68 protein-coding genes (2 of these 68 cut by a window edge) are annotated in these 53,606 nt (G+C 69.3%); 24 read left to right on the top strand and 44 right to left on the bottom strand.

The features are described from left to right. The 3 genes from rpsI to ACGFZF_RS31735 all read right to left on the bottom strand — a co-directional run. Positions 1–339, bottom strand: partial view of a 30S ribosomal protein S9 gene (gene rpsI / locus ACGFZF_RS31745; RefSeq protein ID WP_393559764.1) — the 5' portion only. Its footprint begins 189 nt before the window's first position; only the first 339 of its 528 coding nucleotides appear in the window; its start codon is at positions 337–339; the stop codon falls past the left edge of the window. Positions 340–383: 44 nt separating this feature from the next. Continuing rightward, positions 384–827, bottom strand: coding sequence for a 50S ribosomal protein L13 (rplM, locus tag ACGFZF_RS31740; protein WP_393559762.1), 444 nt, complete (start codon positions 825–827; stop codon positions 384–386). Positions 828–1,045: 218 nt separating this feature from the next. Further along, complete coding sequence (locus ACGFZF_RS31735) at positions 1,046–2,668, bottom strand: ATP-binding cassette domain-containing protein (RefSeq protein ID WP_393559760.1); 1,623 nt, start codon at positions 2,666–2,668, stop codon at positions 1,046–1,048. A 56-nt stretch (positions 2,669–2,724) separates the two neighbouring features. Here ACGFZF_RS31735 and ACGFZF_RS31730 point away from each other — a divergent pair, with 56 nt between their 5' ends. Continuing rightward, positions 2,725–3,630: a hypothetical protein gene (locus ACGFZF_RS31730; protein ID WP_393559758.1), complete on the top strand. Its 906-nt coding sequence runs from the start codon at positions 2,725–2,727 to the stop codon at positions 3,628–3,630. On the opposite strand, the gene truA is transcribed toward ACGFZF_RS31730, so the two are convergent. The 32 genes from truA to ACGFZF_RS31570 all read right to left on the bottom strand — a co-directional run bounded on the left by truA (position 3,601) and on the right by ACGFZF_RS31570 (position 22,331). After that, complete coding sequence (truA, locus tag ACGFZF_RS31725; protein ID WP_393559756.1) at positions 3,601–4,458, bottom strand: tRNA pseudouridine(38-40) synthase TruA; 858 nt, start codon at positions 4,456–4,458, stop codon at positions 3,601–3,603. The genes ACGFZF_RS31730 and truA overlap by 30 nt on opposite strands. Before the next feature lie 88 nt (positions 4,459–4,546). Further along, on the bottom strand, positions 4,547–5,032 hold the full coding sequence (gene rplQ, locus ACGFZF_RS31720) for a 50S ribosomal protein L17 (protein WP_393559754.1): 486 nt from the start codon (positions 5,030–5,032) through the stop codon (positions 4,547–4,549). A 211-nt stretch (positions 5,033–5,243) separates the two neighbouring features. Then, positions 5,244–6,266, bottom strand: a complete 1,023-nt coding sequence (locus tag ACGFZF_RS31715) for a DNA-directed RNA polymerase subunit alpha (protein ID WP_003956430.1) — start codon at positions 6,264–6,266, stop codon at positions 5,244–5,246. Positions 6,267–6,393: 127 nt separating this feature from the next. Then, complete coding sequence (gene rpsK, locus ACGFZF_RS31710; protein WP_003956432.1) at positions 6,394–6,798, bottom strand: 30S ribosomal protein S11; 405 nt, start codon at positions 6,796–6,798, stop codon at positions 6,394–6,396. 66 nt (positions 6,799–6,864) lie between these two features. Continuing rightward, complete coding sequence (gene rpsM / locus ACGFZF_RS31705) at positions 6,865–7,245, bottom strand: 30S ribosomal protein S13 (protein WP_005313488.1); 381 nt, start codon at positions 7,243–7,245, stop codon at positions 6,865–6,867. A gap of 186 nt (positions 7,246–7,431) precedes the next feature. After that, positions 7,432–7,545: a 50S ribosomal protein L36 gene (rpmJ, locus tag ACGFZF_RS31700; RefSeq protein ID WP_003956441.1), complete on the bottom strand. Its 114-nt coding sequence runs from the start codon at positions 7,543–7,545 to the stop codon at positions 7,432–7,434. A gap of 62 nt (positions 7,546–7,607) precedes the next feature. Continuing rightward, complete coding sequence (gene infA, locus ACGFZF_RS31695) at positions 7,608–7,829, bottom strand: translation initiation factor IF-1 (RefSeq protein ID WP_003956442.1); 222 nt, start codon at positions 7,827–7,829, stop codon at positions 7,608–7,610. Between the two features lie 183 nt (positions 7,830–8,012). Further along, positions 8,013–8,849, bottom strand: coding sequence for a type I methionyl aminopeptidase (gene map / locus ACGFZF_RS31690; RefSeq protein ID WP_393559752.1), 837 nt, complete (start codon positions 8,847–8,849; stop codon positions 8,013–8,015). Positions 8,850–8,945: 96 nt separating this feature from the next. Further along, positions 8,946–9,596: an adenylate kinase gene (locus ACGFZF_RS31685; protein ID WP_356599634.1), complete on the bottom strand. Its 651-nt coding sequence runs from the start codon at positions 9,594–9,596 to the stop codon at positions 8,946–8,948. Further along, complete coding sequence (gene secY, locus ACGFZF_RS31680) at positions 9,596–10,915, bottom strand: preprotein translocase subunit SecY (RefSeq protein ID WP_356599636.1); 1,320 nt, start codon at positions 10,913–10,915, stop codon at positions 9,596–9,598. The genes ACGFZF_RS31685 and secY overlap by 1 nt, the downstream gene beginning before the upstream one ends. Positions 10,916–11,127: 212 nt before the next feature. Continuing rightward, positions 11,128–11,583 carry a 50S ribosomal protein L15 gene (rplO, locus tag ACGFZF_RS31675; protein ID WP_147980760.1) on the bottom strand — a complete coding sequence of 152 codons (456 nt, stop codon included), beginning with the start codon at positions 11,581–11,583 and terminating at the stop codon, positions 11,128–11,130. A gap of 1 nt (position 11,584) precedes the next feature. Next, on the bottom strand, positions 11,585–11,767 hold the full coding sequence (gene rpmD, locus ACGFZF_RS31670; RefSeq protein WP_056552385.1) for a 50S ribosomal protein L30: 183 nt from the start codon (positions 11,765–11,767) through the stop codon (positions 11,585–11,587). Continuing rightward, positions 11,767–12,369 carry a 30S ribosomal protein S5 gene (gene rpsE, locus ACGFZF_RS31665; protein WP_015035588.1) on the bottom strand — a complete coding sequence of 201 codons (603 nt, stop codon included), beginning with the start codon at positions 12,367–12,369 and terminating at the stop codon, positions 11,767–11,769. Before rpsE ends, rpmD begins: the two co-directional genes overlap by 1 nt. Positions 12,370–12,414: 45 nt before the next feature. Then, positions 12,415–12,798 carry a 50S ribosomal protein L18 gene (rplR, locus tag ACGFZF_RS31660; protein ID WP_147980759.1) on the bottom strand — a complete coding sequence of 128 codons (384 nt, stop codon included), beginning with the start codon at positions 12,796–12,798 and terminating at the stop codon, positions 12,415–12,417. A 3-nt stretch (positions 12,799–12,801) separates the two neighbouring features. After that, entirely contained in the window at positions 12,802–13,341 is a 540-nt protein-coding gene (gene rplF, locus ACGFZF_RS31655; protein ID WP_147980758.1) for a 50S ribosomal protein L6, read from the bottom strand. 21 nt (positions 13,342–13,362) lie between these two features. Beyond that, positions 13,363–13,761 (bottom strand): 30S ribosomal protein S8, encoded by a 399-nt coding sequence (gene rpsH, locus ACGFZF_RS31650; protein ID WP_015035585.1) that lies wholly within the window; start codon positions 13,759–13,761, stop codon positions 13,363–13,365. A 222-nt stretch (positions 13,762–13,983) separates the two neighbouring features. Next, on the bottom strand, positions 13,984–14,169 hold the full coding sequence (locus tag ACGFZF_RS31645; RefSeq protein ID WP_003948630.1) for a type Z 30S ribosomal protein S14: 186 nt from the start codon (positions 14,167–14,169) through the stop codon (positions 13,984–13,986). A gap of 5 nt (positions 14,170–14,174) precedes the next feature. Continuing rightward, a complete protein-coding gene (rplE, locus tag ACGFZF_RS31640) occupies positions 14,175–14,732 on the bottom strand; it encodes a 50S ribosomal protein L5 (RefSeq protein ID WP_147980756.1) in 558 nt (185 codons plus the stop codon). Further along, entirely contained in the window at positions 14,729–15,040 is a 312-nt protein-coding gene (gene rplX, locus ACGFZF_RS31635; protein ID WP_015035583.1) for a 50S ribosomal protein L24, read from the bottom strand. Before rplX ends, rplE begins: the two co-directional genes overlap by 4 nt. A gap of 2 nt (positions 15,041–15,042) precedes the next feature. Then, the gene (rplN, locus tag ACGFZF_RS31630; RefSeq protein WP_003956455.1) at positions 15,043–15,411 is read right to left on the bottom strand and encodes a 50S ribosomal protein L14; all 369 of its coding nucleotides are present in this window, start codon (positions 15,409–15,411) and stop codon (positions 15,043–15,045) included. A gap of 97 nt (positions 15,412–15,508) precedes the next feature. Continuing rightward, positions 15,509–15,790 carry a 30S ribosomal protein S17 gene (rpsQ, locus tag ACGFZF_RS31625; protein ID WP_147980755.1) on the bottom strand — a complete coding sequence of 94 codons (282 nt, stop codon included), beginning with the start codon at positions 15,788–15,790 and terminating at the stop codon, positions 15,509–15,511. Then, complete coding sequence (rpmC, locus tag ACGFZF_RS31620) at positions 15,790–16,014, bottom strand: 50S ribosomal protein L29 (RefSeq protein ID WP_147980754.1); 225 nt, start codon at positions 16,012–16,014, stop codon at positions 15,790–15,792. Before rpmC ends, rpsQ begins: the two co-directional genes overlap by 1 nt. Continuing rightward, entirely contained in the window at positions 16,014–16,433 is a 420-nt protein-coding gene (gene rplP, locus ACGFZF_RS31615; RefSeq protein WP_015035580.1) for a 50S ribosomal protein L16, read from the bottom strand. The genes rpmC and rplP overlap by 1 nt, the downstream gene beginning before the upstream one ends. A gap of 5 nt (positions 16,434–16,438) precedes the next feature. After that, positions 16,439–17,287 (bottom strand): 30S ribosomal protein S3, encoded by an 849-nt coding sequence (gene rpsC, locus ACGFZF_RS31610; RefSeq protein WP_017239578.1) that lies wholly within the window; start codon positions 17,285–17,287, stop codon positions 16,439–16,441. Continuing rightward, entirely contained in the window at positions 17,287–17,634 is a 348-nt protein-coding gene (gene rplV, locus ACGFZF_RS31605; RefSeq protein ID WP_004571827.1) for a 50S ribosomal protein L22, read from the bottom strand. Before rplV ends, rpsC begins: the two co-directional genes overlap by 1 nt. A gap of 42 nt (positions 17,635–17,676) precedes the next feature. Continuing rightward, entirely contained in the window at positions 17,677–17,958 is a 282-nt protein-coding gene (rpsS, locus tag ACGFZF_RS31600) for a 30S ribosomal protein S19 (protein WP_015035577.1), read from the bottom strand. Between the two features lie 12 nt (positions 17,959–17,970). Next, on the bottom strand, positions 17,971–18,807 hold the full coding sequence (rplB, locus tag ACGFZF_RS31595; RefSeq protein WP_147980753.1) for a 50S ribosomal protein L2: 837 nt from the start codon (positions 18,805–18,807) through the stop codon (positions 17,971–17,973). A gap of 40 nt (positions 18,808–18,847) precedes the next feature. Next, positions 18,848–19,171, bottom strand: coding sequence for a 50S ribosomal protein L23 (gene rplW, locus ACGFZF_RS31590; RefSeq protein ID WP_147980752.1), 324 nt, complete (start codon positions 19,169–19,171; stop codon positions 18,848–18,850). Then, entirely contained in the window at positions 19,171–19,821 is a 651-nt protein-coding gene (gene rplD, locus ACGFZF_RS31585) for a 50S ribosomal protein L4 (protein ID WP_147980751.1), read from the bottom strand. The genes rplW and rplD overlap by 1 nt, the downstream gene beginning before the upstream one ends. Before the next feature lie 7 nt (positions 19,822–19,828). Further along, complete coding sequence (gene rplC, locus ACGFZF_RS31580) at positions 19,829–20,473, bottom strand: 50S ribosomal protein L3 (RefSeq protein WP_147980750.1); 645 nt, start codon at positions 20,471–20,473, stop codon at positions 19,829–19,831. 13 nt (positions 20,474–20,486) lie between these two features. Next, positions 20,487–20,795, bottom strand: coding sequence for a 30S ribosomal protein S10 (gene rpsJ, locus ACGFZF_RS31575; protein WP_003948644.1), 309 nt, complete (start codon positions 20,793–20,795; stop codon positions 20,487–20,489). 492 nt (positions 20,796–21,287) lie between these two features. Next, positions 21,288–22,331: a hypothetical protein gene (locus ACGFZF_RS31570; protein ID WP_393559744.1), complete on the bottom strand. Its 1,044-nt coding sequence runs from the start codon at positions 22,329–22,331 to the stop codon at positions 21,288–21,290. Positions 22,332–22,631: 300 nt separating this feature from the next. Here ACGFZF_RS31570 and ACGFZF_RS31565 point away from each other — a divergent pair, with 300 nt between their 5' ends. Then, positions 22,632–23,486: an RNA repair domain-containing protein gene (locus ACGFZF_RS31565; protein ID WP_393559742.1), complete on the top strand. Its 855-nt coding sequence runs from the start codon at positions 22,632–22,634 to the stop codon at positions 23,484–23,486. A gap of 123 nt (positions 23,487–23,609) precedes the next feature. Beyond that, a complete protein-coding gene (locus ACGFZF_RS31560; protein WP_393559741.1) occupies positions 23,610–25,676 on the top strand; it encodes a PIG-L family deacetylase in 2,067 nt (688 codons plus the stop codon). Positions 25,677–25,710: 34 nt separating this feature from the next. Here the strand turns inward: ACGFZF_RS31560 and ACGFZF_RS31555 are convergent, their stop codons facing one another. From ACGFZF_RS31555 to ACGFZF_RS31530, 6 genes are all read right to left on the bottom strand, one after another. Next, on the bottom strand, positions 25,711–28,356 hold the full coding sequence (locus tag ACGFZF_RS31555) for an N-acetylmuramoyl-L-alanine amidase (protein WP_393559739.1): 2,646 nt from the start codon (positions 28,354–28,356) through the stop codon (positions 25,711–25,713). A 245-nt stretch (positions 28,357–28,601) separates the two neighbouring features. After that, positions 28,602–29,795, bottom strand: coding sequence for an elongation factor Tu (gene tuf / locus ACGFZF_RS31550; protein ID WP_147980746.1), 1,194 nt, complete (start codon positions 29,793–29,795; stop codon positions 28,602–28,604). A gap of 152 nt (positions 29,796–29,947) precedes the next feature. Then, positions 29,948–32,077 carry an elongation factor G gene (gene fusA / locus ACGFZF_RS31545; protein ID WP_393559736.1) on the bottom strand — a complete coding sequence of 710 codons (2,130 nt, stop codon included), beginning with the start codon at positions 32,075–32,077 and terminating at the stop codon, positions 29,948–29,950. Between the two features lie 38 nt (positions 32,078–32,115). Further along, the gene (gene rpsG, locus ACGFZF_RS31540) at positions 32,116–32,586 is read right to left on the bottom strand and encodes a 30S ribosomal protein S7 (RefSeq protein WP_003966970.1); all 471 of its coding nucleotides are present in this window, start codon (positions 32,584–32,586) and stop codon (positions 32,116–32,118) included. 2 nt (positions 32,587–32,588) lie between these two features. Continuing rightward, complete coding sequence (gene rpsL, locus ACGFZF_RS31535; protein ID WP_003948652.1) at positions 32,589–32,960, bottom strand: 30S ribosomal protein S12; 372 nt, start codon at positions 32,958–32,960, stop codon at positions 32,589–32,591. Between the two features lie 389 nt (positions 32,961–33,349). After that, complete coding sequence (locus ACGFZF_RS31530) at positions 33,350–33,799, bottom strand: helix-turn-helix domain-containing protein (protein WP_393559734.1); 450 nt, start codon at positions 33,797–33,799, stop codon at positions 33,350–33,352. Positions 33,800–34,037: 238 nt separating this feature from the next. On the opposite strand from ACGFZF_RS31530, the gene ACGFZF_RS31525 reads away from it, so the two are divergent. From ACGFZF_RS31525 to ACGFZF_RS31515, 3 genes are read left to right on the top strand one after another with little or no spacing between them, the layout of a single operon-like run. Continuing rightward, positions 34,038–34,442 (top strand): WhiB family transcriptional regulator, encoded by a 405-nt coding sequence (locus ACGFZF_RS31525; protein WP_393559733.1) that lies wholly within the window; start codon positions 34,038–34,040, stop codon positions 34,440–34,442. Continuing rightward, on the top strand, positions 34,435–35,202 hold the full coding sequence (locus ACGFZF_RS31520) for a hypothetical protein (protein WP_393559731.1): 768 nt from the start codon (positions 34,435–34,437) through the stop codon (positions 35,200–35,202). The genes ACGFZF_RS31525 and ACGFZF_RS31520 overlap by 8 nt, the downstream gene beginning before the upstream one ends. Next, on the top strand, positions 35,196–35,399 hold the full coding sequence (locus tag ACGFZF_RS31515; RefSeq protein WP_356776077.1) for a hypothetical protein: 204 nt from the start codon (positions 35,196–35,198) through the stop codon (positions 35,397–35,399). Before ACGFZF_RS31520 ends, ACGFZF_RS31515 begins: the two co-directional genes overlap by 7 nt. A gap of 281 nt (positions 35,400–35,680) precedes the next feature. Here the strand turns inward: ACGFZF_RS31515 and ACGFZF_RS31510 are convergent, their stop codons facing one another. Beyond that, complete coding sequence (locus tag ACGFZF_RS31510; RefSeq protein WP_393559729.1) at positions 35,681–36,052, bottom strand: hypothetical protein; 372 nt, start codon at positions 36,050–36,052, stop codon at positions 35,681–35,683. Between the two features lie 252 nt (positions 36,053–36,304). Here ACGFZF_RS31510 and ACGFZF_RS31505 point away from each other — a divergent pair, with 252 nt between their 5' ends. The 4 genes from ACGFZF_RS31505 (at position 36,305) to ACGFZF_RS31490 (ending at position 38,239) form a co-directional block, all read left to right on the top strand. After that, positions 36,305–36,712, top strand: a complete 408-nt coding sequence (locus ACGFZF_RS31505; protein ID WP_393559727.1) for a hypothetical protein — start codon at positions 36,305–36,307, stop codon at positions 36,710–36,712. A gap of 135 nt (positions 36,713–36,847) precedes the next feature. Further along, on the top strand, positions 36,848–37,459 hold the full coding sequence (locus ACGFZF_RS31500; protein WP_393559725.1) for a phage tail protein: 612 nt from the start codon (positions 36,848–36,850) through the stop codon (positions 37,457–37,459). A gap of 88 nt (positions 37,460–37,547) precedes the next feature. Beyond that, complete coding sequence (locus ACGFZF_RS31495) at positions 37,548–37,838, top strand: hypothetical protein (RefSeq protein WP_393559723.1); 291 nt, start codon at positions 37,548–37,550, stop codon at positions 37,836–37,838. A gap of 116 nt (positions 37,839–37,954) precedes the next feature. Continuing rightward, positions 37,955–38,239: a hypothetical protein gene (locus ACGFZF_RS31490; protein WP_393559721.1), complete on the top strand. Its 285-nt coding sequence runs from the start codon at positions 37,955–37,957 to the stop codon at positions 38,237–38,239. A 52-nt stretch (positions 38,240–38,291) separates the two neighbouring features. On the opposite strand, the gene ACGFZF_RS31485 is transcribed toward ACGFZF_RS31490, so the two are convergent. Next, on the bottom strand, positions 38,292–39,089 hold the full coding sequence (locus ACGFZF_RS31485; protein ID WP_393559719.1) for a hypothetical protein: 798 nt from the start codon (positions 39,087–39,089) through the stop codon (positions 38,292–38,294). A gap of 303 nt (positions 39,090–39,392) precedes the next feature. On the opposite strand from ACGFZF_RS31485, the gene ACGFZF_RS31480 reads away from it, so the two are divergent. The 14 genes from ACGFZF_RS31480 to ACGFZF_RS31415 all read left to right on the top strand — a co-directional run bounded on the left by ACGFZF_RS31480 (position 39,393) and on the right by ACGFZF_RS31415 (position 51,379). Beyond that, on the top strand, positions 39,393–39,584 hold the full coding sequence (locus tag ACGFZF_RS31480) for a hypothetical protein (protein ID WP_393559717.1): 192 nt from the start codon (positions 39,393–39,395) through the stop codon (positions 39,582–39,584). Positions 39,585–39,762: 178 nt separating this feature from the next. After that, positions 39,763–40,485, top strand: a complete 723-nt coding sequence (locus tag ACGFZF_RS31475) for a hypothetical protein (RefSeq protein WP_393559715.1) — start codon at positions 39,763–39,765, stop codon at positions 40,483–40,485. A gap of 59 nt (positions 40,486–40,544) precedes the next feature. Then, complete coding sequence (locus tag ACGFZF_RS31470; protein ID WP_393559713.1) at positions 40,545–41,747, top strand: phage tail protein; 1,203 nt, start codon at positions 40,545–40,547, stop codon at positions 41,745–41,747. Next, a complete protein-coding gene (locus tag ACGFZF_RS31465) occupies positions 41,744–43,009 on the top strand; it encodes a tape-measure protein (protein WP_393559711.1) in 1,266 nt (421 codons plus the stop codon). Before ACGFZF_RS31470 ends, ACGFZF_RS31465 begins: the two co-directional genes overlap by 4 nt. 42 nt (positions 43,010–43,051) lie before the next feature. Beyond that, the gene (locus ACGFZF_RS31460; RefSeq protein WP_393559709.1) at positions 43,052–43,975 is read left to right on the top strand and encodes a phage distal tail protein; all 924 of its coding nucleotides are present in this window, start codon (positions 43,052–43,054) and stop codon (positions 43,973–43,975) included. Between the two features lie 74 nt (positions 43,976–44,049). After that, positions 44,050–45,237 (top strand): hypothetical protein, encoded by a 1,188-nt coding sequence (locus ACGFZF_RS31455; RefSeq protein ID WP_393559707.1) that lies wholly within the window; start codon positions 44,050–44,052, stop codon positions 45,235–45,237. A 37-nt stretch (positions 45,238–45,274) separates the two neighbouring features. Next, positions 45,275–46,489 carry a hypothetical protein gene (locus ACGFZF_RS31450; RefSeq protein ID WP_393559705.1) on the top strand — a complete coding sequence of 405 codons (1,215 nt, stop codon included), beginning with the start codon at positions 45,275–45,277 and terminating at the stop codon, positions 46,487–46,489. Positions 46,490–46,541: 52 nt separating this feature from the next. After that, entirely contained in the window at positions 46,542–47,684 is a 1,143-nt protein-coding gene (locus ACGFZF_RS31445) for a hypothetical protein (RefSeq protein ID WP_393559703.1), read from the top strand. Between the two features lie 12 nt (positions 47,685–47,696). Further along, positions 47,697–48,797: a hypothetical protein gene (locus ACGFZF_RS31440; RefSeq protein ID WP_393559701.1), complete on the top strand. Its 1,101-nt coding sequence runs from the start codon at positions 47,697–47,699 to the stop codon at positions 48,795–48,797. Beyond that, the gene (locus tag ACGFZF_RS31435; RefSeq protein WP_356776089.1) at positions 48,797–49,426 is read left to right on the top strand and encodes a hypothetical protein; all 630 of its coding nucleotides are present in this window, start codon (positions 48,797–48,799) and stop codon (positions 49,424–49,426) included. Before ACGFZF_RS31440 ends, ACGFZF_RS31435 begins: the two co-directional genes overlap by 1 nt. Before the next feature lie 23 nt (positions 49,427–49,449). Continuing rightward, a complete protein-coding gene (locus tag ACGFZF_RS31430) occupies positions 49,450–49,851 on the top strand; it encodes an ATP-binding protein (protein WP_393559698.1) in 402 nt (133 codons plus the stop codon). A 95-nt stretch (positions 49,852–49,946) separates the two neighbouring features. Beyond that, positions 49,947–50,867 (top strand): peptidoglycan-binding protein, encoded by a 921-nt coding sequence (locus tag ACGFZF_RS31425; RefSeq protein ID WP_393559696.1) that lies wholly within the window; start codon positions 49,947–49,949, stop codon positions 50,865–50,867. 28 nt (positions 50,868–50,895) lie between these two features. Beyond that, positions 50,896–51,129, top strand: coding sequence for a hypothetical protein (locus tag ACGFZF_RS31420; RefSeq protein WP_356599689.1), 234 nt, complete (start codon positions 50,896–50,898; stop codon positions 51,127–51,129). Next, entirely contained in the window at positions 51,116–51,379 is a 264-nt protein-coding gene (locus ACGFZF_RS31415; RefSeq protein ID WP_393559693.1) for a hypothetical protein, read from the top strand. Before ACGFZF_RS31420 ends, ACGFZF_RS31415 begins: the two co-directional genes overlap by 14 nt. Positions 51,380–51,457: 78 nt before the next feature. Here the strand turns inward: ACGFZF_RS31415 and ACGFZF_RS31410 are convergent, their stop codons facing one another. Next, positions 51,458–53,606 carry the 3' portion of a DNA-directed RNA polymerase subunit beta' gene (locus ACGFZF_RS31410; protein ID WP_393559691.1) on the bottom strand. It continues 1,751 nt past the right edge of the window, so only the last 2,149 of its 3,900 coding nucleotides appear in the window; its start codon lies off the right edge, out of view; the stop codon is at positions 51,458–51,460.

Genomic DNA, 53,606 nt, shown 5'->3' with positions numbered 1-53,606 from the left:
ACCCGAGATGCGGGCGATGACGTCGTAGCGGTTGTCGAGCTCGAGCACCTTGAAGGGCTCGTTGACTTCCTGCTGGTGCACCTTGTTCGGGAAGTAGTCCTCGAGGGTGCGACCGTTGATCTTCCACTTGCCGGTGCCCGGAACGATCCGGACGCGGGCGATGGCGTTCTTGCGACGGCCCAGGCCGGCGGCCGGCTGCGGGTCACCGAAGCGGGAAGCCAGGGACTCGGTGGTGTACTCGCCCTCGACGGGAACCTCGGACTCGAAGGTGGTGACCTCGGCGTAGGTCTCCTCGCCCTCGATGCCCTCGACGGGGGTCTCAACAGTGGTCTCGGCCACGATTCTCCTCAGATTTCTTTCGTTCTTAGGGGGTGTGGCCGGAACTACTGCGCGACCTGGGTGATCTCGAACGGGACCGGCTGCTGAGCAGCGTGCGGGTGGTTCTCGCCCGCGTAGACCTTCAGCTTCGAGAGCATCTGACGGCCGAGGGAGTTCTTGGGGATCATGCCCTTGATGGCCTTCTCGACGGCCTTCTCGGGGTTCTTGTCCAGAAGCTCGTCGTAACGGACGGAGCGCAGACCACCCGGGAAGCCGGAGTGGCGGTACGCCATCTTCTGGGTCTTCTTGTTGCCGGAGAGGTGCACCTTGTCAGCGTTGATGATGATGACAAAGTCGCCCATGTCCATGTGGGGGGCGTAGATCGGCTTGTGCTTGCCCCGGAGGAGGTTCGCTGCCGTGGTCGCCAGACGGCCCAGGACGATGTCCTGCGCGTCGATGATGTGCCACTGGCGAGTGACATCGCCGGGCTTGGGGCTGTACGTACGCACTTCGTAGCCTTCGCTTCTTCAGTGGATGGAGTCCAGACACACCTGAAGCGATCATGCAGCTGGGGCCTGCACTGCCGGGACACCGCCCGTATGCGAGCCACTGGTAACTGCTCCAGGGAACCTGCGTAAGGGCCGTTCGCGCGAGAACGACGAAGCCACTACGCATAACAAACCGCAACAGTACCCGCGCCACCCCGGACGGGTCAAAACGCGCCGAGCTACCGGGCCCGTTCCACCCGGCGCTCGTCCCAGACCGGCTCGCTCGTCTCCCGCACGACCCCGTCCGAGCCGAAGACGAGGTACCGGTCGAAGGTCTTCGCGAACCAGCGGTCGTGGGTGACCGCCAGGACCGTGCCCTCGTAGGACTCCAGGCCGTCCTGAAGCGCCTCCGCGGACTCCAGGTCCAGGTTGTCGGTCGGCTCGTCGAGCAGCAGCGCCGTGGTGCCCGAGAGCTCCAGGAGCAGGATCTGGAAGCGGGCCTGCTGTCCGCCGGAGAGCTTCTCGAAGGGCTGGTCGCCCTGTGCCTCCAGCTCGTAGCGCCGCAGCACCGACATCGCCCCGCCTCGGTCCTTGGCGTGCTCCGACCACAGGATGTCCACCAGGGAGCGGCCCTGCAGCTCCGGATGGGCGTGGGTCTGGGCGAAGTGGCCGGGGACGACCCGCGCGCCCGTCTTCCACAGGCCCGTGTGCGCGACCGACGGGTCGCCCGCGAGCAGCCGCAGGAAGTGCGACTTCCCGGAGCCGTTCGAGCCGAGGACGGCCACCCGCTCGCCGTAGAAGATCTCCAGCGAGAACGGCTTCATCAGCCCGGTCAGCTCAAGGTTCTCGCAGGTCACGGCACGCACGCCGGTACGTCCACCGCGCAGCCGCATCCGGATGTCCTGCTCGCGCGGCGGCTCCGGGGGCGGTCCCGCCTCCTCGAACTTCCGCAGCCGGGTCTGGGCCGCCGCGTACCGGGACGCCATCTCGTGGCTCACCGCCGCCGCCTGGCGCAGGTTGACCACCAGCTTCTTCAGCTGGGCGTGCTTCTCCTCCCAGCGCCGCTTCAGCTCCTCGAAGCGCGCGAACCGCTCCCGCCGCGCCTCGTGGAAGGTGTCGAAGCCGCCGCCGTGCACCCACACGTCGGAGCCGGCGGGGCCGGGCTCCACCGCGACGATCTTCTCCGCGGCCCGGGCCAGCAGCTCCCGGTCGTGCGAGATGAAGAGCACGGTCTTGCGGGTCTCCCGAAGCCGCTCCTCCAGCCACCGCTTGCCGGGGACGTCCAGGTAGTTGTCCGGCTCGTCGAGCAGCAGCACCTCGTCCGTGCCCCGCAGCAGGGACTCCAGGACCAGCCGCTTCTGCTCGCCGCCGCTGAGCGTGCGCACCTCGCGGAACTGCGCCTTCTCGTAGGGGACGCCGAGCGCCGCCATGGTGCACATGTCCCAGACGGTCTCGGCCTCGTAGCCCTGGACCTCCGCCCAGTCGCTGAGTGCCTGCGCGTACGTCATCTGCGCGGCCTCGTCGTCGACGGTCATGATCAGGTGCTCGGCCTCGTCGACCGCCTTCGCCGCCTCCCGGATCCGCGGCTGCGCCACGGAGACCAGCAGGTCGCGGACGGTGCGGTCGTCCCGTACCGAGCCGACGAACTGCGGCATCACGCCGAGACCGCCGCCGACGGTGACGGTGCCGCCGTGCGGCTGGAGCTCTCCGGAGATCATCCGGAGCAGCGTGGTCTTCCCGGCGCCGTTGGCGCCGACCAGGGCGACCACCGCCCCCTCCCCCACCCGGAAGGAGGCGTCGGCGAGAAGCACCCTCCCGTCCGGAAGGTAGTACTCCAGATGCGCGACCTCGACATGTCCCATGAGGGGCATTGTCGCCGCCGACCGCGCTCTCCCCCAACCGGTTTAGGATGCGCGGCATGAGCTTTGGGGGACCGCAGTGGCCGCAGCAGCCGCAGCAGCCGAACGGACAGCAGCGCGAGAGCTGGCAGCAGCCCGACCCCTTCCCGGGGGCCCAGGCGCCGCAGACACCGGACTGGGGCGCTCTCGCCGACGCCTCGGCCGCCCGTAGCCGCCGCAAGCGCTGGCTGACGATCGGCGGCGGCGCGCTGGCGACCCTCGCCGTCGGCGCGATCGTCGCGACCGCCGTGGTCGGCAGCGGCGGCACGGACGACGAGGCCGGCAAGAACGGCTCGCCCACCCCCATCGGGTCCGCCGCCCCGAGCGGCTCCCCCACGCCCGGCCCGACCTTCTCGTCGGTCGCTCCGCCGCCCCCGCCCAACCCCCGGGACTTCATCTCCAGCGAGGCGAAGGACAAGGCCCCGCTCAGCGCCGAGGGCCTCTTCCCGGGCAAGAAGCTGACGATGAGCGGGCGGGAGTACAAGAAGGGCGCGACCTCCTCCACGACGAACTGCGCGAGTGTCACGACGGGCGCCCTGGGCGGGGTGCTGAAGCGCAACGGCTGCGACCGGGTGATCCGCGCCACCTACGTGAAGGACGGGGTCGCGATCACCGTCGGCGTGGCCGTCTTCTCCACCGAGGCGGAGGCCCTGAAGGCGAAGAACCAGGCTGGCGGGGGCATCGCGCCGCTGGCCGGCGCGGGCGTCGGCGACTTCTGCCGCGCCACCGTCTGCCTCCGCCGCGCGAACTCGATCGGCCGGTACGCCTACTTCACCCAGGCGGGCTTCACCGACGGCAGGAAGGTCACGATGACCGACAAGCCGATCTTCCAGGCCAGCGACGACGTGAACTCCTTCGCCTTCAACCAGATCTACGCCCGCGGCCGGGCGCAGGCCTCAGCAGCAGCCGGCGCTCCCGGGGAGTGACCGCTTGTTCCTGGCCTCCAGGTTCCGGGCGGCCAGGAACTCGTCGGCGGGGTAGCCGACCTCTTCGAGCGTGAGGCCGTGCGGCCGTACGACGTGCACGGCGGAGTCCCGCACACCGGCGGCCAGCACCTTGCCCGGCCAGTCGACCGGGCGGTGCCCGTCGCCCACGAAGAGCAGCGCGCCGACCAGCGAGCGGACCATGTTGTGGCAGAAGGCGTCGGCCTTCACGGTGGCTTCGAGGATGCCGTCCGCGCGCCGCTCCCAGCGCAGCTCCTGGAGGGTGCGGATGGTGGTGGCGCCCTCGCGCTTCTTGCAGTAGGCGGCGAAGTCGTGCTCGCCGACGAGGCGCTCGGCGGCGGCGTTCATCGCGTCCATGTCCAGGGCCCAGTCGTGCCACAGGACGTGCCCGCGCAGCAGCGGGTCGACACCGCCGGGGGCGTCGGTGACGCGGTAGGCGTAGCGGCGCCAGACGGCGGAGAAGCGGGCGTTGAAGCCGCTGGGGGCCTCGCTCACCCGTCGGATCCGCACGTCGTGGGACAAGCGCCCGGCGAGCCGGCGCAGCAGCTTGTCGTGGTGCTCGGCCCACAGCTCCACCGGCAGGTCGACGTGCGCGACCTGACCGCGGGCGTGCACACCGGCGTCGGTGCGGCCGGCGACGGTCAGCTCGTACGTCTCCTGGGACCGGGTCACCGTGCGCAGGGCGTCCTCGATGTCGCCCTGGACGGTCCGCCGCCCGTGGGCCTGCTTGGCCCATCCGGAGAAGTCCCTGCCGTCGTAGGACAGGTCGAGCCGGACTCGTACGAAACCGGGCTGCACGTCATCGCTCACGCGGAAAATCCTCTCAGAACCCTGTGCACGCGGAAGCGGGCCCGTACCCCCAGGGGTACGGGCCCGCCCACGAGAAACGTCGGAACGCTTACGCGTCCTTCGACTCCTCGGCCGGAGCGTCCTCGACCTTGGTCTCCTCGACCTTGGCCTCGTCGGCCTCCTTGACCGCGCGCTTGGCGGCGGCCTCGGCCTCGGCGACGGTCGCCTTCTTGGCGATCTCGCCCTCGACCAGCTCGATCACGGCCATCGGGGCGTTGTCGCCACGACGGTTGCCGATCTTGGTGATACGGGTGTAGCCACCCGGGCGCTCGGAGTAGCGCGGCGCGATCTCGGTGAAGAGGGTGTGGACGATGCCCTTGTCGGTGATCGTCTGCAGCACCAGGCGACGGTTGTGGATGTCGCCCTTCTTCGCCTTGGTGATCAGGCGCTCGGCGACCGGACGCAGGCGGCGGGCCTTGGCCTCGGTCGTGGTGATGCGGCCGTGCTCGAAGAGCGACTTCGCCAGGTTGGCAAGCAGCAGACGCTCGTGAGCGGCGCTGCCGCCGAGGCGGGCACCCTTGGTGGGACGCGGCATGGTGTTTCTCCTTGTGATCTGCACCGGCCGTGTGAGGTACCGGTGTCAGTGTCCGCGCGGGCGGTCTGCCCGACGGAGATCCGGGCGGAACCCGGAAAACCCGGGGCCGTGAGGCCCCGGAGGTCTGTCGTCCCGGCCGGAGCCGGGGGAAGCCGTCCGTCGCACCGGGGGCCGGAACCCCGAAGGGTCCCGGTCCCCGGCGACGGAGCGACTAGTACTGCTCGGTCTCGACGAAGCCCGCGTCCGCGTCGTCGTCGGCGCCGAAGGCGTCGGCGGCGGCGGTCGGGTCGAATCCGGGCGGGCTGTCCTTGAGGGCCAGGCCCATGCCGGCCAGCTTCGCCTTGACCTCGTCGATCGACTTCGCACCGAAGTTGCGGATGTCGAGCAGGTCGGCCTCGGAACGCGCCACGAGCTCACCCACGGAGTGGATGCCCTCGCGCTTGAGGCAGTTGTACGAACGAACGGTGAGCTCGAGCTCCTCGATCGGCAGCGCCAGGTCGGCGGCCAGGGCGGCGTCCGTCGGGGACGGGCCCATGTCGATGCCCTCGGCGTCGATGTTGAGCTCGCGCGCCAGACCGAACAGCTCGACCAGGGTCTTGCCGGCGGACGCCATGGCGTCACGCGGGCGCATGGCCTGCTTGGTCTCGACGTCGACGATCAGCTTGTCGAAGTCGGTGCGCTGCTCGACACGGGTCGCCTCGACCTTGTACGTGACCTTGAGCACCGGCGAGTAGATGGAGTCGACCGGGATACGGCCGATCTCCTGGCCCACCTGCTTGTTCTGGACGGCGGAGACGTAGCCGCGACCGCGCTCGACGGTCAGCTCCATCTCCAGCTTGCCCTTGCCGTTGAGCGTGGCGAGGACCAGGTCCGGGTTGTGCACCTCGACACCGGCCGGCGGGGCGATGTCGGCAGCGGTGACCAGGCCGGGACCCTGCTTGCGCAGGTACATCACGACCGGCTCGTCGTGCTCGGAGGAGACGACCAGCTGCTTGATGTTGAGGATGAGGTCGGTGACGTCCTCCTTGACGCCCGGCACGGTGGTGAACTCGTGCAGGACACCGTCGATGCGGATGGACGTGACGGCCGCACCCGGGATCGAGGAGAGGAGCGTACGACGGAGGCTGTTGCCGAGCGTGTAGCCGAAGCCCGGCTCCAGGGGCTCGATGACGAACCGCGAGCGGTATTCGTCGACGACCTCTTCGGTCAGCGAGGGACGCTGAGCGATCAGCATGTTGTGAATCCTTCAGTCATGGACACCCACTATTTGATGCCCTGAGGTACTGCTGGTACTGCAAGGGTACGGGCGGCACGCCCCCGAAGAGCCGTACCGCCCGAAGCCTGTGTCAAGCAGCCGTGCGTCAGACGCGGCGGCGCTTGGGGGGACGGCAGCCGTTGTGCGGCGTGGGGGTGACGTCCTGGATCGAACCGACCTCGAGGCCCGTGGCCTGGAGGGAGCGGATCGCGGTCTCGCGGCCGGAGCCCGGACCCTTCACGAAGACGTCGACCTTGCGCATGCCGTGCTCCTGCGCGCGGCGGGCGGCCGACTCGGCGGCCATCTGCGCGGCGAACGGAGTCGACTTGCGCGAGCCCTTGAAGCCGACGTGGCCGGCGGAGGCCCAGGAGATCACGTTGCCGGACGGGTCCGTGATCGAGACGATCGTGTTGTTGAACGTGCTCTTGATGTGCGCGTGGCCGTGAGCGACGTTCTTCTTTTCCTTGCGGCGCACCTTCTTGGCAGCGCCCTGACGACCCTTGGGGGGCATCTATTACTCCTACGGGAGGTGGTCGGTCCTACAGCGAAGACCGCATGGTCAAGCGTCCGCTGAGGACTACTTCTTGCCCGGCTTCTTCTTGCCGGCGATGGCGCGACGCGGGCCCTTACGGGTACGGGCGTTCGTGCTGGTGCGCTGACCGTGTACCGGCAGGCCACGACGGTGGCGGATGCCCTGGTAGCACTGGATCTCGATCTTGCGGCGGATGTCGCCCTGGATCTCGCGGCGGAGGTCGCCCTCGGTCTGGAGGTTGGCGTCCACGTACTCGCGGATCTTGACCAGGTCCTCTTCGGCCAGGTCACGAACGCGGGTGTTCGGGTTCACGCCGGTCGAGGCGAGGATCTCCTTGGACCGGGTACGCCCGATACCGAAGACGTAGGTGAGTGCGATCTCCACACGCTTTTCGCGCGGGATGTCAACACCGGAAACGCGTGCCATTCAATGGCTCCTGTGTGTTCGGGGGTCTTCCGCAAAGCCACTCCCGATCGCCGTATGAGGTACGAATCGGGTCCCCGGCCCCCGCCGGAGGTGCCGCCGACCCTTGCGGGCTGGGCGGGCTCTGCTGATGTACGAATTGCTTGCGTCGCGCGAAGAACTGCGGAGGTGCAGGTCGGTCGGCGTGCGTCAGCCCTGGCGCTGCTTGTGGCGCAGGTTGTCGCAGATGACCATGACCCGGCCGTGACGGCGGATCACCTTGCACTTGTCGCAGATCTTCTTGACGCTCGGCTTGACCTTCATGGGATGTGAGGTTCTCCGGGTCAGTGCCACCACCCGCGCCGGAGGCGGGGTGCGGGCAAGATCTACTTGTACCGGTAGACGATCCGGCCACGCGTCAGGTCATAGGGAGAGAGCTCCACCACGACCCGGTCGTCCGGAAGGATTCGGATGTAGTGCATCCGCATCTTGCCGGAGATGTGCGCGAGGACCTTGTGACCGTTCTGGAGCTCCACCTTGAACATGGCGTTCGGGAGGGACTCGATCACGGTGCCCTCGATTTCGATGGCACCTTGCTTCTTGGCCACGCTTCGCCTTTCGAATCGGCTACCTTGATCGACTCTCGCCGCCGTATGCGGACACACGGGTACACGAGAGCCGACGCATCAGTCTACGTCAGCCCCTTGGAAAAGACGAATCCGGGAAGTTTGCCCACCTCGGAAGATCCTTACGCAAGGAGCCGCGCCGTAGAAAACCAGGGGTGCGGCGGGCTACGCGAGCGGGTCCGGCGCCGCGGTGACGCCCAGCTCCGCGAGCTTCGCCTTGCCGCCGTCGGGCGCCGTCAGCACCAGCGGTCCGGCCTCCGTCACGGCGACCGAGTGCTCCCAGTGGGAGGACCAGGTCCCGTCCGTCGTGATGACCGTCCAGTCGTCCGAGAGGACCTCGGTGCGCGGCGTGCCCAGGGACACCATGGGCTCGATCGCCAGGCAGAAGCCGGGGACCAGCTTGGGGCCCTTGCCCCGCTTGCGCGAGACGTAGTTCAGCAGGTGCGGGTCCATGTGCATCTCGGTGCCGATGCCGTGGCCGCCGTAGTCCTCGACGATGCCGTACTTGCCGCCGCCGGGCTTGGGCTGGCGCCGGATGTACGTCTCGATGGCGCGCGAGATGTCGACCAGGCGGTTGCCGTTCCTCATGGCGGCGATACCGGCCCACATCGACTCCTCGGTCACCCGGGAGAGCTCGATGAGCTCGGGGGCGTGACCCGAGCCGACGAACGCGGTGTAGGCCGCGTCACCGTGCCAGCCGTCGATGATCGCGCCGCAGTCGATCGAGATGATGTCGCCGTCCTTGAGGACGGTCTTCTCGTCCGGGATGCCGTGCACGACGACCTCGTTCACCGAGGTGCAGATCGTCGCGGGAAAGCCGCCGTACCCCAGGAAGTTCGACTTCGCGCCGTGGTCCGCGATCACCTTGCGCGCGACCTCGTCCAGGTCCTTCGTCGTCGACCCGGGCACAGCCGCCTCGCGGGTCGCCGCGTGGATGGCGGCGACGACCAGCCCCGCCTCACGCATCTTCGCGATCTGCTCGGGGGTCTTGATCTGCACCATCGTGGCGGGGGCCTTTCCATACGAGTACACGGGACATAACAACGATACGGCCGCGGCGCCCCGAGGGGCACCGCGGCCGTATCCGTGGTGTGTGGGTCAGCTCTTCTTCAGCGCGGCCATCGCCCGCGCCGTGACCTCGTCCACCTTGCCGAGCGCCGAGATCGTCACGACCAGGTTCTGCGCCCGGTAGTAGTCGATGATCGGCTCGGTCTGGGTGTGGTAGACCTCCAGGCGGCGGCGGACCGTCGTCTCGGAGTCGTCGTCACGCTGGTAGAGCTCGCCGCCGCACACGTCACAGACGCCCTCCGCCTTCGGCGGGGTGTAGGTGACGTGGAAGACGTGCGCGCTGTCGTTGCGGCAGATGCGGCGACCCGCGATCCGCTTGACGACCTCGTCCTCGGGGACCTCCAGGTCCAGGACCGCGTCCAGCTGCATGTCCTCTGCCTTGAGGACCACATCCAGAGCCTCGGCCTGGGCCACGTTGCGCGGGAACCCGTCCAGCAGGAAGCCGTTGGCGGCGTCCGCCTGCTCCATGCGGTCCTTGGCCATCCCGATGGTTACCTCGTCCGGGACAAGGTCGCCGGCGTCCATGTACGCCTTGGCCTTGAGTCCCAGCTCCGTGCCCTGACTGATGTTGGCGCGGAACAGGTCACCCGTGGAGATGTGCGGGATGTCCAGGTTCTTGGCAAGGAACGCGGCCTGCGTACCCTTGCCGGCCCCGGGCGGTCCGACGAGGACGATTCGCATCAGCGGAGGAACCCTTCGTAATTGCGCTGCTGGAGCTGGCTCTCGATCTGCTTCACGGTCTCCAGCCCCACACCCACGATGATGAGGATGCTCGTCCCACCGAAGGGGAAGTTGGCATTGGCGCCACCGAAGCCTGCCAACGCCATCGTCGGCACAAGAGCGATCAGACCCAGATACAGCGAGCCCGGCCAAGTGATCCGGTTGAGCACGTAGCTCAGGTACTCGGCAGTAGGTCGACCAGCCCGGATACCCGGGATGAAGCCACCATACTTCTTCATGTTGTCGGCGACTTCCTCGGGGTTGAACGAGATCGCCACGTAGAAGAAGGCGAAGAACACGATCAGGAGGAAGTACGTCGCGATGTAGTAGGGGTGGTCACCCTTGACGAAGTGGGCTTCGATCCAGGTTTTCCAGCCCGCGGTGGAGTTCGAGAACTGCGCGATCAAGGCCGGGATGTAGAGCAGCGACGAGGCGAAGATGACAGGAATCACACCTGCCTGGTTCACCTTGAGAGGGATATAAGTGGACGTTCCGCCGTAGGACCTGCGGCCGATCATCCGCTTCGCGTACTGCACGGGGATGCGTCGCTGCGCCTGCTCGACGAAGACGACGAGCGCCACCATCACGAAGCCGATCAGGATGACGGTGCCGAACTCGATCCAGCCCTTGGCGAGCTTGCCGCTCTCCTTGATGGCCCACAGGGCGCCCGGGAAGCCGGCGGCGATCGAGATGAACATCAGGATCGACATGCCGTTGCCGATGCCGCGGTCGGTGACGAGCTCACCGAGCCACATGACCACCGCGGTGCCGGCGGTCATCGTGATGACCATCGTGGCGGTGATGAAGATGGACTGGTCGGGCACGACCTGGTTGGCGACCGTGCAGCCGCTGAACAGCGCGCCGGTGCGCGCGGTCGCGACGAGGCCGGTGCCCTGGAGGATGGCGAGGGCGATCGTCAGGTAGCGCGTGTACTGCGTGATCTTTGCCGTGCCGGACTGCCCCTCCTTCTTGAGGGCTTCCAGGCGCGGGATCACGACGGTCAGCAGCTGCAGGATGATGCTCGCCGTGATGTACGGCATGATGCCGAGCGCGAAGATGGTGATCTGCAGCAGCGCGCCGCCACTGAACATGTTCACCAGGCCGAACAGGGAGTTGTTGCCCTGACTCGCCTGGTCCACGCACTGCTGGACGGCCTTGTAGCTGACGCCCGGCACGGGGATGTGTGCCCCGAGCCGGTACAGCACGATGATGCCGAGTGTGAAGAGCAGCTTCTTGCGCAGGTCGGGCGTCTTGAACGCCCGGGCGAACGCGGTGAGCACGGTGCCTCCTGCGACCCCCGCGCTATGCGTCAGAGGTGACGGTCTTGAGGTTCGACGAGTAGATACGAGTCATGAAAACCGCGCGGGCATACCGCACGGAGCCTAGACATGCACGCCACCTTACCGGCGACCATGCCCCCCTAGGAACGACCAACCGGGGATGCCCCATTTGAGAGGCATCCCCGGTCGGATGTTCAGGCCATCGAGTCGTCTCAGACGAGCTCGGTGACGGTGCCGCCGGCGGCGGCGATCTTCTCCTTGGCGGAGCCGGAGACGGCGTCGACCGTCACCTGCAGCGCCACGGAGACCTCACCGGTGCCGAGCACCTTGACGAGGCTGTTCTTGCGCACCGCGCCCTTGGCGACCAGGTCGGCCACCGTGACCTCTCCACCCTCGGGGTAGAGAGCGCCGAGCTTGTCCAGGTTCACGACCTGGTACTCGGTGCGGAACGGGTTCTTGAAGCCCTTGAGCTTCGGAAGACGCATGTGGAGGGGCATCTGGCCACCCTCGAAGCGCTCCGGAACCTGGTAACGGGCCTTCGTACCCTTGGTACCACGACCAGCGGTCTTACCCTTGGACGCCTCACCACGACCCACACGGGTCTTGGCGGTCTTGGCGCCCGGGGCAGGCCGGAGGTTGTGGGCCTTCAGCGGGCTGTTCTCCGCCATGTCAGTCAACCTCCTCAACCGTCACGAGGTGGCGGACGGTGTGCACCATGCCGCGGAACTCGGGGCGGTCCTCCTTGACAACCACGTCGTTGACCCTCTTCAGGCCGAGCGAACGCAGGGTGTCGCGGTGGTTCTGCTTGCTGCCGATGTACGACTTCGTCTGCGTGACCTTGAGGCGAGCCATTACGCACCCGCCCCGGCACGCGCACGAAGCAGAGCCGCGGGAGCGACGTCCTCGAGGGGCAGACCACGGCGAGCCGCGATCTCCTCGGGACGCTGCAGGCCCTTCAGGGCCTCCACGGTCGCGTGCACGATGTTGATGGCGTTGTCGGAGCCGAGCGACTTCGACAGGATGTCGTGAACGCCGGCGCACTCGAGCACGGCACGCACCGGGCCACCGGCGATGACGCCGGTACCGGGGGAAGCCGGCTTGAGCAGGACGACGCCCGCGGCCTTCTCGCCCTGGATCGGGTGAGGGATGGTGCCCTGGATGCGCGGAACCTTGAAGAAGTTCTTCTTGGCTTCCTCGACACCCTTGGCGATGGCCGCGGGAACTTCCTTGGCCTTGCCGTAACCGACACCTACGGTGCCGTCACCGTCGCCCACCACGACCAGCGCGGTGAAGCTGAAGCGGCGACCGCCCTTGACAACCTTGGCGACGCGGTTGATCGCGACAACGCGCTCAACGTACGCGGTCTTCTCGGCGGCAGCGCCACCGTCGCGACCCTTCCGGTCCCGCCGCTCGCCGCCACCGGCACCGCTTCCGCGGCGCTGGGGTCCAGCCATTGGATTACCTCTCTCTGTTACGTCCGTTAGTCCCGGAACCGGGGCTTAGAACTTCAGCCCGGCTTCGCGGGCGGCGTCAGCCAGAGCGGCAATGCGCCCGGCGTACCTGTTGCCACCACGGTCGAACACGACGGCATCGACACCGGCGGCCTTGGCGCGCTCGGCGACGAGAGCGCCGACCTGCTTGGCCTGCGCGGACTTGTCACCCTCGCCGCCACGGATCGACGCGTCCAGGTTCGACGCGGACGCAAGGGTGTGACCCTTGAGGTCGTCGATGACCTGAGCGGTGATACCGCGGTTGGAACGCGTCACGACGAGGCGCGGACGCTCCGCCGTACCCGACACGTTCTTGCGGATGCGGATGTGGCGGCGCGCCTTGGCGGCACGCTTGTAAGCGTCGCCCTTGGCGATCTTCACACCGTATGCCATGGCTTACTTACCAGCCTTTCCGACCTTGCGGCGGATGACCTCGCCGGCGTACTTGACGCCCTTGGCCTTGTACGGGTCGGGCTTCCGCAGCTTGCGGATGTTCGCCGCGACCTCGCCGACCTTCTGCTTGTCGATGCCCTCGACCGAGAACTTCGTCGGCGACTCGACCTTGAACGCGATGCCCTCGGGCGCCTCGATCAGGATCGGGTGGCTGTAGCCGAGCTGGAACTCCAGACCGGAGCCCTTCGCGGCCACGCGGTAACCGACACCGCTGATCTCGAGCGCCTTCACGTACCCCTGGGTCACACCGGTGATCATGTTGGCCACCAGCGTGCGGGACAGGCCGTGAAGGGCCTTGTTCTGACGCTCGTCGTTCGGGCGGGTGACGGACAGAACGCCGTCCTCGCCCTTAGCGACCTCGATCGGCGCGGCGACGGTGTGGGTCAGGGTGCCCTTGGAACCCTTGACCGTGACCGTGCGGCCATCGATGGTGACGTCCACGCCGGCGGGAACCTGGATAGGCAGCTTGCCAATACGCGACATTAGCTATTCCTCCGTTCCCGACTACCAGACGTAGGCGAGGACTTCCCCACCTACGCCCTTCTTGCCTGCCTGCTGGCCGGTCAGGAGACCGTGGGACGTGGAGATGATCGCCACGCCCAGGCCGCCGAGGACCTTCGGCAGGTTGGTGGACTTCGCGTAAACCCGGAGGCCCGGCTTCGAGATCCGCTTGATGCCCGCGATGGAGCGCTCACGGTTCGGACCGAACTTGAGCTCGAGGACGAGGTTCTTGCCGACCTCGGCGTCCTCTACCTTCCAGCCCGTGATGAAGCCCTCCTGCTGGAGGATTTCCGCGATGTGAGACTTGATCTTGCTGTGCGGCATCGTCACGGAGTCGTGGTACGCCGAGTTCGCGTTACGCAGACGCGTGAGCATGTCTGCGATCGGATCAGTCATGGTCATGAATTGGCCTTCGGCCTCTCTCGCCGGGGTTTCCTGTATGCGCCATCCCTCTCCCCACACAGGGGCGGGACGGGTGCGGCGCGGGGACCTACGGCGTAGTAAGTCGTACGGGCGGCGGACGCCCAACCCCACTAGCCTAAGGCATGCGGGGGTGGGCTTCCGCCGACCCAATGCTTACCGAGAGACTCCTGTTGCCCCTAACGTCCAGTGGACGGAAGGGAGTTACCAGGAGCTCTTGGTCACGCCCGGCAGCTCGCCACGGTGAGCCATCTCACGAAGGCACACGCGGCACAGGCCGAACTTGCGGTACACGGAGTGGGGACGACCACAACGCTGGCAGCGCGTGTAGCCACGCACGCCGAACTTGGGCTTGCGGGCAGCCTTCGCGATGAGAGCCTTCTTCGCCATCTCGCTTACGCCTCCTTGAACGGGAAGCCGAGGTGACGCAGAAGGGCACGGCCCTCGTCGTCGTTGGTCGCCGTGGTCACCACGGTGATGTCCATACCCCGGACACGGTCGATCTTGTCCTGGTCGATCTCGTGGAACATGACCTGCTCCGTGAGACCGAAGGTGTAGTTGCCACGGCCGTCGAACTGCTTGGGGGACAGACCACGGAAGTCGCGGATGCGCGGAAGCGCGAGCGACAGGGTGCGGTCCAGGAACTCCCACATGCGGTCGCCACGGAGGGTGACGTGCGCACCGATCGGCTGACCCTCACGCAGCTTGAACTGCGCGATGGACTTCCGAGCCTTGGTGATGGCCGGCTTCTGACCGGTGATCGTGGTGAGGTCACGGACGGCACCGTCCATGAGCTTCGAGTCACGGGCGGCGTCGCCGACACCCATGTTGACCACGATCTTCACGAGGCCGGGAACCTGCATGACGTTCTCGTAGGAGAACTCCTCACGCAGCTTGCCCGCGATCTCCTCGCGGTACTTCGTCTTGAGACGCGGAGTGGTGGTAGCCATCAGATGTCCTCACCCGTCCGCTTGGCAACGCGGATCTTGTTGCCCTCGTCGTCGAAGCGGTAACCGACGCGCGTGACGACCTTCTTGCCGTCCTTCTCCACGACGAGCTGAACGTTGCTCACGTGGACAGGGGCCTCGGTCGTCACGATGCCACCGGCCTGCGAGGGGCCGGCCTTGGTGTGCTTCTTGACCCGGTTGACACCCTCGACGAGGACGCGGTTCTCGCGGGGGAAGGCCGTGATGACCTTGCCCTGCTTGCCCTTGTCCTTACCGGTGATGACCTGGACCAGGTCGCCCTTCTTGATCTTCATGCTTACAGCACCTCCGGCGCGAGCGAGATGATCTTCATGAACTTCTTCTCGCGCAGCTCACGGCCGACCGGGCCGAAGATACGGGTGCCACGAGGGTCGCCGTCGTTCTTGAGAATGACAGCGGCGTTCTCGTCGAAGCGGATGTACGAGCCGTCCTGGCGGCGGCGCTCCTTCACGGTGCGAACGATGACCGCCTTGACGACGTCACCCTTCTTCACGTTGCCACCGGGGATCGCGTCCTTGACGGTGGCGACGATGACGTCACCGATGCCCGCGTAGCGGCGACCGGAACCACCGAGAACACGGATGCAAAGGATCTCCTTGGCACCAGTGTTGTCGGCGACACGCAGTCGCGACTCCTGCTGGATCACGTCTATCTCCTGATTGTCTGCCGGTTCCCGGCCGGGGCTTCAGAGGAAGCCCCGGCCGAGCCTGGCGGAACTGACCCGAGGGAAACCCCTCGAGTAATTACTTGGCCTTCTCGAGGATCTCGACGACGCGCCAGTGCTTCGAGGCGGACAGCTTGCGCGTCTCCATCAGGAGGACGCGGTCGCCGACGCCGGCAGCGTTCTGCTCGTCGTGAGCCTTGAGCTTGTTGGTACGGCGGATCACCTTGCCGTACAGCGCGTGCTTGACGCGGTCCTCGACAGCGACGACGACGGTCTTGTCCATCTTGTCGCTGACGACGAGGCCCTCACGGACCTTGCGGGCGTTGCGCTCGGTCTTCTCAGTCACGTTGTTCTCGCTCATCAGGCGTTCTCCACCGTCTCGATGCCCAGCTCACGCTCGCGCATCAGGGTGTAGATCCGGGCGATGTCCTTACGGACGGACTTGAGCCGACCGTGGTTCTCGAGCTGGCCCGTCGCCGCCTGGAAGCGGAGGTTGAACAGCTCTTCCTTGGCCTCGCGGAGCTTGTTGAGAAGCTCCTCGTTGCCCAGCTCGCGCAGCTCGGACGCCTTGGTACCGGCAGTCATCACAGCTCACCTGCTTCGCGCTTAACGATCTTGCACTTCATCGGCAGCTTGTGAGCCGCACGGGTCAGGGCCTCGCGCGCGATCTTCTCGTTCGGGTAGGACAGCTCGAACATGACCCGACCGGGCTTGACGTTCGCGATCCACCACTCGGGCGAACCCTTACCGGAACCCATGCGGGTCTCGGCGGGCTTCTTCGTGAGGGGGCGGTCCGGGTAGATGTTGATCCAGACCTTGCCGCCACGCTTGATGTGGCGGGTCATCGCGATACGGGCCGCCTCGATCTGGCGGTTGGTCACGTACGCCGGAGTGAGGGCCTGAATGCCGTACTCGCCGAACGCGACCTGCGTACCACCCTTGGACATACCGCTGCGCTTCGGGTGGTGCTGCTTACGGTGCTTGACCCTACGGGGGATCAGCATTTCGGTCAGGCCTCCGTTCCGGTGCTCTCAGCCGGAGCGGCAGCGGCGGCGGGAGCGTCGGCCTTGGGGGCCTCGGCAGCCGGCGCGGACTGCTGCTGCGGCTTGCGGCCGCGGCCGCCACGCTCGCCACCACGGCCACCACGGCCGGCGGGACGGTCGCCAGCGCCTGCACCACGGGCCGGGCGGTTACCCGCACGGGCCGCAGCGTTCTCGGCGCGGACCTCGGCGATGTTCTTGACATCGCCCTTGTAGATCCAGACCTTCACACCGATGCGGCCGAAGGTCGTCTTGGCCTCGAAGAAGCCGTAGTCGACGTTCGCGCGGAGCGTGTGCAGGGGCACACGGCCCTCGCGGTAGAACTCCGAGCGGGACATCTCGGCGCCGCCGAGACGACCGCCGCACTGGATCTTGATGCCCTTGGCGCCGGCCTTCATCGTGCCCTGCATGCTCTTACGCATGGCGCGACGGAAGGAGACGCGGGAGGAGAGCTGCTCGGCAACGGCCTGGGCGACCAGCTGAGCGTCCATCTCGGGGTTCTTGACCTCGAGGATGTTCAGCTGGACCTGCTTGCCCGTGAGCTTCTCGAGGTCGCCGCGGATGCGGTCGGCCTCGGCGCCACGGCGGCCGATGACGATGCCGGGACGCGCGGTGTGGATGTCCACCCGCACGCGGTCACGGGTGCGCTCGATCTCAACCTTCGAGATGCCGGCGCGCTCCATGCCGGACGTCATCATCCGACGGATGGCGACGTCTTCCTTGACGTAGTCCTTGTACAGCTTGTCGGCGTACCAACGGGACTTGAAGTCCGTGGTGATGCCGAGCCGGAACCCATGCGGGTTAACCTTCTGGCCCATTACCGGGTTCCTTCCTTGCTGCTGACGACCACGGTGATGTGGCTGGTCCGCTTACGGATCCGGTAGGCACGGCCCTGCGCACGCGGACGGAACCGCTTCAGGGTCGGGCCCTCATCCACGTACGCCTCGCTGATGACCAGCGAAGAGGCGTCCGTGTGGTCGTAGTTGTGTGCAGCGTTGGCGATGGCGCTGTCCAGCACCTTGCCAACCGGCACGCTCGCGGCCTGCGGGGCGAAACGCAGGACCGCCTGAGCCTCCGTGGCGTCCATGCCACGGATAAGGTCCACCACGCGGCGGGCCTTCATGGGCGTGACGCGGATGTACCGCGCCTGGGCCCTGGCTTCCATGGTTGTCCTTCCGATGTCTGTCATGGTCATTCCACCCCGCTACTAGCGGCGCTTCGACTTCCGGTCGTCCTTCACGTGACCCCGGAAGGTGCGCGTCGGCGAGAACTCGCCGAGCTTGTGGCCGACCATCGACTCGGTGACGAACACCGGAATGTGGGTCTTGCCGTTGTGCACCGCGATCGTGTGGCCGAGCATGGCCGGGATGATCATCGAGCGACGGGACCAGGTCTTGATGACGTTCTTGGTACCGGCTTCGTTCTGAGCGTCCACCTTCTTTACGAGGTGTCCGTCGACGAAGGGTCCCTTCTTGAGACTGCGCGGCATCTAAACCCGCTCCTAGCGCTTCTTGTTCGTCTTGCGGCGGCGGACGATGTACTTGCTCGATGCCTTCTTCGGCGAGCGAGTACGACCCTCCTTCTGACCCCACGGGGAGACCGGGTGGCGACCACCGGAGGTCTTGCCCTCACCACCACCGTGCGGGTGGTCAACCGGGTTCATCGCCACACCGCGGACGGTCGGGCGAACGCCCAGCCAGCGCTTACGGCCGGCCTTACCCCAGTTGATGTTGCTCTGCTCGGCGTTGCCGACCTCGCCGACGGTGGCGCGGCAGCGCACGTCGACCAGGCGGATCTCACCGGAAGGCATGCGGAGGTGGGCCATCTGGCCCTCCTTCGCGAGCAGCTGCACGGAGGCACCGGCGGAGCGGGCGAACTTGGCGCCGCCACCGGGACGGAGCTCGATCGCGTGGATCGTGGTACCGACCGGGATGTTGCGCAGCGCCAGGTTGTTGCCCGGCTTGATGTCGGCGCCGGGGCCGTTCTCCACGCGGTCGCCCTGCGAGAGACCCTTCGGCGCGATGATGTAGCGCTTCTCGCCGTCCACGTAGTGGAGCAGCGCGATGCGCGCGGTGCGGTTGGGGTCGTACTCGATGTGAGCGACCTTCGCCGGCACGCCGTCCTTGTCATGACGACGGAAGTCGATCAGACGGTAGGCGCGCTTGTGGCCACCGCCCTGGTGACGGACGGTCACACGACCGGTGTTGTTACGGCCGCCCTTGCTGTGCAGGGGGCGGACCAGCGACTTCTCCGGCGTGGACCGCGTGATCTCGACAAAGTCGGCGACGCTGGAGCCACGACGGCCCGGGGTCGTCGGCTTGTACTTGCGGATACCCATTTCTCAGTCCTCGTCCGATTCCGGACGATCCAGACCGCCCTTAGGCGGTCGGACCGCCGAAGATGTCGATACGGTCGCCCTCGGCGAGGGTCACGATGGCGCGCTTGGTGTCCTTGCGCTTGCCGAAACCGGCCTTGGTGCGCTTGCGCTTGCCCTGGCGGTTGATCGTGTTGACCCCGGTGACCTTGACCGAGAAGACCGCCTCGACGGCCTGCTTGATCTGGGTCTTGTTGGAGCCAGGCGCGACGATGAACGTGTACTTGTTCTCGTCCAGCAGGGCGTAGCTCTTCTCCGAGACAACCGGCTTGACGAGAACGTCGCGCGGGTCCGAGAAGGTCTTGCTGGTGACGACGGCCTCAGTCATCAGGCGTCGCTCCCTTCGGTCTCAGCGGTCTGGGGGCCAGACACGAAGGACTCGAAGGCGGCCTTGGTGAAGACCACGTCGTCGGAGACGATCACGTCGTACGTGTTGAGCTGGCCCGGCTCCAGGATGTGAACCTGGGGCAGGTTGCGGGCGGACAGCCACGCGGCCTCGTCGGCGCGGTCGACGACCAGGAGCAGGTTCTTGCGCTCCGAGATCTTGCCGAACAGCGTCTTGGCGGCCTTGGTGGAGACCTCGCCCTCGACCACGCCGGTGACGACGTGGATACGGGAGTGGTTCGCCCGGTCCGAGAGGGCACCGCGCAGGGCGGCGGCCTTCATCTTCTTCGGGGTCCGCTGCGAGTAGTCACGCGGCACGGGGCCGTGCACGACGCCACCGCCGGCGAACTGCGGCGCACGGGTCGAACCCTGACGGGCGCGGCCGGTGCCCTTCTGGCGGTAAGGCTTCTTGCCACCACCGCGGACTTCGCCACGGGTCTTGGTCTTGTGCGTGCCCTGACGGGCCGCGGCCAGCTGCGCGACGACGACCTGGTGGATCAGCGGGATGCTGATCTTGGCGCCGAAGATCTCCGCGGGGAGCTCGACGGTCCCGGCCTTGTCGCCTGCCGGCGAAAGGATGTCAATGGTGCTCATCGGTTCCTCAAACCCCCTTGGCCGCAGTACGGACCAGGACGAGGCCACCGTTCGGACCGGGGACCGCGCCCTTGATGAGCAGCAGACCCTTCTCCGCGTCAACGGCGTGGACGGTCAGGTTCTGGGTGGTGACCCGCTCGTTGCCCATACGGCCCGCCATGCGGAGGCCCTTGAACACACGGCCCGGGGTGGCGCAGCCACCGATGGAACCGGGGGAGCGGTGCTTGCGCTGGGTGCCGTGACCGGCGCCGAGGCCCTTGAAGTTGTGACGCTTCATGACACCGGCGAAGCCCTTGCCCTTGCTCTTGCCGGTGACGTCAACCTTGACGCCCGACTCGAACACGGCGGCGGTGATCTCCTGGCCGAGCGTGTACTCGCTGGCGTCAGCGGTACGCAGCTCCACCAGGTGGCGGCGCGGGGTGACGTCGGCCTTGGCGAAGTGGCCCTTGAGGGGCTTGTTCACCTTGCGAGGGTCGATCTCGCCGAAGGCGATCTGGACCGACTCGTAGCCGTCGATGTCGTTGGTGCGGACCTGGGTGACGACGCAGGGCCCAGCCTTGACGACGGTGACCGGGACAACCCGGTTGTTCTCGTCCCAGACCTGGGTCATGCCGAGCTTCTCGCCCAGGACGCCCTTAATGTTCTTTGCCATCTCGCGCGTCACCTCAGAGCTTGATCTCGATGTCGACGCCCGCCGGCAGGTCGAGACGCATGAGCGAGTCAACCGTCTTCGGCGTGGGGTCGAGGATGTCGATGAGGCGCTTGTGCGTGCGCATCTCGAAGTGCTCGCGCGAGTCCTTGTACTTGTGCGGCGACTTGATGACGCAGTACACGTTCTTCTCAGTGGGCAGCGGCACCGGGCCTGCGACCGACGCACCAGTGCGGGTCACCGTCTCGACGATCTTCTTCGCCGAGGAGTCGATGACCTCGTGGTCGTAGGCCTTGAGCCGGATGCGGATCTTCTGTCCCGCCATGGCTACTCAGTAGTCCTGTCTCTCGTAACGCTCTGGAACTCGGGGGTTCTCCAGTCCTCCGCCTCCGACCCACGCGGTCGGGCGTGTCGCACTCCCTCTACGCAGAGATCCGTGAAGATCTCCCAACCAAGGGGGCGCGGTACCAGAACCGCGAGCCGGGGGCAGAACACCCACCGAGTGCCTGGCCGGCACCCCGCTGACGCTTCCCAGAAGATTCCCGTACGTCCGACCCGAGGGGTCGACGAGTACTGTGGGACTCGCTTCCGGTCCTCCCGACGGGAGGCGCGCAGCATCGGCACTCAACCGAGCAACCCCGACAGTCTGCCATACGGGGCCATCCGGCCGCCAATCGGGGCGGAAGACTGTACCCCACGTCACGTCGCGGTACACGCAGGGCCATATCCGCCCCCCTGTGACTCCCTCGCACCTCCCGGGCCGCGTCCGCGCCCCGGGCCCGGCCCGCGCGGGAGGTCACCGCGCGGGCCGCGCCGGTCAGGTACGGGTGACCGTGCCGCACCCGCCCCGCTGCCGGTCCGGGCGCAGGTCCTTGCTGCGGTCGTACGGGTCGACGGCCGGTCCGGACCCCTGCGGCGAGGCCGCCAGGTCCTCGGTGAACGCCGGATGGAGGAAGCCGTCCTCCTTCTCCTCGCAGGAGTCGTTGCCGAAGCTCATGTCGTAGCCGACCACCATCACGCGGCCCTCGGTCACCCGGTACCTGGTGGGGTCGAACACGCCGAAGGTGACCTGGCGGCGCACGATCGTCCGCGCCACCTCGTCGAAGCCCGGCCGGGTCTTCACGACGGGGTAGACGAAGGTGTAGTCGGCGACGATCTCCACCTCGCCGGCGCGCTTCCCCTTCCGGACGGTCATCCGCCCCCGGGTCTTGACGACGTCGCCGACCGGGCGCACCCGCTGAGGGTCGAAGCGGCTGAACAGCGCGAGCGGGTCGTCCTTCTCCGTGGGCCGCTCCACGGCCCGCGTCATCGCGTCGCGCAGTTCCTTCCCCTGGGGGTCCAGGAGTGCCAGCGCCGCCGCCGGCCTGTCACCGCGGACCGTGGCGGGATCGATGTTGGCTGCGACCAGGAAGGCCTTCACCTTCTTCAGGGCGGCGGCGATCCGCGCCTCGGACAGCCCGTTCGTCGCCTTCGCCCGGGGCAGCTCGATGCCGGCGGCGCCGTCGGCCCAGCGCAGTGCCGGGGAGCCCTTGAAGGGCTCCTTCAGCGTGGGCGTGTCAGGGAGCACCTCGCGGGAGGGCGCCGCCGTCGGACGCTCCGTCTCGGCGGCGAGCGGAGTGCTGTCCCCGCCCCTCAGACCGTCCGGCAGCGCGGCCGTGAGCTCGTCGGGCAACCGGTCGGTCAGCAGCTGGGGCCGTACGGCGACCAGTGCCAGCAGCACCACCAACGCCATGCCGAGGACCGCCTTGATCCGGCGTCTGCGGGCGGCCCGGCCGTTCATCTCCTGCCACGCCGGCCCGGTGCGCCAGCCCTTCGGCTGTCCGGCCGGCGTGCCCCCGGCCGCCCCTTCCGGATCCGCCACCTCCGGGGCCTCGGCGGAGCCGTGCCCCCCACCCCGTCGCGCTGCGCCGCCTCGACCAGCGCGGCCCATTCCTCGTCGGACACCGACCGTCCCTCGTCCTTCACGATCCCCACCCCTCGCACTCCGTTGCGGACGGAGGATGTCACAGCGGTCCGAGGGCCGAAGCTGCAGGTCAGAGGTGTTGACCGGGTCGTGATGCGGGCCCTCGCCACGGGGCCATGATGGAAGGGAACCCGCACGGCGGGAGGCGTCGGCCTCTCCCCCGCGGGACCGACGTCGGACGCGGCAGGTGCCGGGCGCATGCGCACGAGCGACGAGATCTACCACCGGGTGCTGTGGGATCCCCGCTTCGACCCGGAGCGCTTCGTGATGGGGATCGCCGAGCGCGGCGCCGCGCCGCAGCGGACGGCCCTGCCCGACTTCGTGCCCGGCGGGGAGATCCCCTGGCACCGGGTGCTGTTCTTCGAGGCGGACGGCGAGCTCGTCTGGGACCGGGCCTCGGGCGTGGACCGGATCGACGAGTCGGTCGCCGGGAGGGTCCGGGGGCCGAGCGCCACGGACAGGTCACGTCCGGCGGGCGCGACCGCGTCCGGTGCGGCCGTCCTGGCGGTGCCGCCGACACCCCGCACCGCACTGGCGTGGATCCCGCCGCACCGGCTCTGGCCGCCGATCCAGCACATACGGCGCGCGCACGACCGCCAGATCCACCGCTGGCCCCCGCACGTCAACGTCGTCTTCGGCTTCGTCCCCGAGTCCGACTTCGCCCGGGCCGCGCCGCTGCTGTCCGCCGCGGCGGCCGAGGCGGTGCCGTTCACGGCCCGGCTGGAGGGCGTGCACTGGTTCGGGCACCGGGAGGACGCCACGGTCTGGCTCGACCCGGCGGCGGCGGGCGAGGAGCCGTGGGCGCTGCTGCGGCGCGCCCTGGAGGCCCGCTTCCCCCTGTGCGGCGACGACTCCCGGGGCTACACGCCTCACCTGTCCCTCGGCCGCACCCGCGACCCGCACGCGCTGACGTCCGCGTCCGAGGCGCTGCTCGTGCCGATGACGGCCCGGGTGGCCGAGCTGGTGGTCCTCTCGCGCCGCGCCGACGGCCCGATGCGTGTCCGGGCGACGGTCCGGCTGGGCAGCGGAGAGCTGCACCGGACGGCCGACTGAGCCCCGCGGACGGGAACGCAACCCCGATGGTCGAAAATCCGTCTGACAGGGCGCGGATTCCGGCTCCGGCCAGGACCTCCGCCGCTTCCAGGGACCAGCACGCAGCGCGGGGGAACGACACACGTGGACGCCAGAGACGCCGGACCCGTGCCGGTTCCCGCCCTCCCCCGCCCCGGGGCCCGCCGCCGCAGCGTCGTCGCCGCAGCCCTCGGGGGCGCCGCCCTGGTGACCCCGGCGCTCGCCGGCTGCTCCATCCCCGCGCCCCGCCGGACCGGACCGATCGCGGACCCCGCGCCCGGGATGCCGATCTCCGCCTCGCGGCGCGCACAGCTGCTGCAGATCGCCGCGCACCCGGACGACGACCTGTACTTCATGAACCCCGACACCCAGCGCCTGCTCGACGCCGGTGTCCCGCTGGCCTCCGTGTACGTCACCGCGGGCGAGCACACCGGCCGGAACCGGATCGCCGGAATGCCGAGCCGCCCGGACGACAAGGCCGCCTACTCCTCCGCGCGCCACCAGGGCCTGCGGCAGGCCTACGCCACGCTGCTGGGTCTCGACCGGTTCGCGCCCTGGCGGAAGGACGTCGTCACCCTCCGGGGCGGCCGGCGCGCCGAGATCGACACACTCACCCATCGCGGCCGCCGCGTGGAACTGGTCTTCCTGAACCTGCCCATGCACACCCCGCGCCGGTACATGGCCCTGCCCGCCCTGTGGCACGACCGCGCCCTGGAACTGCGGACCCGGCTCTCGGCGGACTCCCCCGTCGACCGCTCGGAGACCTACGACCACGAGGGGCTGACCGACGTGCTCGTCGGCCTCCTGGAGCGGTACCGGCCGACGATCGTGCACACCCTGGACCCGGACCCGGACATCCAGCACAGCGACGAGGCGACCCGCAGGCGGGACAGCGAGCAGCCGGGCTACTCCGACCACGGCGACCACACCGCGACGGCCTGTTTCTCCTGGGCCGCGCTGATCCGCTGGGTCGCGGAGGGGACCGGCCGGCCGCCCGCGGAGGGCGGGGCCGTGCCGGCGTTCGCCGTGACGGCCTTCCGCGGCTACTACAACCGCCACTGGCCCAAGAACCTCCCGCCGCAGGTCCTGAAGGAGAAGGCCGGGCATCTCGTCCCGTACGGCGGCGATCCCGACTGGGAGTGCGGCAACCCCTCCGGCTGCGGCGACTACGGCGTCGGCGGCGACCGGCCCCTCACCAACAAGAAGGGCTGGGTCCGGTCGACCCACCACCGCTACCCCGGGGCGGGCCCGGCCGTGGCCGAACGGCCCGACGGCCGGCTCGACGCGTACGGGGTGCTCGGGCTGCGCGCGGTCCGCTGGCGGGAGACCGGGCGGGGCACCGGGCAGTGGGGGGCGCCGGAGGACCTCGGCGGCGGCCCGCTGGCACCCGTGCTCGGATCGACGGCGCTCGCCGACGGCCGGGTCCTCCTCTTCGGCCTGCGGTTCGCCGCCCTCGGCGGGCACGGCGGCCCGAACCGGCGGGAGGTCGTCCTCCTGGAACAGCGCTCCCCCGACGGTCCGTTCCTCGCCTGGCGCGGGCTCGGAGGGCCGGAGCGCGGCGACGACCGCGGGCGCCGGATCGGGGTGCCGGTGGCCGTGACGGCTCCCGACGGCCGGGTGCACCTGTTCGTGCGCGACGCGGACCGGGGGGTGTCGACGCGGGTGCGGGACACCGGCGGCTGGGGCCCGTGGCGGACCCTTCCCGGTGACGAGGAGGTGCAGGACGGCCTCACCGCACTGGTGGACGCCGCCGGGCGCGTACGGGTCCTCGCGGCCGGCCGCACGGCCGTCCGTCAGTGGGTCGACGGCCTGCCGGGCGACCCGTTGCCGCTCGCGGCGGATCCGGTGGCCGCGCTGCCGGTCCCGGGCGCGGAAGGCATCGAGGTGTTCCACCGCGGCCCCGCCGCCGGGCGGCTGCTGTCGACGGCCGGCTCCGACCCGGAGTTCGAGGGGTACGGCGCGGTCGCCGTCGCCCCGGGCCCGACGTTCCTCGGCCGCGACCTGCGCGGGCGGATGCAACTGCGGCACGGCGGGCGGCTGCACGTCCGTACGCAGGGCGTCGCGCCGGTCGGGAACGCGACGCTGTGGGGCACGACGGCCGTCGGTCTGGGCGCGGACGCGCACCCGTGGCTGTGGCGGCCGGCGGGAACGACGGAGGCCCGCCTCCCCTGAGGGGAGACGGGCCCCGACGTGGCCTGGGATCAGGTCACTTGACGTAGTAGCCGGTGATGTCGGCGAGCAGGTCGACCGTGCCGGCCCGGTTGTAGAACGTCACCTTGCCGTCCGCACCGACGGGGACGACGACCAGGTTCGGGATCGTCAGACCGGCGGTGAAGTTCAGGTTGGAGGCGCTCGACCGGGTCGTGCCGCTCGGGTAGACCGACACGAAGCTGGTCGCCGTCGGAGCGGTCGCCGTCACATTGAGGACGACGGCCGTGACACCGCTGGCCGGGACGCCGTTGGCGCCCGTCACCTGGAGCGTCACGGTGCCGCTCGCGCCGACCTTGGCCTTCGGGACACCGAGGCCGGAGCGGGTGTCCATCAGCCGCAGCGGACCGAGGTTGACGTGGGACGCCCCCGCCGTGTCGGAGGTGAAGTACCCCGTGACGTCGGCGAGCAGGTCGACCGTGCCGGCGCGGTTGTAGAAGCTGACCTTGCCGTTCGCGCCGACCGGGACGACCACCAGGTTCGGGATCGTCTGGCCCGCGGTGAAGTTCAGGTTCGAGGCGCTCGACCGGGTCGTGCCGCTCGGGTAGACCGACACGAAGCTGGTCGCCGTCGGAGCGGTCGCCGTCACATTGAGGACGACGGCCGTGACACCGCTGGCCGGGACGCCGTTGGCGCCCGTGACCTGGAGGTCGACCACGCCGGAGGCGCCGACCTTGCCCTTGGCCACACCGGTGCCGTCGCGGGTGTCCATCAGACGCAGCGGACCGAGGTTGGTGTGCGTGGAGCCGCTGGTGTCCTTGACGTAGTAGCCCGTGATGTCGGCGAGCAGGTCGACCGTGCCGGCGTGGTTGTAGAAGCGGACCTTGCCGTCCACCACCGGGACGACCACCAGGTTCGGGATCGTCTTGCCGGCCGTGAAGTTCAGGTTCGAGGCCGCCGTGCGGTCGGTGCCGTTGGGGTACGCGGAGACGAAGCTGGTCGCCGTCGCGTTCGTCGCGGTCACGTTGAGGACGACCGCGCCGACGCCGGAAGCCGGGACGCCGTTGGCGCCGGTGACCTGGAGGACCACCTCACCGCCGGCGCCGACCTTGGCCTTCGGCACGCCGAAGCCGGAGCGGGTGTCCATCAGCCGCGTGGGCGTGACCGGCTTGAAGGTCTTCGGGCCCGGGACGGTCACGGCGACCGAGGCCGAGGTCGACACCTTGCCGGAGGTGTGCGTGGCACGGACGGCCACGGTGTGGGCGCCGTAGCCGGTCACCGTCGTGGCGGCGCTGCGGGCACCGGGGCCCGGGGTCGCGACGACCTGGCCGTCGACGAGGACCTCGAACTTGTTGATCAGCGAGTTCGCGGTGCTGGTGGACCAGTTCACCGTGACCGGACCGGGCGTCTCGTAGCCGGTGCCGGCCCTGGTCGCCCCGCCGCCGAGCGAGTCGACCTTCAGGCCGGCGACGGAGCCGGTGGCGTAGGAGCGGATGGTCGGCAGCTGCGGGTAGAGCATGTTGCCGGGGCACTGGGTGTTGAAGCCGTTGCGGTGACCCGAGATCGCCGCGAAGGGGTACACCTGGTTCAGGGTGAACGTCTGCCCGAAGAAGTTCGTCTGGGTGACGCCCGCGGTCAGCTGCGCGGTGCCGTTGGGGTCGACGCCGTACTGGCCTAGCTTGTACGCGGCCACGCGCGAGGCGGAGACCAGCGCGGCGCTCGACGCGGCCTGGTTCGTGTAGTCACCGAGAACCGCGACACTCGTCGACTCGGAGTTCCAGCCGTAGGTGTGCGCGCCCAGGACGGGCTGGTCGATGCCGCCCTTGCGGCCCTCGAAGATCGTGCCGCACTTGTCGACGAGGAAGTTGTAGCCGATGTCGCGCCACTCCTCGACGTCCACGTGGTAGTCGAGGATGCTGCGGACGACACTGGCCGAGGCCGAGCACTCGTACGCGGCGCTCGTCGTGTGGTGGACGAAGATCGCCTTGATCTTGCCGCCGATGAGGTACTGGGCCGGCTCGGGCGTCTTGTCCTCGATCGCCTGCCCGCCCCACTGGGCGCGGGTGACGATCGCGGGCTTCGGAGCGGTCGAGGCCGGACCGGGCACGCTCGGCGGGGTGGTCGGCGGGTCGACGGCCGCGAAGGCCGCCGGCTCGGCGTTCAGCTCGCCGCTGTCCTTGGCCGCGGAGCCCGCGCCGCCCGGGTCGATCATGTTGAGCTTGAGACCCGCGGGCAGCACACCGGCCGCTGCGCCGTCGCTGACGCGCACCTCGGCACCGTCGGAGGCACCGACCCACACCGGCTCGGTGGAGCCGGGGGCACCGGCACGCCGGCCGTCCATGCCGGCCGGGTGCGGCTCCAGCTCGACCCAGTCGGACCACTCGCCGGTCTCGATGCTGCGGGTGCGCGCCTCGATCGTGCCCTTGACCTTCTCGTCAGGGTCCGTCCAGGTGACGCCGAGCAGACCGAACGGCTCGGTGGTCCGCTGCGTGAGGACGGCTTCGCCCTTGCCCTTGTCGGTCAGCGCGAGCTTGTGCAGCTCGCTCCTGCCCTTGCCGCCGTGTGCGGCCTTGCTGCTGTACACCCCCGGCGTCGCAGCCTTCGCCCCGTCGTCCCCGGTGCCGAACACGGCACCGTTCGCCGCGGCCTGGAAGCCCAGGACCGCGAGGACGCCCACGGCGGTCCCCAGCGCAGTACGACGCACCCGCGTCGCCGTCGTCGTACGTCGTGCTCGACGTCCCGATCTCAAGTTGTCTCCACCCCTTGATGGACATGACACAGCCAACCGGATGGATGCTACTGGCAGCTACTGTCACGGGCGCCACTGGGGTCACAACTGTCACACAAGATCACCGGAACAGACGAGGGCCCCCGTCCCGCCGCGAACGGCGGGCCGGGGGCCCTCTGATGACGCTCCGTCAGGAGCGGCGCAGGTCAGACGATCGACAATTACTTGTTGATCTTGACGACCTGGCCGGCGCCCACGGTCCGGCCACCCTCACGGATGGCGAACTTGAGGCCCTCCTCCATGGCGACGGGCTGGATCAGCTCGACGGTCATGGAGGTGTTGTCGCCCGGCATGACCATCTCGGTGCCCTCGGGGAGGGTCACGACGCCGGTCACGTCCGTGGTACGGAAGTAGAACTGCGGGCGGTAGTTGTTGAAGAAGGGGGTGTGACGGCCACCCTCGTCCTTCGACAGGATGTAGGCCTGGGCCTCGAAGCTCGTGTGCGGCGTGACCGAACCCGGCTTGATGATGACCTGGCCGCGCTCGACGTCCTCGCGCTTGATGCCACGGAGGAGCAGACCGACGTTCTCACCGGCCTGGCCCTCGTCGAGCAGCTTGCGGAACATCTCGATGCCGGTGACCGTGGTGGTGACCTTCTCGGTCTTGATACCGACGATGTCGACGGTCTCGTTGACCTTGAGGACACCACGCTCGATACGACCGGTGACGACGGTGCCACGACCGGTGATCGTGAAGACGTCCTCGATCGGCATCAGGAACGGCTTGTCGACGTCACGCTCGGGCTGCGGGATCGCCTCGTCGACGGCGGCCATCAGGTTCAGGACCGACTGGCCCCACTCCTTGTCGCCCTCGAGCGCCTTGAGCGCCGAGACCTTGACGACCGGCAGGTCGTCGCCCGGGAACTCGTACTCGGAGAGGAGCTCACGGACCTCGAGCTCGACGAGCTCCAGGATCTCCTCGTCGTCCACCATGTCGGCCTTGTTCAGGGCGACGACGATGTACGGAACGCCGACCTGGCGGGCCAGGAGCACGTGCTCCTTGGTCTGCGGCATCGGGCCGTCGGTGGCGGCGACCACGAGGATGGCGCCGTCCATCTGCGCGGCACCCGTGATCATGTTCTTGATGTAGTCCGCGTGACCGGGGCAGTCGACGTGGGCGTAGTGACGCGACTCGGTCTGGTACTCGACGTGCGCGATCGAGATCGTGATACCGCGCTGGCGCTCCTCGGGAGCCTTGTCGATCTGGTCGAAGGCCGAGGCCTCGTTCAGGTCCGGGTACGCGTCGTGCAGCACCTTGGTAATGGCGGCCGTGAGGGTCGTCTTACCGTGGTCAATGTGACCGATGGTGCCGATGTTGACGTGCGGCTTAGTCCGCTCGAACTTCGCCTTCGCCACTGGGTCCTCCTGTGGAGTGGTTCTGTACGCCTTGCTTCATCGGCGCCAGGTGATCTTTGCTGGGATGCCACTCGCCGGGGCCCGATTCCCTCGGGCTTCGGGGGCTGAGCCCCGGCGACTGGTGTCAAGCCTAAAGCGTGAACTCGGGAGAGTTACTCGCCCTTGGCCTTCGCGATGATCTCCTCGGCGACGTTCCGCGGAACCTCGGCGTAGGAGTCGAACTGCATCGAGTAGCTTGCGCGACCCGAGGTCTTGCTGCGGAGGTCTCCGACGTAGCCGAACATCTCCGAGAGGGGCACGAGGCCCTTCACGACGCGAGCGCCGCTGCGCTCCTCCATGGCCTGAATCTGGCCACGGCGGGAGTTGATGTCGCCGATGACCTCGCCCATGTAGTCCTCGGGCGTGGTGACCTCGACGGACATCATCGGCTCGAGGATGACCGGCGAAGCCTTGCGCGCGGCCTCCTTGAAGGCCTGCGAACCGGCGATCTTGAACGCGAGCTCGGAGGAGTCGACCTCGTGGTAGCCACCGTCGAGAAGAATGACGCGGACGCCGGTCATCTCGTAGCCGGCCAGGATGCCGAACTGCATGGCCTCCTGCGCACCCGCGTCGACCGAAGGGATGTACTCCTTCGGGATGCGGCCACCGGTGACCTTGTTCACGAACTCGTACGAGGCGTCGCCGCCCTCGATGGGCTCGATCGCGATCTGCACCTTGGCGAACTGACCGGTACCACCGGTCTGCTTCTTGTGGGTGTAGTCCAGTCGCTCGACGGCCTTGCGGATCGTCTCGCGGTACGCGACCTGCGGCTTGCCGACGTTCGCCTCGACCTTGAACTCGCGACGCATACGGTCGACGAGGATGTCGAGGTGAAGCTCGCCCATACCACCGATGATGGTCTGGCCGGTCTCCTCGTCAGAGTGAACCTGGAAGGAGGGGTCCTCCTCCGCGAGACGCTGGATGGCGACACCCAGCTTCTCCTGGTCACCCTTGGACTTGGGCTCGATGGCGACCTGAATGACCGGCGCCGGGAAGTCCATGGACTCCAGGATGACCGGGTTCTTCTCGTCGCACAGCGTCTCACCGGTGGTGGTCTGCTTGAGGCCCATGACGGCGACGATGTCGCCGGCGCCCACCGAGTCGATCTCCTCACGCTTGTTCGCGTGCATGCGGTAGATCTTGCCGATGCGCTCCCTCTTGCCCTTGACGGAGTTCAGCACCGCGGTGCCGGCCTCCAGGCGACCGGAGTAGATCCGGACGAAGGTGAGCTTGCCGAGGTGCGGGTCGCTCGCGATCTTGAACGCGAGGGCCGACAGCGGCTCGTCGTCGGACGGCTTGCGCTTGACGACCAGCTCCGCGTCCTTGACGTCGTGGCCCTCGATGGCCTCGACGTCCAGGGGGGAGGGGAGGTAGCGCACGACCGCGTCGAGCAGGGGCTGGACGCCCTTGTTCTTGAACGCGGTGCCACAGAAGACGGGGGTGATCGTCTTCTCGCCGCCACCCTTGCCGGAGGCAATGGTGATGCGACGGACGGCGGCGTAGAGCTGCTCCTCGGTGGGCTCGACGCCCTCGAGGAAGAGCTCCATGATCTCTTCGTCGTTCTCGGCGACGGTCTCGACCAGCTTGCCGCGCCACTCTTCAGCGGCCTCGGCGTGCGAGGCGGGGATGTCGACGACGTCGTACATCTCGCCCTTGGTCGCTTCCGCGGACCAGACCAGGGCCTTCATGCGGACGAGGTCCACGACACCCTGGAAGTCCATCTCGGCACCGATGGGCAGCTGCATGACGATCGGGACGGCGCCGAGGCGGTCCACGATCATGTCCACGCAGCGGTGGAACTCGGCGCCCGTACGGTCGAGCTTGTTGACGAAGCAGATGCGCGGAACGCCGTAGCGGTCCGCCTGACGCCAGACGGTCTCGGACTGCGGCTCGACACCGGCGACACCGTCGAACACCGTGACGGCACCGTCGAGCACGCGGAGCGAACGCTCCACCTCGACCGTGAAGTCGACGTGACCCGGGGTGTCGATGATGTTGATGGTGTGATCAACGTCCTCGAGCGGCCAGTGACAGGTCGTCGCGGCAGACGTGATGGTGATGCCGCGCTCCTGCTCCTGCTCCATCCAGTCCATCGTGGCAGCGCCGTCGTGGACTTCACCGATCTTGTAAGACACACCGGTGTAGAACAGGATGCGCTCGGTGGTCGTCGTCTTGCCCGCGTCGATGTGGGCCATGATCCCGATGTTGCGGACCTTGGCCAGGTCAAGCGAAGTGGTGGCCATAAGGCTCAATCTTCTCTCGGTCTCGATGTGGGTAGCGACTACCAGCGGTAGTGCGCGAAGGCCTTGTTGGACTCGGCCATCTTGTGCGTGTCCTCACGCTTCTTGACCGAAGCACCGAGGCCGTTGGAGGCGTCGAGGAGCTCGTTCATGAGGCGCTCGGTCATGGTCTTCTCGCGACGGGCGCGGGAGTAACCGACGAGCCAGCGGAGCGCGAGGGTGGAGGCGCGACCGGGCTTGACCTCGATCGGCACCTGGTAGGTGGCGCCACCGACACGGCGGGACTTGACCTCGAGGGACGGCTTCACGTTCTCGAGGGCGCGCTTCAGCGTGATGACCGGGTCGTTGCCGGTCTTCTCGCGGAGGCCTTCCATGGCGCCGTAGACGATGCGCTCGGCGGTGGAACGCTTGCCGTCCAGCAGGATCTTGTTGATCAGCGAGGTGACAAGAGGAGAGCTGTAGACCGGGTCGATGATGACCGGGCGCTTCGGGGCGGGGCCCTTACGAGGCATTCTTACTTCTCCTTCTTGGCGCCGTAGCGGCTGCGAGCCTGCTTACGGTTCTTGACGCCCTGCGTGTCGAGGGAACCGCGGATGATCTTGTAACGAACACCCGGCAGGTCCTTCACACGGCCACCACGCACGAGCACGATGGAGTGCTCCTGCAGGTTGTGACCCTCACCCGGGATGTAGGCCGTGACCTCGATGCCCGAGGTCAGACGCACACGCGCGACCTTACGGAGGGCCGAGTTCGGCTTCTTCGGGGTGGTCGTGAACACACGCGTGCAGACGCCACGACGCTGAGGGGAACCCTCGAGTGCGGGCGTCTTGTTCTTCTCGACCTTGTCCTGCCGGCCCTTCCGGACCAGCTGCTGGATCGTAGGCACTACTTCTCCGGTTTCTGTGTGCCGTCGGTGAAACTAACCTGGAACACTGCCGACCCACGCGGTCGGGTGTGTCGAATGCTGCGGACTTCCGCCAGGGCGGAAAAGGCGCAGATTGCGGTGGCCGTTCGCGGACTCACTGTGCGGTTGAGGACACGCACGCAAGCCCAGGCACACCCCAGGCACAAGGTCTGAGCGTACCTACCGCATGGACTCCGGTCAAAACAAATGCCCACGCGCACCGGTACCCGGCCGACATGGGAGAACGAATCCCGGGCACCCCCGGCCCGCGGCCGGCGCGGCGGGCCCGCGGACCCGCCGCGGACCGCGCGCCGGGGCGGGCCCTTCCGGGCGGGCCGGGGGCGGGTGCGGGCCCGGCGGCGCGGGGAGGGTCAGTCCCGGACGGCGCGGCGCGGCTCGCCCGGGGTGCGGGTCTCCGCGTCCTCCTCGCCGGGCTCCAGGAACTGGTTGACGACCTTGACGAACACGCCCATCCGCTCGTCGGGGACCCCGAGCCAGCGCGCGAAGTCCTCCATGGTGGGCTGCCAGTCGTCGGGCGGCAGCAGGTCCTCGGCCAGGGGCAGTTCCTCGGGAGTGACCCGGCCGGACCGGATCAGCATGTCGCGGACGGAGACCCCGAGCAGGGGGGCGATCCGGCGCATCGTCTCCAGGTCGGGCATGCTCTGCCGCTGGAGCAGCCGGGTCACGGCGGCGCGGTGGACGCCGGCCTCGTCGGCGATCCGGGACTTGCCTCCGCCACGCGGGCTGTCGATGTCGTAGCCGCGCTCTCTCATCAGGCTTTCCACCCAGCCTGCGAATGCGTCGAGCCCTTGTGTGCTCATGTGTACCGCTCCCTTACTCCCCACCCTCCGGGCCCACACTCTAGCGTGCTTGCGCGCGCAGAATTACGTGCTTTCGGGCACGCAACCGTGTCGAAACGGTGAAGGATCCTTCCTTTTGTTGTTGCGCGCTCGCACGCAACATGTCACTCTCTGAGTCGCCGCCGCACTCGTCGGCCTCACGAGTCCCAGGAGCCCCTCCGGCCCCAGGACTCGGTGGCCCGGACCGTGGAGATGAACCTTGCTCCTGCCCGACTCGACCCCATGGCAGGCCGCCGCCGCGTGCGTCGGCCTCTCCCCGTCCGTCGTCTTCGCCCGCCGCGCCCAGCAGGCCGCCCCGGCGCTGCGCGCCTGCGCCGCCTGCCCCGTCAGCCGTGAGTGCGAGACGGCCGTGGCGCCCGCGGAGAGCTACTTCGACGGCGTCTGCGCGGGCCGCCTGTGGCGCAACGGCCGCCCCGTCGTCGCGCGCCGCGGCCGGCACTCCGCCGACACCGCGCGGCGGACCGGCACGGTGGATCTGCCCCGCGCGGTCGCCCCGGCCGCCGTACGCGACACCCCGGCCGGCCCCCGCGGCGCCACCGGCCCCGGAACGCCCGCCGTCCCCGTCGCCGCGAGCGCCGCGCACCCGGGCGGCGGACGTGACTGAGAGCCGCCTCCTCGCCGCCGACCAGGTCGTCCGGGACATCGCGCTCTGGACCGCCGCCCTCGTACGCCAGTTTCCCGAGCTCGCCTCGGAGCTGGCCCCCGGACGCCGCTCCCCCGCCGGGGCCGCACCCACCGCGCCGCACCCGGGCCGCGACGAGCTCATCCGCGAGGAGCGGCGCGAGGCGCTGCTCCTCCAGCAGCGGCACGGACTCTCCGTTCCCGGCCACGGCGCCGCCCCGATCCGGCTCCACGTGTCCGACGCCATCCGTGACATCACCGACGGCGTCGTGGAACTGGAGGAGGCCGTCTGCGCCCGCCTCGGCCTGCCCCGGCCGCGCCGGGCCGGGGTCGTCGAACGCCTCCGCCGCGTCGCCGGACTCCTCGACGCCGTGGCCGGCCATCCCGTGCTCGCCCGCCACGTCCGGGACGAACTGCGCCGAATGGCCCGCCGGTGCGCCCGCACGCTGGGCGACACCGAGACGGTCGTCCGGGTCTCCGGTCGCTGCCCCTGGTGCGACTCGGTGTCGCTGCGGGCGTTCACGGACCGCCGCGCGGTCCTCTGCGTGAACCCGGCCTGCCTCTGCACGGACGAGGTGTGCGGCTGCCAGGACGATCCCGCGTACCGGCACCTGTGGCCGGAGGCGGAGTGGCACGAGCTGGCCGAGGCGTCCGGGGCCCGTACGGACGAGATCGAGGCGGCGATGGACACCACCAGCGCCGTGGACACCGTCCCGAACCCGACGGAGGAGAGCCCGTGCTGACGTCCCCCGCCCTGCCGGCCCTGATCCCCGGCCCGCTGGCCGCCTCGGAGGCCGGGGTCGCCCCGGCGACGATCCGCAAGTGGGTCCAGCTGGGCCACCTGCGCGCGGCCGGCAAGGCGGGCCGGGCCCAGCTCTTCCGCCTGGAGGACGTCTTCGCCGCGGAACGCCTGGCGAGCCGCCGCACCCGCACCGCGTAGTCCGCCACGAAGAAGGCCCTGCCCGGCCCCACTCACCCGCCCCCGCTTCGAAGCGCCCCGCGTCCCTGAAGGACGCGGGGCGCTTTCGTCATGCCTCCGGGAGCGGCCGCCGAGCGCGGGTGGCCCCGGTCGGGCGGCGGCAGGCCGAGCCGTCCCGAAGACGGACCTGTCGCCCGGTCATCCCGATGAGATCGGTGGCCGTCGTCGCGGCCGAGCGCCCCGGCCGACGCCGGACCAGTTGCCCGAGCGGACCGCGAAGGGCTCGGGTGTCCGGCGGCCGGTCACCTGCGCAGCCAGCCCTTCTTGGGCGGATCGGCGGGGACCGGCTCCCGGGTGAGCAGCAATTCGGCGGCGCAGATGCGCATGTGCCTGGCGAGCGTGGTGGGGCTGCTGGAGCCCTCGTACCAGACCGACCACGTCTGCTCCACGAGCCAGCTCGTAGGGGACGTCCGGAACACGAGACGGCCGCACTTCTCGGGATCGGCGCCTCGCACGTAGGTCCGACTCATTTCCTCCGCCCGGGCGACGGCTGCGTCCCGTCCGCCGTCGACGGCGAGCTTGACCACCAGGTCCCAGGTCTCCCCGCCGCTGTGGAACTCGTTCGTCTCCACCAGCACGTACCAGCTCATGACCTCGCGCCCCCTGTCCTCCATGCATGTGCGCTCAACATAGAGGAGCCCTCCGGCCGGAATTCCGAAGCCGATCCCTCCCGAACTAGTTGCGTGCGCGCACGCTCTCTGTCACAGTTGGTGCAACGGCGGAGCTGTGCCCGACAAGGGGTCACGGTCTCCGCCGTTCGCCGTCCGGGAGCGCTCCGCGCCCCCTTCCCCGTGTCGAGCGCCCCGGGCGGTACCCGCACCTCTGGCACCCCGTCCCGCCCTCCCCTTCCACCGAGGAGAACCGTCATGACCACTCCCCCGAGTGCGTTCCCGGACGTCGAGAAGCTGGTCGTCGACGTCCTCAAGGCCGACCCGGCCCTGACCGGCGTCACCGTCGCCGCGCAGGCGCCGGCCGGCTTCGACGGCACGCAGAACGCCGTCCTCGTGAACCGCCGCGGCGGCGCCTGGCTCGGCGACCTGCACGTCGACATGCCACTGATCGAGTTCGAGGTGTACGGACCGACCAAGACAGCGGCCCACGTCCTCGCCAACGCCGCCCGGCGCGCCCTGCTCGCCACCATCGGCAAGCAGATCGGCGCGAACGTCGTCAGCGACGTCGAGGAGCAGGACGGGCCGCGCTGGATGCCCGACTACCTCTACCGGGGCGCGAACCGCTACCTCTGCGTGATCCGCCTCTCCGTGAACGTCTTCTAGACGCTCCCCCGGCGCCCTCCCTCTCGGGCGACCCCACAGACCAGGCCTCGCCGTCCGGCGGGGCCTTTGCCGTACCCGGACCCACCGCCGGGGCGGTGCCTTCTCACACCCCTCTCACCAAGGAGCAAACCCACCATGGCAGGAAACAACTCCGCCGAGATCCGCGTCGCAGGCATCGGCAAGCTCTACGTGGCCGACGCCGGCACCTCCCTCCCGGCCACCTTCGGCACGGACTCCGCCGCCGACTGGTCCGGTGCGGGCTGGAAGGACCTCGGCTTCACCTCCGGCGACGGCGTCACGTTCTCGAAGAAGGACAAGCTGGAGGCCATCGACTCGTGGCAGTCGGTCTCCCCGGTCCACTACATCTACTCGAGCCGTGACCTGTCGCTGAAGTTCTCGCTGCTCCAGTTCAACGAGGACACGCTGCCGTTCTTCATGGGCGGCGACGCGGTCAAGGCCGAGCCGACCCCGGCCGTGGACACCTACCGGTACGAGATCGCGGAGCGTCCGTTCGCCGACGTGCGCGCCCTCGGCCTGGAGTTCACGGACGTCAAGGCCGGCGGCACCACCGCGGTGAAGTACCGCTTCATCATCCCGCGCGGCCAGGTCACCGCCACGGACGACATCAAGCTGGCCCGCAAGGCCGCCGCCCAGCTGGGCGTCACCTTCACCGCCATGTCGAAGGGCGACGGCAAGCCGCTGGCCACCTTCCTCATGAAGGACAGCCAGTACTCCGCGACCGTCTGATCCTTCGCCGCCCGGGGCGGGACGGCGCACCGCCGTCCCGCCCCACCCCTCTCCTCTTCACTCACTCGAACAAGGAGTACGCATCACCATGAGCCGTTTCGACGTCAACGCCGCCCGCGCCCAGCGCATGGAGGCCCACGGCCGCACCTGGTCCTTCGAGCTGGACGGCGAGTCCTACACGCTGCCCACCGAGCTGTCCCGCAGGACCGCGAAGGCGCTGCGCGGGCTCGACGACAACGACGTGGACGGTCTGCTCGCGCTCCTGATGGGTGAGGAGCAGTTCGCCCGCTTCGAGGAGCACGACCTCACGATGCAGGACATCGCCGCCATCCTGGAGGCCTACGGCAAGGAGACCGGGCTCGGCCTGGGGGAAGACTGAGCCTCGTCGAGTTCGCCGACGAACACGCCGAGGCCCTCGAAGCCGACCTGCTGCGGTACTACGACGTCGATCTTCTCGACTGGTACCGCGGCAGCCTCTCCAGCCGGCGTCTCGCCGTGCTGATCACGCATCTTCCGGAGAACAGCGCCGTGCAGCGGGAATTGCACGGCGAGGCCGCGGAGTGGTCGGTCACCGACCACCTCCTCGCGGCAGTGGTGGACCATCTGGCCGTCGCCAACTGGATGTTCGCCGCCGTCAACACCGGCGATGACGGCGACCAGCCCGAGCCGCCGAAGCCCGTCCCTCGCCCGGGCGACTCCGTCGAGGACGACGAGGACGCAGACGACACGGACGAAGCCGGGGCGGTGTCCCCGTCCCAGCTCGCCCGGTTCTTCGGCTGATCCGCGTCCGCCGCCGACGCCACCTCCCCACGGCCCCCGGAGCCCGTTCCCCTCAGGGAGCGGGCTCCGGGGGCGCTTCCTGTGCTCGCTCGGCGGCCAGCTCCTGCTCCAAGGCCCTGGCCCGTTCGGAGAGGCGGCGCTTGCGCGTGTCCGTCGTCGTGTCCGGTTCGTCGGCTTCGGTTCCGCGCCGTTCGGAGGCGGCCCCCGCCTGCACGGGGGCGCTGTCGAGGGGTGGCACGATCGGGCGCCCGCCCTTGCCCCGGACGACCTTCCGCACCGGCTGGGCGCTCCTGCGGGCACGGCTCTCCTGGGCGGTCACCAGAACGTCCGCCTCGGGCTCGGGGTCGGACGCGGGCTCCGCCTCGGGTACGCGTTCGGGCTGCGGCTCCGGCTCGGGTACGTACTCGCGCTCGGGGCGCCGTTCGAACAACTCGCGCTCCCTGCGGACGCGCTCCTCGGCCTCGACCACGACGGCCGGCGGTTCGAGCAACCGGGCGAAAGGCAGCGGGATGACCCGGGCCCCGTCCTGGCTCGTGTCCGTGCGCCGCTGGGGGCGCCGAATTCCACGCGCGTCACCCTGTCCCTGCGCATAGGCGTCGGCGACCCGCTTCTCGTACTCCCGGCGAATGCGGGGCAGCTCGTCCGAGACGGCCTCGGCCCAGCCGGCGGTGAACGCGGCGGTCTCACGGCGGTCAACCTCGGCCCGCGGCAGCACGACCAGGCCCTCCGGGGCATGCCCCGCGACGTGGACGAGTTCGGCAAGCCGGGCGAAGAGGTGAGGCAGATCCGGGTGGGATTCGAGCCAGTCGACCGCCCGCTCCCGCCGGTTAGCGCCCGGCTCCGTGTCCATGCGTCAGCACTGCCTTCCAGCCCCCTGGGATCCCCACGCGCCCCTCGCGTTCCCCGCCCCCCGACTGTGTCGGGTCCGGGGAACGCGCCAACCAGAGTACCCCGGTCGAACACAAGCTCTGATCCGGGACCAACCACCCCAGGGAACACCCGAAGAGACACACCGTCAGGTGTTTCACGCTCGACAAACACCGAACAGATGTTCCACACTCTGTTCGCACAGTAGTTCGAACATGTGGCGCCCCCGCCTCACTCCGCGGCGCCGCCACACACGCAAGGGCAAGCAACCGGAAGGCAGGCGTCCATGACTCAGCAGGCCGAGGCATCGCGACCGCACATCCCGCTCCAGGACCGCCTCCGCCAGCTCCTCGACGGACCCACCGCCCTCGACAAGAGAGCGTTGCTCGGCAGCCTGTGCGCCGAGGTCAGCCGGCGCGAGGCGGTCGCCTACACGGCGGGGTGGAACGACGCCTTCGCCGAACTCCGCCGCCGCTGACGCCGCACGCCACGCCACGCCGGCGGGATCACCCCGCCGCCCGCGCACACGAGCCGCCTCCACCCCACCGGGGAAGGCGGCTCGGGCGTTTCCGGGGTGCGACCCGCACGACACCTCCGAAGAGAGGACAGCCATGGCAACCGTTCCCCAACCCGTGCGCGACGCCACGGAATCCGTGGTGACCTGGCCATCGTGGATCGACCAGAAGGACTACAGCGAGACCAAGAAGACCGCCGTCGGCGCGTCGAGCTCGGTCACGGCGATCAAGGGTGACATCACCCTCATCAAGGCGGAGCTCGCCGGCCTTGCCGTCTTCTCCCTCGGCGCCAGCGTGATCAAGTTCGATTACACCTGGTTCAAGATGGACGAAAAGGGCGTCACGATCAACGGCCGCCAGCGGATCGGCTGGCCGTGGGCCGATCCGGCGAAGAGCGCCAACCTCAAGGCCGAGAACCGTTTCCGTGCCCTGGAGAAGAAGCAGGGCGACCTGAAGGCGGCGCTCGCCCGCCTCGACACGGCACGGACCGACGTGAGCGCGACCCGCACCGCGCAGAGCCAGGCCGAGACCGACATGGAGAACGCGCGGCGCCAGTACCGGTCGGACAGGAGCGCCGCCTCGCTCCAGGCCTTCTTCGAGGCGGAGAAGAAGTTCAAGCAGGCCAAGAAGCTCGCCGACAAGGCCAAGAAGGAGCTCGAGAAGGCGGAGAAGGAAGCCAAGAAGCTGGAGGAAAGGGCTTCCAAGCGCTTCCAGGACGCCAAGAAGTTCGTGGCTGCCGAAGCCGAGGCCAAGAAGAAGTGGGAGAACGCGGGCGACAAGGTCCTGACCGAGGACCTCAACCGCCTGAGGACCGCGGTCGGAAAGGTCACTCTCGAGCTGAACGGCCAGGAGAGCACCCCCTAGGTCCTGTCCGGGCCGGCCGACACCCTCCTCCTCTCCCCTCCCCCTGAAATCAGGTGACCATGTCCCTCAAAAGTGCCCTGACCGCGACCTCGTCGGCACTCAAGACCCTCAAGACCAATGCCGAACAGAGCGCTCAGGCCGTCAGCCGCGTCGGCAGCGGCGCGAACACCGCCTCGAGCAAGGTCAAGCAGCTCAAATCATCGGCCCAGTCCTCCACTTCTCAGCTCAAGAGCCTCAAGACCGCCACGGATCAGGCCGAGAAGTCCATGACGAAAGCCGGCAGGACCGGCGAGTCCGCCGGCACCAAGCTCGGCAAGTACGAGTCCGGCGCGGGCAAGGCCGCCAAGGGCCAGGACAAGCTCAACAAGTCGATGAAGGGCAACTTCCTCGCCCGCCTGATCGAACTGTTCATGCCCCTCATCGAGAAGGTCGTCGAAATGGCGACCCGCTCGAAGACGATGCAGACGATCATGAAGAAGGCCTTCGATGCCATCAAGGTCGTGATCAGCGCGGTCATGAAGGCCATCGGCCCGATCATGAAGAAGGCCGGACAGCTGATCAAGACGGTCTGGAACGGCATCAAGACAGCCATCTCCTCCGTGGTCAAGGCTGTCGCGACCGTCGTCAAGACGTACGTGAACATCTGGAAGACGGTCATCACCACGGTGATGAAGGCCATCAAGACGGTGATCAGCGCCGTCTGGAACGGCATCAAGGCCGTCATCACCCCGGTGGTCAACTGGATCAGGACGGCGATCCCCAGCGCCTTCCAAGCCGTCAAGGACAAGATGTCGTCCATCTGGAACGGCCTCAAGGACATCGCGTCCCGGGCGTTCAACGGCATCAAGAGCGGGGTCTCCGGTCCGATCAACGCTGTCATAGGCCTGATCAATCGAATGATCGGCAGCCTCAACCGGGTCAAGGTCAGCGTGCCCGGCTGGGTGCCGCTCGTCGGCGGCAAGACCTTCGGCGTCAGCATCCCGACCATCCCCATGCTCGCCACCGGTGGTGTCGTCATGCCACGCAACGGCGGTGTCCCGGCGATCCTCGCCGAGGCGGGCGAGGCCGAGGCCGTCCTTCCGCTCTCCAAGCTGGACCGACTGCTCGCCCTCACCGCCCAGCGCGCCCGCGTGTCGGCGCAGATGCAGGCGGGCCGCGGCGCGGGCGGCGCTCTGCACATCGAGCACTATCACGCGGCCCGTAGCAGCGACCCGCAGTCCACGGCCGACGCGCTGATGTACCTGGCGAAGGCACGCGGATGAGTGCCGTCGCACTGACACCGATCTACACGAACCGCCTGCTCGCCGGTGTTCCCGCCGCCATCGGTACCCTTCGCGGCGCCGTCAACCCGGCCAACACCGCGCTCGGCAGCCTGCTGCGCGCGATCCGCGACGCCGGCGGCAGGACCAGCCGGCTCGCCTCGGACGCCAGAGCCGCCGCCACCGCCGCGGGGCGCCTCCGCGCCGATGCGACCTCCGCGGCCGGCTCGGTCACCAAGCTGGGCAGGTCCGCCGCCCCGAGCGGGGTCAAGTCCTTCGGCGACCGGGCGGGCAGGGCCAAGTCGGTGCTCGCCAAGACGGGCGCCGGCGTCGCCGCGATCCTTACCGTCCTGATGCCGCTGCTGCCCTTCACCGATGTCATCACCGGGCTGATGGACAAGTACGGCACGGTCATGACCATCGCCTCCGCCGCCATGATGGCCGTCAACGTCGCCATGCGGGGAAACCCGCTCGGCTTCCTCGTCGGCATCATCCTGCCCGTGGCAGCCGCTCTCATCACGTACGCGATGAACAGCGAAGCAGGCCGGCGGATCATGCAGCAGGTCTTCCAGCAGGCCCTCAAGGGCTTCCAGTCGGTCTGGAAGTTCCTCCAGCCGGTCATGGAGTTCCTCGGCCAGGCGGTCATGACCTACTTCAAGGGATACCTGACCCTCTTCACCACCGCCCTGAAGGTCATCGGCTCCGGCATCGGCGGGCTCTCCGGTGCCGGCACCAGCGTCTCCTCCGCCTCCAACGCCCTGCGCGGGATCGCCTCCGGCTCCATGGGCGGGATCAAGAGCGGCGTCCAGCCGATCCTGTCCTTCATCACGGACAAGATCCCCGGGTTCTTCCATACCGCCAAGGACGCCGTCGGCGGAGCCCTGCGCGGCATCGGCGACCTCATCGAAGGTGCTCTGAGCACGGTCATCGGCGTCGTCAAGGGGCCGATCAACGGCCTCATCGCCTTCGCCAACTGGATCATCGACGGGCTCAACGAGCTCAGCTTCGAGATCCCCCTCACCGGCAAGAAGTTCGGCGTCGAGATCGACAAGATCCCGATGCTCGCCGAAGGCGGCATCGTCCTCCCCGGCACCGCGGACGACTTCCGCATCGACCCGCTGTCCCAGCTGGACAACCGCCGCGTCCCGGCCCTCACCGAGGCGCCCCGACCGCCGCACCGCATCCGGGACTTCCACGAGGAGCCCGGCGCCGGCCCCCGGTCGACCGCGGAGGACCTGCTCTTCCTCGCGGCGGCACGCGCCTGAGCCGTCCGCCCTGGCCCCCTTCAGAAACGAGGTGACGGCCCCATGGCCGAGACCACGACCGCCTACGCCGGAAACAGTTACACCGCCGACCTCGCGCCCGGCTCACTCATCACCCAGGACGGGCAGATGCAGTGGGCCGGGCTTCTCATCGGCCCCGGCACCCCCTTCTCCGTCGACCGTTCCGGACTGACCGGCTGGGAGGACCTGCCCGAGTACGACTCCTCCGACGCCGACCGCCCCACCTCGCACGGCGCCTGGCCCGGCTCCCGCTACGCCAAGCCGCGCAAGATCGGCGGCACCATCGTGCTGATGCCGGAGTGGAACGGCGCGACCGAGGCCATCCGCGCCCTGCGGCAGTCGCTCGCCCTGCTCGACGAGGAGCGCTGGCTCACCGTCCGGCTGCACGGCGAACTGCTCGCCGTGCGCGCCCGGATCGCCCAGCGGGTGGTCCCCGCCGACCAGGGCTTCGCCACGCAGGGCAGCTCGAAGATGTCGATCCAGTGGCTCGCGGCCGACCCGCGTCGCTACGTCGTGAACGAGCAGGCCGCCGTCACGACCGCGCCGCAGCCCGAGTCCGGCCTCACCTGGCCGCTGGTCTGGCCGCTCAACTGGGGTCAGGCCAGGTCCACCGGCGACGCCGTGGCCGAGAACACCGGCTCCGCGCCGACCCACCCGGTGATCGTCTTCCGCGGACCCTGCTCCATGCCCACCGTCACCGAGCGCGTCAGCAAGCGCCGGCTGCGGTACGCGATCGACCTGGCCGCCGGCGACGAGCTCGTCGTCGACACCGCGGCCGGCACGGTCACCCTCAACAACACCGCGTCCCGCCGCCACACCGCGATGGCCGACTCCAGCCCCGAGGAGCTGTTCCTCCTCGAACCGGGCCGGACCGAGCTGGCCTTCCGGCCCGACACCGCCACCCCGGACGCCCTGATGACGATCCGCTGGCGCAGCGCCGAGTGGTGACCGGGCGCCCCCGCCCCGCGGTCCGCCGTGCCGCACGTCCCCCGAAAGCCCCTCCCGATCCCCAGAGGTGAACCATGACCGTACGGGCCGCCTGGCTCCAGCCCACGGGCCAGACCCGCGAGGACACCCGGATCGCCCTTTCCGTGCTGCTCACGCCCAACGGGCAGAGCGCGTCGGAGACTCCGCTGCGCTCCCGCCCCGGCATCGTCCCCGGCGGCCTCGTGCTGACCGGGACCTCCCCCATGCAGTGCTCGATCGGCACCGGCCGGGCCGTCGTCCAGGGCGGCGACACCGCCCAGGGCGCGTACATGGTCGCGGTGACCGCACCCGAGACGCTGACCATCGCCGACGGCGACCCGCAGAACGCCCGGATCGACCTGGTCGAACTGGCCGTCCTCGACGACGCCTACGACCGCACCGGTGCCACCGAAGCGGTGATCCGGCTGGTCAAGGGCGCCCCCTCGGCCACCCCGGTCGCCCCCGTCTCGGGCCCCGGAAGCGCCTTCCCGCTCTACACCGTCACGGTGCCGGCCGGCACGTCGGCCGGCACCGGCGGCATCGCCTGGAACACCGCCGTCACCACCCTGCACTACCCGATGACGGCGCTCGGCGGGATCATGCCGACCAGCGGATTCAAGGGCGCCTACGTCGGCCAGTACCGCGACGTCGCCGGCCTGCTCCAGCGCTGGGACGGCACGACCTGGGTCTCCTATCCGAAGCCGATCGGCGGCATCGCCCCGCACGGCACCATGACGACCGGCGCCTACACCGGCCAGTACCGCGACAACGCCGGCATCCTCCAGCGCTGGGACGGCACGGCCTGGCAGTACGCCGAGGGCAAGGCGACGATCCTCTTCAGCGCCTCCCAGACCGCCATGCAGAGCATCCCGGTCAACGAATGGACGACCGTCACCCTCCAAGGCGTCGACATCGACGACTTCGGGGGCTGGAGCGGCGGCAACACCTACACCGTGCCGCGCACGGGCTGGTGGCGGGTCTCCGGACACGTCTGCTGGTCGGGCGACTCCGCCAACAACATGCGCGGCGCCCGCATCCTCTCCGGTGGTGTCGGCGTCCCCCGGATGACCTGGCTCACCCCCGCGGGCGGCGGCGCCGTCGTCGTCGGCGGCCAGGGCCTGATCAAGCTCACGGCGGGCAGCACCCTGCAGCTGGCCGCCTTCCAGAACCACACGGCGGCGGTCCGCACCCTCGGCGGCTCCGGGTACTACAGCAACCTCTCCGCCCAGTGGATCCGGTCCTGACCCCGCCCCCGCAGCACCTTCCCGATTGGAGAACCCCATGAACCTGCGCAGCAGCTGGGTCGCCGAGACCGGCCAGACCCGCGAGGACACCCGTCTCACCCAGATCGGTGCGACCAACGCGCTCAACCCCGTCCAGGTCCGCTCCGGCATCCTGCCGGGGTCCTACGACGGCAAGTACCGGCTGTCCGGCTTCTGGATGACCGGCTCCTCCGCCATGTCGGCGGTCGTCTCCGAGGGCCGGGCGATCGTCCAGGGCGAGATCTCCCAGGGCGCCTACCCGGTGACCCTGCCGTCCTCGGAGGTCGTCACCTTCTCCCCGGGCAACGCCCAGTACGGCCGGGTCGACCTGGTCGTCCTGCGGATCTACGACAAGCTCTACGAGGGCAGCAACCGCAACGAGGCCGTCGTCGAGATCATCGAGGGCGTACCGGAGCAGACCCCGAAGGCCCTGCCCGCCCCGGCGCGCAGCCTCCCGCTGTACGAGGTCACCGTGCCGGCCGGCGCCAGCGCGGGCAACGGCGGCATCCCGTGGGCCACCTCGCTCAAGGACCTGCGCACCGCCGTGGTCTCCGCGGGCGGCATCCTGCCCGTCGAGGGTCCCGTCGCCCCGGGCGCCTACCCGGGCCAGTACCAGGACACCGGCAGCGCGATCCAGCGCTGGGACGGCGGCGCCTGGATCTCCTACTCCTCGGCGATCGGCGGCATCGTCCCGAACTCCGCCTCCTCCACCCCGGCCAGCTACACCGGCCAGTACCGGGACGGCACGGGCGGGCAGCTCCAGCGCTGGAACGGCTCGGCATGGGCGGCCGCCTACCCGGGTCCGTACTTCAACGACTCCCTGGACGGGGGCTACACGACGTCCACGACGTACGTGAACACGCTGATCGACCGGGCCGACAACCCGCTGAGCGTGACCTTCACGGCGCCGCCGTCGCGGGCCGCGATCCTCACCTTCGGGTCCCGGATGGAACTCTCCCTGGCCACCGGCACCACGGGCATCGCCAGCTCCGCCTTCATGGGCGTGCGCGTCACCCAGGGCGCCACGGTCGTACGGGAACCGGACGACGAACTGGCCGCGGTGGCCTCCAAGTCGGCCGATCCCACGGACGCCTACTCGGTCGCGACGACGCAGCGCCTGCACAGCCTGACGGCCGGCGCCACCTACACCGTCACCGCGTACTACCGGAGCACGAACACCAACGTGCGGGCCTGGTTCGACAACACCTTCCTCCAGATCACCCCGCAGTACTGAGCCGCGCGCAGCCCGGCAGCCGCCCGACCGCCCCGTCCCACAGGAGATCCCCATGCCCGTACGCTCCGGCTGGCTGATGCCCACCGGCCAGACCCGTCAGAACACCCGCATCACCTCGATCGGCGCCACCACCCCCGCCAACCCGCTCGGCGTCCGCTCCGGCGTCCTGCCCGGCACGTACGACGGCAAGTTCCGCGTCGGCGGACTGTGGATGAGCGGCACCGCCCCGATGACGGCCACCGTCTACCACGGCAGGGCCGTCATCCAGGGCGGCACCACCGACGGCGCGTACCCGGTCGCCCTCGACGAGGACATCACCCTCACCTTCGGCGACGGCGACCCGCTCAACCCGCGCATCGACCTGGTCGTCGTCCGCGTCTACGACAGCGACGTCGACGTCGACGCCCTCGGCAGGTACCAGGCGGTCGTCGAGATCGTCAAGGGCGCCGCGGCGGCCAACCCGGTGGCCCCGAACGCCCCCGCCCGCTCGCTCGTCCTCTTCTCGGTCAGGGTCAAGGCCGGGGCGTCCGCCGGCACGGGCGGCATCGACTGGGCGAACGCCGTCACCGACCTGCGCACCACGACCGTCTCCGCCGGCGGCATCCTGCCCGTCTACAACAACGCGGGCATCGCCGGCTCCTACCCCGGGCAGTACCAGGACAACGACAACGCCCACTTCCTGCAGCGCTGGGACGGCACCGCCTGGGTCGCCTACCCGAAGGAGATCGGCGGCATCGCCCCCACGGGCACGGTGTCCGCCGGCAGCTACGCCGGCCAGTACCGCGACAACGCCGGCACGCTCCAGCGCTGGAACGGCACCTCGTGGGTGAACCACCAGCCGCCGGTCGAGGTCGAGACCACCACCAGCGGCGCGACCGCGCTCGCCAACTGGGGGATGGTCTCGTTCGCCGGCCGCCGGACCAAGGGCGGGCTGTGCAGCATCACGGTCACCGTCACCCGCACCGGGGCCCAGGTCAACGCCGACAGCGCCGGCAACATCGCCGACGAACCGCTGTGCACCCTCCCCGCCGGCTGGCGGCCGGGCATGGACTTCGAGGCATCGGCCTGCGACGGCTACGGCGACGGCGGCGCCAACATCTACACCAGCGGGCAGGTCAACCTGCGCACCTGGTCCTCCAACGGCGCCCTGGCCGCCGGGCGGAACATCCGCGTCTCCGCGACCTACGTCCTGTAAGGGGGGCCCGCGATGGCCATCGACACGCCCTACCGGGCGATCTTCTGCGACCTCATCACCGACCAGACCCTCGACATCCTGCCGCTGCGGGACGTCCAGTTCGACGACTTCATAGGCAAGGCCGGCTCCCTGTCCGGCACCATCCCCATCCCGAACCGGGCCATCGCCGACCGGGTACGGCAGATCCAGGAGGGCCGTACCGCGGTCTACCTGGAACGCGGCGGCGACCTGTGGTGGGGCGGCATCGTCTGGACCAGCACCCTGCAGTCCAGCGACCGCGGCGTGCTGACCCTCTCCGTCCAGGCGGCGACGTTCGACTCGTACGCGGCACGCCGCCGCATCCGCACGGAGATCAAGTACACCGAGCCGACCGACCAGCTGGCCATCGCGCGCCGGCTGTGGACCGAACTCCAGGCCGGGGCCCGCTGCTTCAAGGTCACCGTCGGGGAGGAGACCTCCGACGTCCGGCGGACGGTCACCTGGCGCCTCGGCGACGAGACCATGTACCTGGAGGCGCTCGACCAGCTCGCCGCGATGGAGGACGGCTTCGAGCACCAGATCCTGGTCTACCGCGACCCGGTCACCGGCGAACGGATCCGGCAGCTCCGCCTCGGGGCTCCCAAGATCCGCACCGGCGCCACCGACCTGCTCTTCGACCGGCCCGGCGTGATCCTCGCGTACTCCTTCCCGCGCGACGCGACCCGGGGCGGCACCACCGCCCTGGCCCGCGGCGCGTCCACCAACTCCAACGCGGCGGCCGAGTCCCGGCCGCTGTTCTCCACCGAGCAGGTCGACTCGGCCCTGCTCGCCGACGGCTGGCCGCTGATCGACCTGTCCTCGGACCACAACGAGATCAGCGACCAGCTCACCCTGGACTCGCTGGCCGCCGCCGAACTCGCCCAGGCACGCGGCGCCGTCGTCATCCCCGAGATCAGCATCCACCTCGGCGGCATCGTCCCGCCGGCCCTGCTCGGGCGGGTCGCCCGCATCCGCATCACCGACGAATGGCACCCCACGGGCCTCGACGCGCGCTTCCGCATCATCGGCGTCAAGGTCCGGCCCCCGGAGCGGGGCCGCCCCGACACCGCCGAGCTCTATCTCGAGGAGGCCTGATGCCCCAGCTGCCCGAGGACATCATCGACCGGCTCAACCAGATGGAGCGCCGGATCAAGGCGCTGTCCACCGCGGTCAACACCCGCCCCGCCCTCAACGAGGTCGCCAACGGCCAGCTGACGGTGAAGCGGACCAACGCCGACGGCTCGACGGCCGCCGTCCTGCAGATGGGCGGCAGCTCGCCGACGGCCACCCGGCCCGTCATCCGGATCTTCGACGGCTACAACCACGAGATCTTCGCCGACGACATCCTGACCGGCGGACTCGCCCGGCCCTGGCTCCAGCTGCTCCCCCCGGTGGACCTCAACTCGGCCCGCTGGCCGTCCACCAGCAGCACCACCTTCACCGCCGTCGCCCAGTCCTTCAACCCCGTCTGGCAGCCGAAGATGCGCCTGTCGATCTACACGAAGGCGTCCAGCGGCGCGACCGGCCAGGTGAAGGTGCTCGTCGACGGCCAGCAGTTCGGACCCACCGTCACCGCCGGCACCACCTTCGACTACACCGGCCTGCTGCCCGTCGACATGCCGACCAAGTTCGGCAAGGTCATGACCATCGAGGTCCACGCCCTCGCCAGCAGCGGCGGGACGGTCTACGCCCAGCCCGTCCTGATGTACGGCACCCAGACCTGATCCGCCCACCGAGGAGCACACCCATGAACATCGACCCCACCCAGCCGTGGGGCGTGGCCATCGACTACGCGGGCCGCGCCACCGTCACCGAGAACGGCCACGCACTCGACGTCCGCGTCTACGACAACACCCTCGGCGGCTCCCTGGAACGCGACCCGATGACCGGCGAGTACCCGTCGGTGTACGTCAGCGCCCAGGTCACCGCGTCCGACGGCCCGGACACCACGCTGCGCGGCGCCGGACTGGTCGTGGTCAACGCCCAGGGCGGCGAGCCGGTGGTGCCCGACCCGACCGCCGTCCAGCGGGCCGTGGCGGCCGCCCTCGACGACTTCGAGCGCCGGCGCGCCGCCTGCGCCGCCCTCTGCGCCGCCTGGGACCCGACCCCGCCCGCCCCGCCGACGCCGCCCGTCACGCCCGTCCCGTAACCGGAGCCCCACCCCACCTGTTCGCCCGCCCGAGTGCGGGCCTTTTTCATGCCCGCTTCCTGGCATCCCTGCCCTTCCCGCCGGAGGAACCCACCATGGCCACTCCCCTCTCCGCCGACCGGCTCCTCGCCGCGCTGCGCGCCGAGGGCGTCAAGGTCGTCGAGCACGACGGCTGGCGCACCCACAACCGCAATCAGGCCGGCCCCTGGGGCCCCGTGAGCGGCGTGATGATCCACCACACCGTCTCCAGCGGCACCGCCTCGTCCGTCGAGCTCTGCTTCGACGGCTACGCCGGCCTGCCGGGCCCGCTGTGCCACGGCGTCATCGCCAAGGACGGCTCCGTCCATCTCGTCGGCAACGGCCGCGCCAACCACGCCGGCGGCGGCGACCCCTCCGTCCTGCAGGCCGTGATCACCGAGACCTACGGCGACCGGCCGCCCACCCCGCGCGCGCACCAGGGCAGCGCCGGCGCCGTCGACGGCAACACCCGGTTCTACGGCTTCGAGTGCGTCAACCTCGGCGACGGCAACGACCCGTGGCCGGCGGCCCAGCTCGACGCCGTCGAACGGGTCTCCGCGGCCCTCTGCCGGGCCCACGGCTGGGGCGCCAAGTCGGTCATCGGGCACCTGGAGTGGTCCGACTGGAAGAGCGACCCGCGCGGCTTCGGCATGCCGGGCATGCGGGACCGCGTCCAGAAGCGGCTGGGAGCCGCACCGTCCAAGACCCCCTCCGGCGCCACCTCCCCGGCCCGCCCGAGCACCCCGCGCTACCAGCCCTTCCCCGGCACCTCGTTCTTCAGGAAGAACCCGAGCTCGCCGATCGTCACCGCGATGGGCCGCCGGCTGATGGCCGAGGGCTGCTCCGCCTACACCGTCGGCCCCTCCCCCCGCTGGGGCGAGGCCGACCGGCGCAGCTACGCCAAGTGGCAGCGCAAGCTCGGCTTCCACGGCTCCGACGCCGACGGCTGGCCGGGCCCCGCCTCCTGGAACGCGTTGAAGGTCCCCTACTGCGGCTGAGTCCCGCCCTACCCGAGGAGTTCCACCGATGTCCGATGCCGCCAAGCGCACGGCCCGCACCGTCCTCCAGTCCGCCGTCGGTATCGCCGTCGTCCTGCCCGCGATCGTCGACGCCTCCGGCATCCCCGAGACCCTCCCGTGGGTCGCCGGGGCCCTGGCCGTCGCCGGCGCCCTGACCCGCGTCATGGCGCTGCCGGCGGTCCAGACCCTGCTGCCGTCCTGGCTCCGCAGCGCTGCGGGAGGCGCCGATGACCGAGTCTGAGCCGAACGACCCCGTCGCCGTGGCCGTGGAGCTGGAACGGCTCCGCGGCACGCTGGAGGCCGGCTTCGCCCGGGTCGACGGCTCGCTGGCGCTGCTCGTCCAGCGCAGCGACCAGACCGACAAGCAGCTCGCCGACATGGAGACCCGTCTCGACGCCCTGGAACGCGCCCGCTGGCCTCTGACCAGCATCGCCGCGCTCACGGCGAGCGCGGGCCTGATGATCGCGATCTGGGAGCTGGCCGGCCGCTGACCCTCCTGGGCCCGCGGCCCGGAAACGCCGAAGGGCGGCCACCCCACGGGGTGACCGCCCTTCGCACGTCGTACTCGCTTACTGGTTGTACGGACCGTAGTCGTAGTCCTCCAGCGGAACGGCCTGGCCGGAGCCGGTGCCGAACGGCGAGTAGTCGATGTCGTCGTAGCCGACGGCCGAGTACATCGCGGCCTTGGCCTCCTCGGTCGGCTCGACCCGGATGTTGCGGTAGCGGGCCAGACCCGTACCGGCCGGGATGAGCTTACCGATGATGACGTTCTCCTTGAGGCCGATCAGGGAGTCCGACTTGGCGTTGATCGCCGCGTCGGTCAGAACCCGGGTCGTCTCCTGGAAGGACGCCGCCGACAGCCACGACTCGGTGGCGAGCGAGGCCTTGGTGATACCCATCAGCTGCGGACGGCCGGAGGCGGGGTGACCGCCCTCGGTGACCACACGACGGTTCTCGGTCTCGAACTTCGAGCGCTCGACGAGCTCGCCCGGCAGCAGCTCCGCGTCGCCGGACTCGATGATCGTCACGCGGCGCAGCATCTGCCGGATGATGATCTCGATGTGCTTGTCGTGGATCGACACGCCCTGCGAGTTGTAGACCTTCTGGACTTCGCCGACCAGGTGGACCTGGACCGCGCGCTGACCGAGGATCCGCAGCACGTCGTGCGGGTTGGTGGCACCCACGGTGAGCTTCTGGCCCACCTCGACGTGGTCGCCCTCGCCCACGAGCAGACGGGCACGCTTCGAGATCGGGAACGCCGTCTCGTCGCTGCCGTCGTCCGGGGTGACGACGATCTTCTTGGTCTTCTCGGTCTCCTCGATGCGGACGCGGCCGGCCGCCTCCGAGATCGGGGCGACACCCTTGGGCTGACGCGCCTCGAAGAGCTCGACGACACGCGGCAGACCCTGGGTGATGTCGTCACCGGCCACACCACCGGTGTGGAAGGTACGCATCGTCAGCTGGGTACCGGGCTCACCGATGGACTGGGCGGCGATGATGCCGACCGCCTCACCGATGTCGACCAGCTTGCCGGTGGCCAGGGAGCGGCCGTAGCAGAAGGCACAGGTGCCGACCGCCGACTCACAGGTCAGGACCGAGCGGGTCTTGACCTCCTCCACGCCCGCGCCGACGAGCGCGTCGATGAGCACGTCACCCAGGTCGACGTTGGCCGGCGCGATGACCTTGCCGTCCACGACGACGTCCTCGGCGAGCATCCGCGCGTACACGGAGGTCTCGACGTCGTCCGTCTTGCGCAGGACGCCGTCGGCACCCCGCTCGGCGATCTTCAGCTTCAGACCGCGCTCGGTGCCGCAGTCCTCCTCGCGGATGATCACGTCCTGCGAGACGTCCACCAGACGACGGGTCAGGTAACCCGAGTCGGCGGTACGCAGGGCGGTGTCGGCGAGACCCTTACGGGCACCGTGCGTGGAGATGAAGTACTCGAGGACGGTGAGGCCCTCGCGGAAGGACGCCTTGATGGGACGCGGGATCGTCTCGTTCTTGGCGTTCGACACCAGACCACGCATACCCGCGATCTGACGCATCTGCATCATGTTTCCTCGGGCACCCGAGTCGACCATCATGAAGATGGGGTTCGTCTTCGGGAAGTTCGCGTTCATCGCCTCGGCGACCTCGTTGGTCGCCTTGGTCCAGATCGCGATGAGCTCCTGAGTGCGCTCTTCCTTGGTGATCAGACCGCGCTCGTACTGCTTCTGGACCTTCTCGTCCTGCGCCTCGTAGCCCGCGACGATGGCCTTCTTGGCCTCGGGCACGACGACGTCGGAGATGGCCACGGTGACACCGGAACGGGTCGCCCAGTAGAAGCCCGACGCCTTCAGGTTGTCGAGCGTCGCCGCGACGATGACCTTGGGGTAGCGCTCGGCCAGGTCGTTGACGATCTCGGAGAGCTGCTTCTTGCCCACCGAGTAGTCGACGAACGGGTAGTCCTCGGGCAGCAGCTCGTTGAAGAGCGCGCGGCCCAGCGAGGTGCGCAGGCGGAAGGAGTCGCCCGTCTGCCACTCCGGCTCGCCCTCCTCGGCGACCGGGGGAACCCAGCCGCGCGGCGGAACGCTGCCGATGGGGAAGCGGATGTCGACCTGCGCCTGGAGCGAGAGCTCGCGGGCGTCGAAGGCCATGATCGCCTCGGCGGTGGAGCCGAAGGAACGACCGGCGCCGACGACCTCGCGCTCGTCCTCGTCCGTGGTGAGGAAGAACAGA

Source organism: Streptomyces sp. NPDC048338, from assembly GCF_043201055.1.
Lineage (GTDB): Bacteria > Actinomycetota > Actinomycetes > Streptomycetales > Streptomycetaceae > Streptomyces.
This window is presented reverse-complemented; position numbering and strand designations above follow the sequence as displayed.

What these genes read in the sequence shown, in the direction of transcription:
- ACGFZF_RS31735 (WP_393559760.1), bottom strand. Translation starts at nt 2,668, where the DNA reads ATGGGACATGTCGAGGTCGCGCATCTGGAGTACTACCTTCCGGACGGG.
- ACGFZF_RS31730 (WP_393559758.1), top strand. Translation starts at nt 2,725, where the DNA reads ATGAGCTTTGGGGGACCGCAGTGGCCGCAGCAGCCGCAGCAGCCGAAC.
- rplQ (WP_393559754.1), bottom strand. Translation starts at nt 5,032, where the DNA reads ATGCCGCGTCCCACCAAGGGTGCCCGCCTCGGCGGCAGCGCCGCTCAC.
- ACGFZF_RS31715 (WP_003956430.1), bottom strand. Translation starts at nt 6,266, where the DNA reads ATGCTGATCGCTCAGCGTCCCTCGCTGACCGAAGAGGTCGTCGACGAA.
- rpsK (WP_003956432.1), bottom strand. Translation starts at nt 6,798, where the DNA reads ATGCCCCCCAAGGGTCGTCAGGGCGCTGCCAAGAAGGTGCGCCGCAAG.
- rpsM (WP_005313488.1), bottom strand. Translation starts at nt 7,245, where the DNA reads ATGGCACGCGTTTCCGGTGTTGACATCCCGCGCGAAAAGCGTGTGGAG.
- rpmJ (WP_003956441.1), bottom strand. Translation starts at nt 7,545, where the DNA reads ATGAAGGTCAAGCCGAGCGTCAAGAAGATCTGCGACAAGTGCAAGGTG.
- map (WP_393559752.1), bottom strand. Translation starts at nt 8,849, where the DNA reads ATGGTGCAGATCAAGACCCCCGAGCAGATCGCGAAGATGCGTGAGGCG.
- ACGFZF_RS31685 (WP_356599634.1), bottom strand. Translation starts at nt 9,596, where the DNA reads ATGCGAATCGTCCTCGTCGGACCGCCCGGGGCCGGCAAGGGTACGCAG.
- rplO (WP_147980760.1), bottom strand. Translation starts at nt 11,583, where the DNA reads ATGGCGGAGAACAGCCCGCTGAAGGCCCACAACCTCCGGCCTGCCCCG.
- rpmD (WP_056552385.1), bottom strand. Translation starts at nt 11,767, where the DNA reads ATGGCTCGCCTCAAGGTCACGCAGACGAAGTCGTACATCGGCAGCAAG.
- rpsE (WP_015035588.1), bottom strand. Translation starts at nt 12,369, where the DNA reads ATGGCTGGACCCCAGCGCCGCGGAAGCGGTGCCGGTGGCGGCGAGCGG.
- rplR (WP_147980759.1), bottom strand. Translation starts at nt 12,798, where the DNA reads ATGGCATACGGTGTGAAGATCGCCAAGGGCGACGCTTACAAGCGTGCC.
- rplF (WP_147980758.1), bottom strand. Translation starts at nt 13,341, where the DNA reads ATGTCGCGTATTGGCAAGCTGCCTATCCAGGTTCCCGCCGGCGTGGAC.
- rpsH (WP_015035585.1), bottom strand. Translation starts at nt 13,761, where the DNA reads ATGACCATGACTGATCCGATCGCAGACATGCTCACGCGTCTGCGTAAC.
- ACGFZF_RS31645 (WP_003948630.1), bottom strand. Translation starts at nt 14,169, where the DNA reads ATGGCGAAGAAGGCTCTCATCGCGAAGGCTGCCCGCAAGCCCAAGTTC.
- rplX (WP_015035583.1), bottom strand. Translation starts at nt 15,040, where the DNA reads ATGAAGATCAAGAAGGGCGACCTGGTCCAGGTCATCACCGGTAAGGAC.
- rpsQ (WP_147980755.1), bottom strand. Translation starts at nt 15,790, where the DNA reads ATGAGCGAGAACAACGTGACTGAGAAGACCGAGCGCAACGCCCGCAAG.
- rpmC (WP_147980754.1), bottom strand. Translation starts at nt 16,014, where the DNA reads ATGACTGCCGGTACCAAGGCGTCCGAGCTGCGCGAGCTGGGCAACGAG.
- rplP (WP_015035580.1), bottom strand. Translation starts at nt 16,433, where the DNA reads ATGCTGATCCCCCGTAGGGTCAAGCACCGTAAGCAGCACCACCCGAAG.
- rpsC (WP_017239578.1), bottom strand. Translation starts at nt 17,287, where the DNA reads ATGGGCCAGAAGGTTAACCCGCATGGGTTCCGGCTCGGCATCACCACG.
- rplV (WP_004571827.1), bottom strand. Translation starts at nt 17,634, where the DNA reads ATGGAAGCCAGGGCCCAGGCGCGGTACATCCGCGTCACGCCCATGAAG.
- rpsS (WP_015035577.1), bottom strand. Translation starts at nt 17,958, where the DNA reads ATGCCGCGCAGTCTCAAGAAGGGACCCTTCGTCGACGGACACCTCGTA.
- rplB (WP_147980753.1), bottom strand. Translation starts at nt 18,807, where the DNA reads ATGGGTATCCGCAAGTACAAGCCGACGACCCCGGGCCGTCGTGGCTCC.
- rplW (WP_147980752.1), bottom strand. Translation starts at nt 19,171, where the DNA reads ATGACTGAGGCCGTCGTCACCAGCAAGACCTTCTCGGACCCGCGCGAC.
- rplD (WP_147980751.1), bottom strand. Translation starts at nt 19,821, where the DNA reads ATGAGCACCATTGACATCCTTTCGCCGGCAGGCGACAAGGCCGGGACC.
- rplC (WP_147980750.1), bottom strand. Translation starts at nt 20,473, where the DNA reads ATGGCAAAGAACATTAAGGGCGTCCTGGGCGAGAAGCTCGGCATGACC.
- rpsJ (WP_003948644.1), bottom strand. Translation starts at nt 20,795, where the DNA reads ATGGCGGGACAGAAGATCCGCATCCGGCTCAAGGCCTACGACCACGAG.
- ACGFZF_RS31565 (WP_393559742.1), top strand. Translation starts at nt 22,632, where the DNA reads ATGCGCACGAGCGACGAGATCTACCACCGGGTGCTGTGGGATCCCCGC.
- fusA (WP_393559736.1), bottom strand. Translation starts at nt 32,077, where the DNA reads ATGGCCACCACTTCGCTTGACCTGGCCAAGGTCCGCAACATCGGGATC.
- rpsG (WP_003966970.1), bottom strand. Translation starts at nt 32,586, where the DNA reads ATGCCTCGTAAGGGCCCCGCCCCGAAGCGCCCGGTCATCATCGACCCG.
- ACGFZF_RS31530 (WP_393559734.1), bottom strand. Translation starts at nt 33,799, where the DNA reads ATGAGCACACAAGGGCTCGACGCATTCGCAGGCTGGGTGGAAAGCCTG.
- ACGFZF_RS31510 (WP_393559729.1), bottom strand. Translation starts at nt 36,052, where the DNA reads ATGGAGGACAGGGGGCGCGAGGTCATGAGCTGGTACGTGCTGGTGGAG.
- ACGFZF_RS31505 (WP_393559727.1), top strand. Translation starts at nt 36,305, where the DNA reads ATGACCACTCCCCCGAGTGCGTTCCCGGACGTCGAGAAGCTGGTCGTC.
- ACGFZF_RS31500 (WP_393559725.1), top strand. Translation starts at nt 36,848, where the DNA reads ATGGCAGGAAACAACTCCGCCGAGATCCGCGTCGCAGGCATCGGCAAG.
- ACGFZF_RS31495 (WP_393559723.1), top strand. Translation starts at nt 37,548, where the DNA reads ATGAGCCGTTTCGACGTCAACGCCGCCCGCGCCCAGCGCATGGAGGCC.
- ACGFZF_RS31485 (WP_393559719.1), bottom strand. Translation starts at nt 39,089, where the DNA reads ATGGACACGGAGCCGGGCGCTAACCGGCGGGAGCGGGCGGTCGACTGG.
- ACGFZF_RS31480 (WP_393559717.1), top strand. Translation starts at nt 39,393, where the DNA reads ATGACTCAGCAGGCCGAGGCATCGCGACCGCACATCCCGCTCCAGGAC.
- ACGFZF_RS31470 (WP_393559713.1), top strand. Translation starts at nt 40,545, where the DNA reads ATGTCCCTCAAAAGTGCCCTGACCGCGACCTCGTCGGCACTCAAGACC.
- ACGFZF_RS31465 (WP_393559711.1), top strand. Translation starts at nt 41,744, where the DNA reads ATGAGTGCCGTCGCACTGACACCGATCTACACGAACCGCCTGCTCGCC.
- ACGFZF_RS31460 (WP_393559709.1), top strand. Translation starts at nt 43,052, where the DNA reads ATGGCCGAGACCACGACCGCCTACGCCGGAAACAGTTACACCGCCGAC.
- ACGFZF_RS31455 (WP_393559707.1), top strand. Translation starts at nt 44,050, where the DNA reads ATGACCGTACGGGCCGCCTGGCTCCAGCCCACGGGCCAGACCCGCGAG.
- ACGFZF_RS31450 (WP_393559705.1), top strand. Translation starts at nt 45,275, where the DNA reads ATGAACCTGCGCAGCAGCTGGGTCGCCGAGACCGGCCAGACCCGCGAG.
- ACGFZF_RS31445 (WP_393559703.1), top strand. Translation starts at nt 46,542, where the DNA reads ATGCCCGTACGCTCCGGCTGGCTGATGCCCACCGGCCAGACCCGTCAG.
- ACGFZF_RS31440 (WP_393559701.1), top strand. Translation starts at nt 47,697, where the DNA reads ATGGCCATCGACACGCCCTACCGGGCGATCTTCTGCGACCTCATCACC.
- ACGFZF_RS31435 (WP_356776089.1), top strand. Translation starts at nt 48,797, where the DNA reads ATGCCCCAGCTGCCCGAGGACATCATCGACCGGCTCAACCAGATGGAG.
- ACGFZF_RS31430 (WP_393559698.1), top strand. Translation starts at nt 49,450, where the DNA reads ATGAACATCGACCCCACCCAGCCGTGGGGCGTGGCCATCGACTACGCG.
- ACGFZF_RS31425 (WP_393559696.1), top strand. Translation starts at nt 49,947, where the DNA reads ATGGCCACTCCCCTCTCCGCCGACCGGCTCCTCGCCGCGCTGCGCGCC.
- ACGFZF_RS31420 (WP_356599689.1), top strand. Translation starts at nt 50,896, where the DNA reads ATGTCCGATGCCGCCAAGCGCACGGCCCGCACCGTCCTCCAGTCCGCC.
- ACGFZF_RS31415 (WP_393559693.1), top strand. Translation starts at nt 51,116, where the DNA reads ATGACCGAGTCTGAGCCGAACGACCCCGTCGCCGTGGCCGTGGAGCTG.